Genomic DNA, 42,889 nt, shown 5'->3' with positions numbered 1-42,889 from the left:
GGGTGTGTCAGACGACAATAATGTTGCCTGATGTATCGCATTCGCGAGCAGGCTCGCTCCCACAGTGTTTTGTGTCAGGTCGAAGATCGGTGATTGTTCAAATAATCACCAATTGCCTTGCACCTCTTCTATCCCTTCTCTACAATTGCGCCCCTTGCTGTGACGGCAGGCACGCATGTGCCCCGCGCCAGCAAGTCCATAAGTGTCATTCACTCCTTGTCTGACCGTTTTTGAGCGGCAGGCTACAACCCGTAAGGAGCATTCATGCGTCATTACGAAATCATCTTTCTGGTCCACCCGGATCAGAGCGAGCAAGTCGGCGGCATGGTTGAGCGTTACACCAAGCTGATCGAAGAAGACGGCGGCAAAATCCACCGTCTGGAAGATTGGGGCCGTCGTCAACTGGCCTACGCAATCAACAATGTTCACAAGGCTCACTACGTGATGCTGAACGTTGAGTGCACTGGCAAGGCCCTGGCCGAGCTGGAAGACAACTTCCGCTACAACGATGCAGTGATCCGTAACCTGGTCATCCGTCGCGACGAAGCCGTAACTGGCCAGTCCGAGATGCTCAAGGCTGAAGAAAACCGCAGTGAGCGCCGTGAGCGTCGCGACCGTCCTGAGCACGAAGGCGCTGATAGCGCTGATAGTGATGACAGCGACAACAGCGATAACGCTGACGAGTAATCCACGGACCTTATTAAGGAGCCTATCAAATGGCACGTTTCTTCCGTCGTCGTAAATTCTGCCGCTTCACCGCTGAAGACGTGAAAGAGATCGATTACAAAGATCTCAACACTCTGAAAGCCTACGTATCCGAGACCGGCAAAATCGTTCCAAGCCGCATCACCGGTACCAAAGCTCGTTATCAGCGTCAGCTGGCCACCGCTATCAAGCGCGCCCGCTTCCTGGCCCTGCTGGCCTACACCGACAGCCACGGCCGCTGAGACCGGGCAGTCGACAAGTAGCAAAGGATTGAATGCATGCGTGCCTTAGCTGAGTTCATCATGCGAGGCCGTATGCAGGCCACTCTCGTGGTGGCCGGATGTGCAACATTGCCGTTGTTGTATTGGTTGGGTGCTGCCGCGGGGAGCCTTGTGCTGCTGCGGCGCGGACTGACGGACGCCCTGGGTGTTCTGTCTCTGGGGCTGCTGCCGGCTTTGATCTGGTGGCTGTATGCCGATGACCCACGGGCACTTCTGGTGCTGCTGGGGTCTTCGGGACTTGCGCTGGTTTTGCGCGCAAGTGAGTCCTGGGTTCGCACGCTGCTGGTCAGCGTAGTGATTGGAGTGGTGTTTTCAGTGGTGCTCGGGGCTGCGTTTGCGGCCCAGATCGAGATGCTCGTGCAGGCCTTGATAAAGGTCATGCCGGCGCTTCTTGGTGAGACCTACAAGCAATTGTCGGTCGATGAGCAAGCGCGTTTCGCGTCCCTGATTGCACCAGTCCTGACCGGACTGATTGCGGCGTTGTTGCAGATCGTCAGCGTGCTGAGCCTGATTGTCGGGCGGCATTGGCAGGCGTTGTTGTACAACCCGGGTGGTTTTGGTCGCGAGTTTCGCGTCATCCGGATCCCGCTGGGACCAGCGATGTTGCTGCTGGCGTTGATGCTTCTGGGCCCGAATCTCGGTGCACAGATGGCCATGTTGACGCCGTTGTGCAGTGTACCGCTGGTGTTCGCCGGACTTGCCCTGATTCACGGGCTGGTCGGGCAGAAGCGACTGGCCGGTTTCTGGCTGGTGGGGTTGTACGTCACGCTGCTGTTGTTCATGCAGCTGATCTATCCGTTGCTCGTGGTTTTGGCCATTGTCGACAGCCTGATTGATTTTCGCGGTCGTCACGTGTCGAAAGACACCGATAACGCGAACGGTGAAGGTTAAAAGTTAGAGGATTTTCACATGCAACTGATCCTTCTGGAAAAAGTCACCAACCTGGGCAACCTGGGTGACAAAGTAAACGTTAAGGCCGGTTACGGTCGTAACTACCTGCTGCCTTATGGCAAAGCTACCGCCGCGACCCCAGCGAACATCGCTGCGTTCGAAGAGCGTCGTGCCGAGCTGGAAAAAGCTGCCGCAGACCGTAAAGCATCGGCTGAAAGCCGTGCTGCCCAACTGGCCGAGCTGGAAGTGACCATCACTGCCACCGCTGGCGACGAAGGCAAGCTGTTCGGTTCGATCGGTACTCACGACATCGCTGACGCACTGACCGCCTCCGGCGTTGAAGTTGCGAAAAGCGAAGTTCGTCTGCCGAACGGCACCATCCGCAACGTGGGTGAATTCGACGTGGCTGTGCACCTGCACGCCGAAGTTGAAGCCACCGTACGTGTTGTCGTGGTAGCAGCTTAAGCAACACTGATCGGCTGGCGGCTTGTCCGCCAGACGGTTAACATCGGGCACGATCCTGTTTACAGGTCGTGCCCTTTGTCTTTCTGAACTCCTCGTTTTTCCAAACAACACAAGTGGCCATGAACGATATCTCCGCTCCCGAGCAATACGATCTGCAAACCGCTGCCCTGAAGGTGCCGCCGCATTCCATCGAGGCCGAACAGGCTGTACTCGGTGGTCTGATGCTGGACAACAACGCCTGGGAACGCGTGCTCGATCAAGTCTCCGACGGCGATTTCTATCGACATGACCACCGTCTGATCTTCCGTGCGATCGCCAAACTGGCCGATCAGAACTCCCCTATCGATGTCGTGACCCTTGCCGAGCAATTGGACAAGGAAGGTCAGACCTCGCAGGTCGGTGGCCTCGGTTATCTTGGCGAACTGGCAAAAAACACGCCGTCCGTCGCCAACATCAAGGCCTATGCGCAGATCGTCCGCCAGCGTGCGACGTTACGCCAACTGATCGGCATCAGCACCGAGATCGCCGACAGCGCTTTCAACCCGGAAGGCCGCACCGCCGAGGAAATTCTCGACGAAGCCGAGCGGCAGATCTTCGCGATTGCCGAGGCCCGTCCGAAAACCGGTGGCCCTGTCGGTGTGAATGACTTGCTGACCAAGGCCATCGACCGCATCGACACCTTGTTCAACACCGACAACGCCATCACCGGCCTGTCTACCGGTTACACCGACCTCGACGAGAAAACCAGCGGCCTGCAACCGGCCGACCTGATAATCGTTGCCGGTCGTCCGTCGATGGGTAAAACCACCTTCGCGATGAACCTGGTGGAAAACGCCGTACTGCGCAGCGACAAGGCGGTGCTGGTGTATTCCCTCGAGATGCCAGGCGAATCGCTGGTCATGCGTATGCTCTCCTCGCTCGGCCGGATCGACCAGACCAAGGTGCGTTCCGGTCAGTTGGAGGATGACGACTGGCCGCGCCTGACCTCGGCGGTCAACCTGCTCAATGACCGCAAGCTGTTCATCGACGACACCGCCGGTATCAGCCCTTCGGAGATGCGTGCGCGTACCCGGCGTCTGGCGCGGGAACACGGTGAGATCGGTCTGATCATGATCGACTACCTGCAACTGATGCAGATTCCAGGTTCCGGCGGCGACAACCGAACCAACGAGATTTCTGAAATCTCGCGTTCCCTGAAAGCGCTGGCCAAGGAATTCAACTGCCCGGTGGTGGCGCTGTCCCAGCTTAACCGTTCCCTCGAGCAACGGCCGAACAAACGTCCAATCAACTCCGACCTCCGGGAATCCGGAGCGATCGAGCAGGATGCCGACGTGATCATGTTCGTCTACCGCGACGAGGTGTATCACCCGGAAACCGAGCACAAGGGCATCGCCGAAATCATCATCGGCAAGCAGCGTAACGGCCCGATCGGTTTTATCCGTCTGGCGTTCATCGGCAAGTACACCCGCTTCGAAAACCTCGCGCCGGGCAGCTACAACTTCGACGACGACGAATAAAGGCTGGCCGAAAATCCTCGGCCAGCACTCGCCTCATTCAGCTGGCACTTGTGCCGGCGGCTTCCTCATCAGTGCCGCTGGCCTTGTATTGCGCCAGTTCCTCGCGGCTCAGTTTTTCGATCAAGGCCGCTTCCTCGATGATCCACTCGGCCTGCATCGTTTTCGATTGCGCGTCGTAATCGGCGAACGACATTTCGTTTGCCTCGAATGACTCACCCAAGGCTGCTTGCCGGTCCTGAAACGGCTGACGCTGGGTTTCGAAGGTTTCCTGATATTTATTGGTCAGGTATTTTTGCCAGAACTCCCTCGACACCAATGCCTGAAACTCCTCAGCCGAGTTATCCCGCGCAATGACCGTCTGGTAAGCGTTTTCCAGCTGCGTGTCGGAGACTTTGACCAGGCGTGAGAAGCCCATTTTTTCCGGTTGCCCAGGCAGCTGCAGACGGTCTTTCAGGCCGTGGCGATAGTACAGCCTGATTTCGACTTCTTCTCCTACATGAGGTGGTGGCAGGATCGCGGCCTCATCGGGCGTTCTGGCAGCGACAATTGCGGCTTCGCGTTGCGCGATGTCTGCCGAGGCGACTTTGTCGACTTCGTGCAAGCGGAACAACGCCCTGGACAGCTTGAACAGTTCTGGCCCCTGAGTCTTGTCGCTGGCTCGGGCCACAGCGTTGTGCGTCATTGATATGACTTCGAGGTTGGTAAAGGTAAACGCCGCCCGATCACAGCAGGTCGCTTCGCCCGCGCGATCGAACACTTCGTTGCGCAGGCGTTCGGACTGCGGCGTGTTTTCGGTGATGCTGTCGATCAGCCTCCAGACTCGTCCCTGCAGTTCGTGGTGACCGGTGGCACTGTCCAGCAGGAGTTCAAGCGTGTCGAACAAACCGCCGGAACGCGGCTGGTCGCGCAAGGTTTGCCATTGACGCCTGCGGTTAGCCACTTGATTGTCGGAGAGTCCTGCTGTCCAGCGCTTCATCGGATCATTCCTGATCCAGCGCAAGGGCGTAGGACGTACGATGGCCGTACTGATGATGTTTCTTGCGCCTGTCAGCGGTGTTCCGGCGGCTGTCAGGCGATTGTTGTACTGGAACAGGCGGGTGTATGTCGCGTCCGACAGTGGATTGTTCGAAATATCGGTGATGTTGTTGATGCGCACGGTGTTCGCCAATTGATCATTCGGCGGCGCGATGATGGCGTCGGGAATTTCCGTGATGCGGTTGCCGTTCAGCGCGATGGTATCCAGCAGCGGCTGATGGATGAGGCCAGTGGGAAAGGTGTCGATCCCTGTGTGGGCCAGACTGACAGTCCGCATGTCGACGATCTGGCTCATGTCCGGGGCGATGCCCAGTTGCCGGTTTCCCTGCAGCTCCAGTCCACGCAAGGTAGTGCGGCTCGCGAGAACGCGGGCAGTGTCGGTGGTCAGGGTGATGTTATTGCTATCCAGGGACAACAACGTCAGCCCATTCATTTCGCCAATGGCCGGTGGCAGTTCGCGCAGTTGATTGCGCGACAGTTGCAACCAGCGTATATGGCGGAAACGCGTCAAAAAACCTTCCGGAGACGTGCTCAGGTGCATATTGACGAGTTTGAGTGAGCCGACGTGAGTGAAGTCAGCGTCTATGTCCGGCAGGCTTGGCAGCCGCAGATTGCTGAGATCGAGCTCCAGGCCGATGGGAGTACCGTCATGGGCGTGAGCTTGCGGCCCCTCTCGGCGCCAGCAACTGATGATTCTGTTGCTGGCCGTGACCCGATCAGCCCGGATCTGCGCATTGAGTGCCAGTTGATCCGCGCGAATGTAGCCGCCCCGATTGCCCCCACCAGAAAAAACCCAATCGTCGAGCTGGCGTTTCAGTACTTTGAATTCTCGTTCGAGACTGCGCACCTTGATAACGACGGTGTCCGCGTCGAGGCTCCACAGGTATTCCCTGCACTGCTTCATGTTCTTGCCTGGAAACAGCCGTTGGTAACGCCGGGCAACGGAGTTGTCGCTATCGAAGTTGGTATGAGTCAGCAGCTCGGGAGCAACTGCACTGACGCGCCGCCAAAAGTCATCGAACTTCTTCCCGTAACCGGCCGCAAAGCGGTTGCCATCGAGTTGGGTCACGGCGTTGATCCGGGCGATCGCCAGCAGTTGCTCCGCCGGAGGATCAAGAAAGGTCGGCGGTACTTCCTTCAAGCGATTGTGGCTTAGATCCAAAATGATCAGATCGGGCTTGTCCTGCAATCCGCTCGGCCACTGATCGATGCCTGTGTTATTGAGCTGCACCTGCCTCAGCCTGGACATGCCGCTGAAATCAGGCATCGAACCAAGGGCCGGATTGTCGCCCAGATTGATCGCCTCAAGCTGATTCATGGCACTGAGTATTGCCGCTCTGTCCTCTGTCATTTGCAGACGATTACCCGACAGGTCCAGGTTGACCAGGTCATGCATGGCAACGATGGGGCCGGGCAAACTTTCCAGCCTGCAGTGATTGATCACCAGCCGTTCCAGATTCGGGAAGCCGGACAGGAAAGTATCGGCGTCGCCCGACCAGGTAGCGGCATTGATTAACAGCGATTTGACATGACTGAAGTCGGCGCTGAGCGGGGGCAGTGGCGCTTTGATCTCCGGCAGCCTCAGCGTGTGCGTCGAATCCAGCCAACAGGCCTTGATGATATCTGCAATACGGCGCGCCTGTATTTTGGCCGGGGTATCAGCGCCGAACGAGTCGGTCTGGCTGCGGTTGACGTAGGTGTCGAGCTGGGATTCCAGTGAGTCCAATGCTGCGACACGGCGTGCCAGTTGCGCTTTGCCGTCGTCATTCAGGGCGAGGAGAAATGCTCGCAACTGCTGAGGATTCTTGTTCGGATAGACCCGTTGCACGCTGGCGGTTTCGGGCATGTCGCTGGGGAGTCTGAATGCATCGGCCGGGGCGTTGTTGCCCAGCTCCGGCTGTTCGGTTGTCACCCGTTGCCAAAAGTCTTCCAGTTTCGTCCAGTAGCCGGGCGGGAACGGATTGCCTTCAAGCAGGGTAACGCTATTGATACGGGCGAGCGCTTCGAACTGCTCGGCTGGCGGATTGAGGTTTGCCTCCGGCACAGCGGTCAGAAGGTTGTTGCGCAAGTCCAGGTGCGTCAGTCGGGATTGGCTGTGCAGACCTGCCGGCCATTGATCCAGTTGTGCGTTGCTCAGGTTCAACGTCTTGAGGTTCGGTATCCCGGAGAAATCAGGTGTTTTACCCAACGGGTTGCCTGACAGGTCGAGGTGCTTGAGATTGTCCAGCGAGCTCAGGTCGGCGGCTGCTCGTTCATCGAGGGCGATACGGTTCGTGCTCAGGTCCAGTCTGTGCAGACTGGGCATCTGTGCAATGGCGGTCGGCACGGTACTTAGGGTTGACCCGCTGATATGCAGACCTTCCAGACCGGAGAAGTTGCCGAGCAATGTACTGGCGGAGTCTGACCAGGCGACCGATTGCAGAGTCAGGTGCCGAACGTGGCTGAAATCCGCTTTCAGCGCCGGCAGTGGCCCGTTCCCGGCTTCGAGCCAGAGAATGTCGCCGCTCTGATGACGCCAGCAGCGCTTCAGACTTTGGGCGATCTGTTGCGCGTGGGTTGGCGAAACACCGGGGGGCGATGCGCTGACGGATTGTCGCAGCCAGGCGTCCAGCTCGATCTTGAGGGATTTGTAGGCGTTCTCGCGACGGGTCAAACCGCCGGTGACGTCATTTCCCAACGACTCGATAAAGCGGCCGAGTTCTTCATCGGTGTGGTCCGGGAACAGTTTTTTTGCCCGCGATTGCGGGCTGCGTAACCGGTTGAACGCCATAGACAGCCTGTCCCGTATTCCGGGGCCGGCAGAAGCATCTGTGCTATCGCTGCGCTTCATTCCTCCGGCCCCGGCCACGGTGGTACCCACCCAGCCTTGTATGGCGTCGAGAACAATCGGTTCCGATCGGCCCGGGCGAGTTGCGACATACACATTGGCGCTGTCGCTGGCGACGGGGTCGTCACCGCGTACGATGCGCATCACGGTGGCCAATGGCGTCGAGGCGTCCGGGTCGTGCAGAACCTGATAGGCATGGTTGTCGATCGACGCATACAGTTTGCCGTCGAAGCGATGAAGGCCATCGCTATCGGGGTCTATGTGGTTGAAAGCGAGTGGTGTGCGAAACGGTGCCAGACGGGTATCGCTCAGGGCAAAGGTGATCGGTTCGAAATCCTCCAGCCTATGCCACCGCCCACTGTCTGGATCGCGCAGCAGAGCGGGGCCGGAAGGCTTCGATTCGCTGGACAGCCTGGCGCGGAACAGACCGCTGTCGCCATCCTTGGCGACCTGCACGATCCCGACGTCGACCACGTCGACATAGGGGCGCCCTCTGTAGATCCTGAAACCTTCGGCATTTGCCGCCGGCAAGCCAACAGGTGCCATGACCCGGTATTGCTCCAGCGGCAGGTCGACAGGGCGGGCCGTTTCGGCTGATGGCGGGGAAGGGTGGACCGTGACCGTGGGCGCCGGGCTGATGGCATTGAGGTCAGCGTCGCCTGTTGGCCCGTGAGGGCGCGCCGGCAGTCCGATCGTGCTGAAACTGTCAAAGCCCGGACGCGGTGTTGGATCGGCGCGCGGCGTGGTCACGTCCGGTGCCGGTCGAATGGAGGTGTTGCCCGAAGTGGTGCTTTTGGGCGGTGACTTTATTGGCATTTCCTACTTTCCTTGTAGTGGCCAGCAACACCCGCAGGCGGGAGGTGCTGGTCTGTGCGGCTTCATTGCCTGATTGAAGGTGTCAGCGGGTCGCCGCTGTCGCGTCGCTCGCCAGAGCAAAGATCTTGCGTGCGGTCTTGCCATCGAAGGTCTGGCGCCAGATCGCGACATGCGGCAGGCCGGCCTGTTCGTCGCGGCGCTGGGACTCGATGCCGCGCTTGCTCTGTTCGAGGGTTTTCAGGTGGCTGCCCCTGATGGTGAAATTCAGCGGCTCGCTGTTGTCTTTGTCGTAGTGAAAGTGCGCTTCCCATAACGGCGCGTTGTCGGCGCGATCGCGGATCGAATAGACGTCGAGAAACGACTTGTCCCGACCTTTGCCCTGCTGTTTGCGATCAACCGTTTTGACGGCATTCAGCTCAGCGTGATCGATCAGATAATTCAGGCGCAAAATGTCCAGCACGTCCTTGTTCTTGTACATCCGCACGAGCACGCTTTGGCCATGTGCGGACAGTGTGTCTGCGGCCGTTTGCAAGCGTTCGGCCAAGCTCTGGATCTCGGCATCCTCGGCTGCGTTTTCGTGGTTTTGCAGGCGGCGTGCCTGCTCGTTGAGCGGGTCGATGGCTTTTTCCAGGTCTTCAATAATTTCCGTCGGATTGTCTTTCGCGGTTTCTTTGGCCCGTGCTACGGCAATGTGCTTTTCCACGTCAGCCAACAAACGGTTGGCCCCGGCGATCAGTTCCGGTCGCGGAGTGCTGACGATGGGTGGACGAACAGGCAGCCATTCACCCTGCCTTTTCTCGTATCGTTCAGTCGGGCCATCCGGCTGGAGCGGGTTGGAAACCTTGATGATGACACTGCCGTCTGCAGCGGTTTCCGTCTCGCCGACGAGGATTCTTGAAGTACCGTGCCGGCGAGTGCTGAACACCTTTCTGGGCGGTGCCGGGCGCGTGGTTCCGCTATCGCCCGGTTGTACTGGAAGGAAGTCGAAGTCGATGTCCTGGTCCCGGCTGGGCAGTTCGGTATTGCGGTCAAACGTAGCCAGGAGTTCGTTCAGTCGTGTCTCGATTCTGTTCTCGACGGTGTCAGTCAGCGCGAGGATTTCCCTGGCGTACTCGGCCTTGACGCTGTCCGTCGACAGCCATGCTTCAAAACGGCTTTTGTCGCGTCTGATTTGATCAAGCGTCAGCATCAACGCCAATGGTTGCGAGCCCTCCGGAATGTTGTGCAGGTCGCCGTTGAACAGATTGATGGAGGGCAGCGAGTGCATGGTCGCGTTTGGCGTGTGATCAGGTGTGCCTGCGAACAAGTGGACGTACAAGCTCAACTTGTTGAAATTGACTCGCTCGGCCGTGGGCACTTCCTGAGTGAGTTCGACGAGATCGGGCTCCGCCCCCGGGTAGGCTTTTCTGATCTGCCCCATCAGCACCTCCCGGTCTTCGAGAATCTTCAGCTTTTTGTTCAGGTTAGCGATCATTTTTTTGCAGTTGTCGCTGTTCAGCGTCGCGAAGGCCGGCGCGAGCTTCAAGTCCATGACCGTCATGAGCCGATTCAGGTAACTCACTCGATCCATGCGGAAGGTGTGCAGTTCCTTTTTGAATTCCCCGCGGGCTTTTAACCGGACCAGCCAATCCTTGTTGTCGACGAGTGACTGGATAAAGTCCGCCTGCTTTTTGATGTGCTTGAGCAGATGGACCTCAACGGCGATCAGGGCTGCGGTCTGTGCTGAACTGTCCGTGGGCAAAGCACGCGCCTCACGGTAAAGGCTGTTGTACCGCTCAGACGATTCGACGAGTTCCCTGTGCACCGCTGCGAAGGGTGCATAGTCGTGCAGCAGGGTCGCCAGGCTTGCTTGTGTCCCCGCTCCAGTCCTTTCCCCACGGCGCATGCCGCCCCGCAAACCTGAGACGACAAACGCCCAGGTGCCTTGCCCGTCGCGCGTGATGGCGCGCGATTCGCCGCTACGGCTGGCGTGATAGATATTGTCGCTGTCTGTTGCCACGGGGTCTTTGGCGTTGACGATGCGCCATACCTTCTGCACTGGCGTAGAGGCATCCGTATCGAGCATGACCTGATACGCATGGCCGTCGATCAGCGCGTAGCGTTTGCCATCGTGTCGAAACACGCCGTCGCTGTCGGGTTCGCTGGTGCTGAAATCCAGATCCGAGCGAAAGGCTCGCAGGCCGGGATCGGTCAGCGGCGCGCTGATAATGTGATCATCGGCGACATGCCAAAGTCCGCTGTCGGCGTCGCGTAGCAGCACCGGGCCGGAAGGCAGCCGCTCGCTGGCCAGTCTGGCCCGATACCGGCCCGTGTCAGCGTCCACTGCGATCAGCACAATGCCGCCATCGGCCATGTCGACATAGCGGCGACCCTTATGTGTTCTGAATCCGCTGGCGTCGACAGCAGGCAATGTGGCCGACGCCGCCATTCGGTAATGTTCGATCGGCTGCTGCACAGGTACCTGGATTTCAGCGGGAGGGGTTGCCGGTTGAATCTTGATGGCCGGGGCCGGGCTGATAGTGTCGAGGTCGGTATCCGGGGCGGTGTTGCCCGACCGCGCCGGCTGTCCGTCCCGGTTTGAGCCGACGCTGATCGTGCTGTCGGGGTGCGGCGTGCGTGTCTCTGGTGTTTGATTCGGACGCGTATGGACGTCGACCGAAACGGTGCCTCTGACGGGCGTTTTTGTAGCCATGGTTATCATCCTTGAGTGGTTGTCCCCAGGCATGGGCTCAGGGACAGATGTCGTTGGGCTTCCTGCCTTCGGACACGTTTGCTTGTTCAGTCACGCACGGTATGGGGCGTTCCTGTTTCAGGAGGCCAGTTCGAAGATTCTCTGCGCGGTCCTGCTGTCGATGTCTTCACGCCAGATCTTCACGTGCGCCCGGCCGGCCTGCTCGTCCCTGCGCTGAGACGACGTACCGAGCCGGTTTTGCTGGCGAGTCTTGAGGTGGCCGCGCTTTACCTGAAAATCCGCTAAAGGGCTGTCCTTCTGTGCGTAGTGGAAGTGCGCATACCACAGCACCGTGCCGGACTGACTGTCGTTCAGCGTGTAGACGTCGAGAAATTCCTTTTTGTTGCCCTTGCCCAGCGGTATCCGGCTCTGCGTGCGAGTGGCGCTCAAATGCCCGTGGCGGATCAGATACGCCACGCGGTCGTTGCTCAGGTAGTCGGGGTCTTTGTAGAGCCGCACACGAATGTTTTCACCCTCCTGGAGCAGACGCTGACTGTCGTGGTGCAGGCGTTGTACCAGCGCGGAAATGTCACTGGCGGCGGGATTGGGCGCTTGTCCGATTTGCCGGGCGAGATCATCCAGTTCGTCGGCCCGGCCAGTCAGAAATTCGACGATACCGCTGGCGTTGCGTTTGGCTTTCTCATCACGCCATGCGGTATGCAAATGCGCTTCCGATTGTTCCAGGTGCTGCCGCGCCTGAGCAGTCAGCGTTGACAGGTTTCTTTCTTGCCTGGCCATCTGCCGACGCCATTCGCCTTCCCGGCGTTCGTAGGTTTGCAGGACCTCTGTCGGGTCATGCGGGTTCAGCACATCGATCAAGTCTTCACCCGCCGCCGTGCGACGTGGCCGTCCGACCCGGATCTTGTAGACCCCATGGTGCTTGCTGCGGAACATCTTCCTCGATGCCGCCGCTTGCGGGCTCTGGCCCTGTGCCGGAATGAAATCGAAATCGATCGGTTGTTCGTGGGGTGGCAGCGCGGGGGTTGTGTCCTGCTCCTGATGGTAGCGATCCAGATGCTGTTCCAGCGTGTGCTCGAAATGTTCTATGGCTTCGATGATTTCACTGCGTGAGCTGGCATGTTGCGGGCCGGGGGGCAGCGGCAGATGTTCGTACGAGGCTTTGACGGCTGACGTCTGATCCAGCAAGTCACTGAGCACGGAAATGCGTGCATGCTGAGGAATTTCCTTGAGCGCACGAAAGGCAAAGGTCACCTCACCGAAACAGAATGCAAGGTATCTGGCATTGGCATTGCTGATGTCGACAGGCGCATCCGCATCGACGAACAGGCGGGTTTTGGCGTAGATCCAGAAGGCAACGTTTTCGTGCAGATCGATCGGATCATACGCCGTGCCTTTCAAATCGTCGGGTGACAGGCGCCACTTGTTCAACAGTTCATCAGCGATATCCTGACGCTTCTTGAGGATCTCCAGTTTGTTCGACAAATGGGTTGCCACGGCCGCATGGTCAGCAACCGGGCCGCCGAAAATCGGCCCGTCCAGCAACTTTCGCGAATCGCTGGCGATCATCAGCTGGTTGTAGGTCAGCATGCGGCCCTTGTGCAGCACGATGATCTTTTCCCGGTAGGCGACACGCCCCATGATCGAGACGATGCGTTCCTTTTCATCGGTGTGCAGGTCGAGGTTTTTTTCCAGTAGCGCCAGTTCCCACCGATGATGTTCTTCGAGGCGCTGCAAATGGGCGCGCTCGCCTTCGCTGCCCTTCAACGCCTGCCAGCGGTAGTGCAGCTGCTCGCCCGTGGTCATGGCCTGATTGAATTGCAGTTCCAGCGTCTGTAACTCGAACGTCAGGTCAGCCGCGCGCAGGGCATCCGCCGGATTCGCTCGTCGGCGCATGCCTGCCGTGCCGCCCACCAGCGTCCCCACCCAGCCGCGCTGCTCATCAAAGACAATCGGCTCCGATCTTCCCGCACGTGTCCCGACGTAAACGTTGGCAGGGTCGCTAGCCACGGGATCTTCGGGGCGAACGATGCGCATGACCGGCACTGCTGGCGAGGAGGCGTCAAGGTCATGCAGCGCCTGGTAGCTCTGCTCGGCGATCACTGCGTAGAGTTTGCCGCCGTAGCGATACAGACGGTCCCGGCCGACCTGGACGCCGGTAAAGTCCAGATCGGTCGCGAAATCCTGCAGGCGTGTGTCGGACAAGGGGAAAGTGATGCTTTTGCCGTCCTCCAGCGGATGCCACAGCCCGCTTTCGCGATCTCGTATCAGCAGCGGCCCGGCAGGCGTCAGCTCGCTCGCCAGCCGTGCCCGGTAGAGACCGGATGGCGCATCGGTGACGACCTGCACAATGCCGCCATCCGGCACATCCACGTAACGACGGCCCTTGAAGGTTCTGACGCCGTGCCCATCGGGCGCCGGCAGGAAGGCGGGCGCACTGATCAGATAATGTTCCAGCGAGGGTTCCCGGGCTGGGGGGCGGATGGACGGATCCGGGGGCGATGGCCTGACCCTGATCGACGGTGCCGGCCTGATTGCCTCCAGATCGGCGCCTGTCGTGAGGGTTTCCGGCATCCTTACCGTGCCTGCCGACAGGGGACTCGTCGGGTGCGGCACGTGGCTGCCCCTCGGACTGCCGGGGCGTGGATGAACATCAACGGTGGTGGTGCCTCTGATGGGCGATTTCGGTGACATTTCTTCATCCTTGAAGGGTTGTCATATCAGCTGGCGCAGGTGCCGGGCTGATGAATGTTGGGTTGAATCGATGTTTTTCTGCCTGTGACGGGTTGGCGGGCATGCGCAACACCGGTTGTAAGAGAAACCGACCATTGCCGTCGGAATTGGTCAAAATTTGTGCTATATTCCGCGCCCGCGATTTTTCACTTCAACACCGGTCGTCGACATGCAAGCAGCCAAGCCGTTATTTGACTATCCAAAATATTGGGCCGAATGTTTCGGGCCAGCGCCATTCCTGCCGATGAGCAGGGAGGAGATGGATCAGCTTGGCTGGGATTCGTGCGACATCATCATTGTTACCGGTGATGCCTACGTCGATCACCCGTCGTTCGGCATGGCGATCATTGGCCGGCTGCTGGAGTCGCAAGGCTTCCGCGTCGGGATCATCGCGCAGCCGAACTGGCAGTCCAAAGACGACTTCATGAAGCTCGGCGAGCCGAACCTGTTCTTCGGCGTTGCAGCGGGCAACATGGACTCGATGATCAACCGCTACACCGCGGACAAGAAAATCCGTTCCGACGACGCCTATACGCCAGGCGGCATGGCCGGCAAGCGTCCGGATCGCGCGAGTCTGGTTTACAGCCAGCGCTGCAAAGAAGCGTACAAGCATGTACCGATCGTCCTTGGCGGCATCGAAGCTTCCCTGCGCCGCATCGCCCACTACGACTACTGGCAGGATCGCGTGCGTAACTCGATCCTGATCGACGCCAGCGCCGACATTCTGCTCTACGGCAACGCCGAGCGCGCGATTGTCGAAGTCGCCCAGCGTCTGTCTTACGGTCACAAGATCGAAGACATCACTGACGTGCGCGGCACTGCGTTCATTCGTCGCGATACGCCGAAAGACTGGTACGAAGTCGATTCCACGCGCATCGATCGTCCGGGCAAGGTCGACAAGATCATCAACCCGTACGTGAACACCCAGGACACCCAGGCCTGCGCCATCGAGCAGGAAAAAGGCCCGGTCGAAGATCCGCAGGAAGCCAAGGTCGTACAGATCCTGGCCAGCCCGCGCATGACCCGTGACAAGACTGTGATTCGTCTGCCGTCGGTAGAAAAGGTCCGTGGCGACGCCGTTCTGTATGCTCACGCCAACCGCGTGCTGCACCTCGAAACCAACCCGGGCAACGCCCGCGCGCTGGTGCAGAAGCATGGCGAAGTCGACGTCTGGTTCAACCCGCCGCCGATTCCGATGACCACCGAAGAAATGGACTACGTGTTCGGCATGCCTTACGCCCGTGTTCCGCACCCGGCGTATGGCAAGGAGAAAATCCCGGCCTACGACATGATCCGTTTCTCGGTGAACATCATGCGTGGCTGCTTCGGCGGCTGCACCTTCTGCTCGATCACCGAGCACGAAGGCCGGATCATCCAGAACCGTTCCGAAGAGTCGATCATTCGCGAAATCGAAGAGATCCGCGACAAGGTTCCAGGCTTCACCGGCGTCATTTCCGACCTCGGCGGCCCGACCGCGAACATGTACCGCATCGCCTGCAAAACGCCGGAAATCGAATCGGCGTGCCGCAAGCCGTCCTGCGTGTTCCCGGGCATCTGCCCGAACCTGAACACCGACCACTCGTCGCTGATTCAGCTGTACCGCAGCGCCCGCGCCTTGCCGGGTGTGAAGAAAATTCTGATTGCCTCCGGCCTGCGTTACGACCTCGCAGTCGAGTCGCCGGAATACGTCAAAGAGCTGGTGACCCACCACGTCGGTGGTTACCTGAAGATCGCCCCGGAACACACCGAGGAAGGTCCGCTCAACCAGATGATGAAGCCGGGCATTGGCAGCTATGACAAGTTCAAGCGCATGTTCGAGAAGTACACCAAGGAAGCGGGCAAAGAGCAGTACCTGATTCCGTACTTCATCGCTGCGCACCCGGGCACCACCGACGAAGACATGATGAACCTCGCGCTGTGGCTCAAGGGCAACGGCTTCCGCGCCGACCAGGTGCAAGCGTTCTACCCGTCGCCGATGGCCACCGCCACCGCGATGTACCACTCGGGCAAGAACCCGCTGCGCAAGGTCACTTACAAGAGCGACGGCGTGACCATCGTCAAGAGCGAAGAACAGCGTCGTCTGCACAAGGCGTTCTTGCGTTATCACGATCCGAAGGGCTGGCCGATGTTGCGTGAAGCGTTGATCCGCATGGGCCGTGGTGATCTGATCGGTTCGGGCAAGGATCAGTTGATTCCGACTCATCAGCCGGCGACTGACAGCTACCAGAGCGCCCGTCGCAAGAACTCGACGCCAGCCGGCAGCCATAAAGTGGCGAAGGAAGGGAAAGAGAAGACCACCAAGATCCTCACCCAGCACACCGGTCTGCCGCCTCGTGCCAGTGATGGTGGTAATCCGTGGGACAAGCGTGAACAGGCCAAGGCGGCGGCGTTTGCCCGCAACCAGCAGGCGGCCAAGGAACGCAAGGACGCCGCGAAAGGCAAAGGGCCGAAGCCGACCCGCAAGCCGGTCGTACCGCGCTAAGTTGCTTTTTAGCTGAACAGAACGCCAACCTTCGGGTTGGTGTTTTGCGTTTCCGGGGATGGATTTTTGTCGTCTGCAAGATCCATCCCCCCTCACCCCAGCCCTCTCCCCCAATGGGGGCGAGGGGGAAGGGAGCAGATATCCATGCTTTTCAAACCTGAGTTCGACTCAATACTTTTAAGTCGGCGTATCTCTAACATCCACCTCGATCAGTCCCCTCTCCCCCCGGGAGAGGGCTAGGGTGAGGGGGGCTTCGCAACATTTACGTGCAATGAGCCCAAACCATTTCCCCGCATCGCCCGATTTTGGTGCTGTACTGCCCTAAGCATTCCGGGAAAGCGCCAAGGCCTGTGCATGGCATAAGTCTTGCGCGCTTTCGAATACGCTTAGGCTCGCAGGAGGCACGCCGTGTCGATTCATGTCGCATTGCATCACGTCACGCATTACCGCTACGACCGCGCTGTCGAACTCGGCCCGCAGATCGTGCGTCTGCGCCCGGCTGCCCACAGCCGCACGCGGATTCTGTCGTATGCGCTGAAAGTCTCGCCCGAGCAGCATTTCATCAACTGGCAGCAGGACCCGCAGGGCAACTATCTCGCGCGGCTGGTGTTCCCCGAAAAAACCAGTGAGTTGCGCATCGAAGTCGATCTGCTCGCCGAGATGGCGGTGTTCAATCCGTTCGACTTTTTCCTCGAACCTTATGCCGAAAAAATCCCCTTCGCCTACGCTGCCGATGAGCGCAAGGAACTGGCGCCGTACCTCGAAACCCTGCCGCTGACGCCGAAATTCAAAGCCTATCTGGACGCCATCGACCGCACGCCATTGCCTGCGGTGGATTTTCTGGTGGCGCTCAATCAGCGTCTGAGCGAAGACATCGGCTATCTGATCCGCATGGAACCGGGCGTGCAGACACCGGAACACACCCTCGAACACGCCTCGGGTTCCTGCCGGGATTCGGCGTGGTTGCTGGTGCAACTGCTGCGTAACCTCGGCCTGGCTGCACGATTCGTCTCCGGCTACCTGATTCAACTGACCGCCGATGTGAAAAGCCTCGATGGCCCGTCCGGCACCGAAGTGGATTTCACCGACCTGCACGCCTGGTGCGAGGTGTATTTGCCGGGCGCCGGCTGGATCGGTCTGGATGCGACGTCAGGGCTGTTTGCCGGCGAAGGGCATATCCCGTTGGCGTGTAGTCCCGATCCGTCCTCAGCGGCGCCGATCAGTGGCTTGGTCGAGCCTTGCGAGTGTGAGTTCAGCCACGAAATGTCGGTGGAACGGATCTGGGAGGCGCCGCGCGTCACCAAGCCCTACACCGATGAGCAGTGGCTGGCGATTCAGGCGCTGGGGCGGCAGATCGATGCCGACCTGTTGGCAGACGATGTGCGTCTGACCATGGGCGGCGAGCCGACTTTCGTGTCCATCGATGACCCGGACGGCGCCGAGTGGAACACCGCTGCGTTGGGTGACGATAAACGTCGACTGTCCGCCGAACTGTTCCAGCGCATGCGCAAGCACTACGCGCCGAAAGGCCTGGTGCATTTCGGTCAGGGCAAATGGTATCCCGGCGAGCAACTGCCGCGCTGGTCGCTCAATTGCTATTGGCGCCGCGACGGCGTGCCGATCTGGCACAACGACGCGCTGATCGCCGATGAGCAGCAGGATTACGGTGCGAATGGCGAACTGGCCGGGCGTTTTCTGGCCAGTGTCGCCGAACGCCTGAAACTGCCTGTACGCTTTGTCTTTCCGGCCTACGAAGACAATTTCTATTACCTCTGGCGCGAGGGCACATTGCCGAGCAATGTCAGCGCCGAAGATTCGCGTCTGGAAGAGCCGCTTGAGCGCGCACGCCTGCGCAAGGTCTTCAGTCAGGGCCTGAACAAGGTGATCGGCCAGGTGCTGCCGCTGGCGCGCACGGCCAAGGGCGACCAATGGCAGAGCGGACGCTGGTATCTGCGTGAGGAGCATTGCCGTCTGGTCCCGGGGGATTCGCCGCTAGGCTATCGCCTGCCACTGGGGTCGCAGCCATGGGTGAAGGCCGCCGAGTATCCGTTTATTCATCCACAGGATCCGAATCAGGATTTCCCCGCGCTGCCACACCCCGCGCAACTCAACAGCCCGGGCGAAGCGGCGACGACTGACGAGCGCGTGCCGAAAATCGACGAATCTGCCGATTGGCTGACCCGCACTGCGTTCTGCGCCGAGGCGCGTGAAGGGCGTTTGTACCTGTTCATGCCGCCGCTGGAGCGGGTCGCGGATTATCTGGAACTGGTGGCGGCCATCGAGGCCACCGCCGAAGAACTGCATTGCCCGGTGTTGCTCGAAGGCTACGAGCCGCCGAGCGATCCACGCCTGAGCAATTTCCGCATCACTCCGGATCCGGGTGTGATCGAGGTCAACGTGCAGCCATCGGCAACATGGGACGAACTGGTCGAGCGCACCGAATTTCTATATGAACAGGCGCGCCAGACGCGGCTGACCAGCGAGAAATTCATGATCGATGGTCGCCACACTGGCACCGGTGGCGGTAACCATTTTGTTCTCGGTGGCGCGACGACGGCGGACTCACCGTTTCTGCGTCGTCCCGATCTGCTGCGCAGCCTGATCAGTTACTGGCACAACCATCCGTCGTTGTCGTACTTGTTTTCCGGCTTGTTCATCGGCCCGACGTCTCAGGCGCCGCGTGTCGACGAGGCGCGCAATGACGCGCTGTACGAACTGGAAATCGCTTTTGCGCAGATGCCAGAACCGGGCGAGGAGTGCGCGCCATGGCTGGTCGATCGACTGCTGCGCAACCTGCTGATCGACGTCACCGGCAACACGCACCGCGCCGAATTCTGCATCGACAAACTCTATTCGCCGGACGGCGCCACCGGGCGTCTTGGCTTGCTGGAACTGCGCGCCTTTGAAATGCCGCCCCACGCGCGCATGAGTCTGGCGCAACAGTTGTTGCTGCGGGCACTGGTCGCACGGTTCTGGCGCGAACCTTATGCGCCGCCGAAACTGGCGCGCTGGGGCACCGAACTGCACGATCGTTTTCTGCTGCCGCACTTTATCGAGCAGGATTTCGCTGACGTCATCGTCGAACTCAACAACGCCGGTTACCCGCTGCGCGCGGAATGGTTTGCCGCGCACCAGGAGTTTCGTTTTCCCAAGGTCGGCGATTACGCCGTCAACGGCATCGAACTGGAACTGCGGCAGGCGCTGGAGCCATGGCATGTTCTGGGTGAGGAGGGCACGGCAGGCGGCACCGTGCGTTACGTCGATTCCTCGTTGGAGCGTTTGCAGGTCAAGCTCAAAGGGCTGCCGCCGCAGCGCTATCTGCTGACCTGTAATGGCGTCGCGGTACCGTTGCACCCTACCGGGCGGGTGGGCGAGTTCGTTGCCGGTGTGCGTTATCGCGCGTGGCAACCGGCCAACTGCCTGCAACCGACAATACCCGTGCACGCACCGCTGGTGTTCGACTTGCTCGATACCTGGATGGGCCGTTCGCTGGGCGGTTGTCAGTACCATGTCGCGCATCCGGGTGGGCGCAATTACGAGACGTTGCCGGTCAATGCCAACGAAGCGGAGAGCCGGCGGATGGCGCGGTTCTTCCGCGTCGGACACACGCCGGGGAAACTTCCGATACCGAACGTAGAAATCAGTGACGAGCTACCGATGACAATCGATTTGCGACGTTTCTAAGGCCTACGCGACACGCGGATTTTTCGTATATCCGCGCGTCATCTGCCTGCGTTAGTCTGACCGTTCCTTGCTGTCTGCCGAGCTTTCCATGCCTGACCTGCTAGACCGCTACCCGCTTACGGCGGGCACTTATCACGAACTGCTCGACGGCAGTGGCGCGGTGCGCCCGCATTGGCAGCGGCTGTTCGATCAGTTGCAGCGCAGCACGCCGGCACAACTGGTGCAGCGGCAGGCCTTGCTGGCGCGGCAGATTCAGGAAAACGGTGTCACGTATAACGTCTATGCCGACCCGAAAGGCGCGGATCGTCCGTGGGAGCTGGATCTGCTGCCGCATGTGATTGCCGCAGATGAATGGCAGCAATTGTCGGCGGGCATCGCGCAACGTGCGCGCCTGCTCAATGCGGTGTTGGCGGATTTGTACGGGGCGCAGCGATTGATCAGCGAAGGCCTGTTGCCGGCTGAACTGGTGTTCGGGCACAACAATTTTCTCTGGCCCTGTCAGGGCATCGTTCCCCCGGAAAACGCCTTCCTGCATCTGTACGCGGTGGATCTGGCGCGCACGCCGGATGGGCGTTGGTGGGTGACCGCCGATCGTACACAAGCGCCGTCGGGCGCCGGGTATGCCCTGGAAAACCGCACCATTGTGTCGCGCGCCTTTCCCGAGTTGTACCGGGATCTGAAGGTGCAGCATCTGGCCGGGTTTTTCCGCACGTTGCAGGAAACCCTCGCGCGACAGGCACCGTGTGACGATGACGCACCGCTGGTGGTGCTGCTCACGCCGGGGCGTTTCAACGAAAGTTATTTCGAGCATTTGTATCTGGCTCGCCAGCTCGGTTACCCGTTGGTCGAGGGCGGAGACCTGACGGTGCGCGACGCCACGGTCTATCTGAAAACCCTCAGTGGCCTGCGTCGGGTACACGCGATCATGCGCCGTCTCGACGACGACTTCTGTGATCCGCTGGAGCTGCGCACCGACTCTGCGCTCGGCGTGCCCGGGCTGCTCGAAGCGGTGCGTCAGGGCCGCGTACTGGTCGCCAACGCGCTGGGCAGTGGCGTGCTGGAGTCGCCGGGATTGCTCGGGTTTCTGCCGAAGATCAATCAATACCTGTTCGGCGAAGAACTGCTGCTGCCGTCGATTGCAACGTGGTGGTGCGGCGAGGCGCCGGTATTGGCACAAGCCCTGGAAAAACTGCCCGAACTGCTGATCAAGCCAGCCTTCCCCTCACAAAGCTTCGCGCCTGTGTTTGGCCGTGATCTGAGTGAAAAGCAGCGTCAGGCGCTTGCCGAGCGCATGCAGGCGCGCCCTTACGCCTATGTCGCGCAAGAATTGGCGCAGCTGTCGCATGCGCCCATCTGGCAGGCCGAAAACGGTCAACTGCAACCGCGTGCGATCGGCATGCGCATGTACGCGGTGGCCAGTGGCGAGGATTATCGCGTGCTGCCCGGTGGCCTGACCCGGGTGGCTGCCGATGCCGATGCCGAAGTGGTATCGATGCAGCGCGGCGGGGCGAGCAAGGATACTTGGGTGTTGGGCGATCGCCCGCCCAGTGGCGAACAGTGGAAGACTCAACGCAACGTCGGCGTCCATGATCTGGTGCGGCGCGACCCGTACCTGCCCTCGCGTGTGGTGGAAAACCTGTTCTGGTTCGGCCGTTACTGCGAACGCTGTGATGACAGTGCGCGGCTGCTGCGGATCATGCTCGCACGGTATGTCGACGGCGATGACCCGCAAGCGCTACAGGCAGCGGTCGACCTTGGTGAACGGCTGACGCTGTTGCCGGACGAGGGTGAATTGCCGGAGCGTCTGTTGGCAGCACTGCTCGGCGAGGACTGGTCGTTCAGCCTGCGCTCCAATCTGCAACGCTTGCAGTGGGCGGCCTCGCAGGTGCGCGGCAAGCTCTCTCGGGAGAACTGGCAGGCGTTAGTGGAGTTGCAGCGCGAGGCGATGGAGCTGGACACCGACGAACCCGACTTCGGCGAGCTGCTGGATTTTCTCAATCGGTTGGTGATGTCGCTGGCGGCGTTGTCCGGATTTGCGCTGGACGACATGACGCGCGACGAAGGCTGGCGCTTTCTGATGATCGGCCGGCGAATCGAACGACTGCAGTTTCTCAGTAGCAGCCTCGCGGCTTTTCTGCGCGGCGCCGGGGCGTTCGATCAAGCGGGACTGGAATGGTTGCTGGAACTGGGCAACAGCAGCATCACCTATCGCTCACGCTATCTGGCGGTGGCGCAGCTGATTCCGGTGCTCGACCTGTTGCTGCTTGATGAGCAAAACCCGCACGCGGTGTTGTTTCAATTGAAACTGGTGACCCGCACGTTGAAGCGTTTGAACGATGATTTCGGTTTGCCACGGGAAGCGGGGCTGCCACAACTGGTCGAGCGTCTGGCGCGATTCGATCTGGGCTGTCTGGAGAATCCGTTGTTCGGTGAGACCAGCGTACGAGCGGCGCTCAATGGTCTGGCGGATCTGCTGAAGGACATTGCCGACGCCAGTGGTCAGGTCTCGGATCGTCTGGCCCTGCGCCATTTCGCCCATGTCGATGATGTCAGCCAGCGCACGGTGTCCGTCTGATGAATGCTCGATACCAGATCTTCCACGACACCTGTTACCACTACGACAGCCCGGTGTCCCTGGCGCAGCAACTGGCGCACTTGTGGCCGCGTGAATGTGCCTGGCAGCGCTGTACCGAACAGCAATTGCTCATCAGCCCGGTCCCGACAGCGCGGCGCGATGAGCTGGATGTGTTCGGCAATCCGTTGACCCGACTGGCCTTTGAGCGGCCGCATGACGAATTGCAGGTCAATGCACAACTCACCGTTGAAGTGCTGGCGCGGCCGACGCTGGATTTCAATCAGTCACCCGCCTGGGAGTTGACCCGCGACGCGCTGAGCTACAGCAGTCAGCCATTGTCTGCCGAGTTGCTCGAAGCCTGCCGTTACCGGTTCCAGTCACCCTACGTGCATTTGAAACGCAGCTTTGTCGAGTTCTCGCAGAGCTGTTTCCCGGCGGGCCGCCCGTTGCTGTTGGGCGTGCAGGACTTGATGCAGAAGATCTTCAGCGAATTCACCTTCGACGCCGAGGCGACCCAGGTGGCGACACCGCTGGTGGAGGTGCTGGAGCGGCGACGCGGGGTTTGTCAGGACTTCGCGCATTTGATGCTGGCATGCGTGCGCTCGCGAGGCTTGGCGGCGCGTTATATCAGTGGATATTTGCTGACTCAGCCGCCGCCAGGGCAGCCACGCTTGATCGGCGCCGATGCGTCGCACGCCTGGGTGTCGGTGTTTTGTCCGGTGCTGGGCTGGGTGGATTTCGATCCGACCAACAATGTGCAGCCGGCGCTGGAACACATCACGCTGGCGTGGGGGCGGGACTTTTCCGATGTGTCGCCGTTACGCGGGGTGATTCTGGGCGGCGGCAATCACGACCCGGAAGTGCGCGTCACGGTAATGCCGCTGGATTAACGCAGATCAAACTGTAGGAGTGAGCCTGCTCGCGAAGGCGTCAGGTCAGTCAACTTATATGTGGCTGATACACCGCTTTCGCGAGCAGGCTCGCTCCCACAGGGAATTCGGGTGTATTGGGGAATGGAAGGCTGTGAGGGCCGGCGGTGAAACCGCCAGCCCCGTCACAAATCCGCAGGGTCTGATTCGATCATCAAACCCGGTGGGGTTCATGCGTCGGGCGCCTGATCTTTCGGTGTTTCAGTTGCTTCGGTTGCATCAACATCATCTTCCGTTGCCACTTCACCCTCAGGGTTCAGTGCTGCTTCTTCAGCGGTCTGTTTCTTGCGCTGAAGCTTTTCCTCTTTCTTCTGTTCCTTTGCCAGGTCTCGTTGACGTTTGGCGAAGGAGTAATTGGGTTTGGCCATGGGCGTTCCTCTTGGTCGAAGGTGAGGTTGAGCGGCGCGTATTCTGCCCTGTATCGGTGCTCGGCAGTTAGCCGGGTTTTTGGTCGACCCACTTGGGCGTGACGGTCGGCTTCCAGTTATCCAGGGCTTCGAGCAGTGTTTGCGGCGATTCGCTCACTTGCAGCATGTCACGGTGTGGCGCGCGAACGAAGCCTTCGCCGACGATATGGTCAAGAAAAGCAGTGAGTTTGCTGTAGAAACCGTTTACTTCGAGCAGACCCAACGGTTTGCCGTGGTAGCCGAGCTGGCCCCAGGTCCAGACTTCGAACAACTCTTCCAGCGTGCCTAGGCCACCGGGCAGGGCGATAAACGCATCACTCAGCTCAGCCATGCGCGCCTTGCGCGCATGCATGCCGTCGACCACTTCCAGGCGCGTCAGGCTTTTGTGACCGATTTCCTTGTCCATCAGGCTCTGCGGAATGATGCCGATCACTTCACCGCCAGCGGCCAGCGCGGCGTCGGCGACAATGCCCATCAAGCCCACAGCACCACCGCCGTAGACCAGGGTCAGCTTACGCTCGGCGAGGGCTCCGCCAAGGGCAATGGCGGCTTCGGTGTAAGCCGGATCAGTGCCAGCATTGGCACCGCAAAATACACATACGGATTTCAGAGACATGCCTTCCTCCTAGGTCAATCCGTCACAGGGTAATGGCTGGCACGCCGTGATCCAAGGCCTAAACTTCGCGTTCAGGCGATTCAAAGGTACCGCTGGCGCCACAGGCGTAAGCGGCGAGCAAACTGCACAACAGACCGTTAAAGAACATGACAGGCACTCCGTCTCAGTAGATGCGCCGATCATAGGGCCGGCCGGGGAATCTGGCCGTTAGATTGTGTCGATGAGTGTCATAGCCTGAAAGTTGTATACAATTTTTGACTCAAGTCATAGGAACTTGCGAAGATTTCAGGCAGTCTTTCCATCATTCGTGTTTTTGTTAACCCTGCCTTGGAGATTCACCATGTTTTCCAAAGTTGTTGCGGTATCCCTGCTGGCGCTGGCCAGCAGCCAATTGATGGCTGCCGAGTGCAAAACCACCGTTGACTCCACCGATCAGATGTCCTTCAACACCAAGGAAATCGTGATCGACAAGAGCTGCAAGACCTTCACCGTCGAACTGACCCACTCCGGCAGCCTGCCGAAGAACGTGATGGGCCATAACCTGGTAATCAGCAAAGATGCTGACATGCAGCCGATCGCTACCGCAGGCCTGGCCGCTGGTATCGATAAGAACTACCTGCCGGAAGGTGACGCACGCATCATCGCTCACACCAAGATCATTGGCGCCAAGGAAACCGATTCGCTGACTTTCGACGTGGCGAAAATCGCTGACGGTGGCTACGGCTTCTTCTGCTCGTTCCCTGGCCACATCTCGATGATGAAAGGCACGATTACCGTTAAGTAAGCCGATCAACCGCGTCATCGTTCTTCGCGAGCAGGCTCGCTCCCACAGGTTCACGCCGTCAATGTGGGAGCGAGCTTGCTCGCGAAGGGGCCATCAGCATCAACTGATGTCTGGGCCAAAGAAAAGCCCGCTGAGGATCACTCCTCAGCGGGCTTTTTCATGCCATCAGCACTTACGGCGCAAACGGCATCACACGCTTGTGATGCGTCTTGTTGTAAGTCGCAACGATGATGTCGAACGCTTCCTGACGCACCGGTTCGCCGTGCAGGAACGCATCGATCTCGGCATAGGTCACGCCGTGGGACGCTTCGTCTGGTTTCCCCGGCGACAGGTCTTCCAGATCCGCCGTCGGGATTTTCTCGACCAGCGACTCCGGCGCACCAAAGCTGCGCGCAATCGCCCGAACCTGGTTTTTCACCAGGCCGCTGAGCGGCGCCAGATCGCAGGCACCGTCACCGAACTTGGTGAAGAAACCCATTACCGCTTCCGCTGCATGATCGGTACCGATCACCAAGCCGTGCGCCGCGCCAGCGATGGTGTACTGGGCGACCATGCGCATGCGTGCCTTGGTATTGCCAAGCACAAAGTCCACCGACACCGCGTGCTTGCCTTCGAATGCGGCGACTTCACTGGCCAGCGATTTCACCGCCGGGCCGATGTTGACCGTGTGACGCTCGTCCGGGGCGATGAAATCCACCGAAGCCTGGGCGTCGTGCTCGTCGAACTGGGTTTCGTACGGCAGGCGCACGGCGATGAATTTGTAGCTGTTGTCGCCGGTCTGGTCGCGCAGCTCACGCATCGCGCGCTGAGCCAACAGACCTGCGGTCAACGAGTCGACGCCGCCGCTGATGCCCAGCACCAGTGTCTTGAGCCCCGAATTGACCAGGCAATCCTGAATAAAGGTAATGCGCCGGGCGACTTCGGCCTGCAGAGCCTTGTAGTCGGCGAACGGCGGTTGCACTTTGAGCTGTTCAGCAATCTCACGCTGTACGGCTTGCATGAATTCACTCCTTGCTAGATAGACTGGAATCGGCAGGAACCTGGAACACGTGTCGCAAATAGGCGACGAAATTCGGGTCTTTGCAGTGGGACTTGCCTGGCTCGTCGGAGATCTTCGCCACCGGTTGGCCGTTGCAGGCAGTCATTTTAAGCACGATGCTCATCGGTTCGACACCCGGAATGTCGCAGGTGAGGTTGGTGCCGATGCCGAAACTGACGTTGATCCGACCGTGCAGCGCGCGGAAGATCTCCAGCGACTTGGGCAGGGTCAGGCTGTCGGAGAACACCAGAGTCTTGCTCATCGGGTCGATGCCAAGCCTGTGATAGTGCGCGATGCATTTTTCGCCCCACACCACAGGATCACCGGAGTCGTGGCGCAGGCCGTCGAAAAGCTTGGCGAAGAACAGATCGAAATCGCCGAGAAACGCATCGGTGGTGATGCAGTCGGTGAGGGCGATCCCGAGCAGACCACGGTACTCGCGGACCCAACAATCGAGTGCGGCGATCTGGCTGTCGATCAGCCGTGGACCGAGTTGCTGGTGGGCCATGATCCACTCGTGGGCCATGGTGCCCAGCGGTTTCATGTCCAGTTCGCGGGACAGGTGCACGTTGCTGGTGCCGACAAAACGTCCGGGGAAATCGTGTTTGAGCACGTTCACCACTTCAGCCTGCACGCCATACGAAAAGCGTCGACGGGTGCCGAAATCGGCAACTTGCAGTTGCGCTAACTCATCGGTCGAAGCGTTGGCGGTCAGCCAGTCGAACTTGCGATAGAGCTGTTCGCGCGCCTGTTCCAGCACGGTTTCACGGTAGCGATAGCGGTTGCGTACTTCGCTGACGATCGCCAGCAACGGCACTTCGTAGAGAATCACATGCAGCCACGGCCCGCGCAGACGGATGAACAACTCGCCGTTTTCGATACCGGTGTGCACATAGCGCAGGTTGAAGCGGAACAGCCCGAGGAAACGCAGGAAGTCCGGTTTGAGGAAGCTGATCCGCTCAAGGAAACTCAGTTGGTCGGCGCTCAGGCTCAGCTCGGCCAGACGCTCGATCTGAAAACGGATCTCGGCCAGGTAGGGCCGCAAGTCCTCGCTGTTACGGCAGCGGAACTCCCATTCGACTTCAACGTTGGGGTAGTTGTGCAGCACCGCCTGCATCATTGTCAGTTTGTAGAAGTCGGTGTCGAGCAGGTTCTGCACGATGCGATCGGCAAACACACTCTCGCTCATAACGGGGTCTCCAGGTGCGCCGCGCCGTGGCGCGGTCTCAATCAATGGCGCTAGTGGCGCATATCAGCGGTGGGGATTGCCAGTGCTTTTTTGATTTCAGGTGAAAGATCCGCTGAGGCCATACACCTTAGCCCGCAAAAATTGTTCATTTTCGGTTGTACCTCAAGTGCGGCGTGAAGCACTTGTTCAAGACAGTCCCAGCTCTTTAAATACTCGGCGAGCAGTGAGTGTCTTGGTATCAGCCTGGTTTCAACGGCTTTAATCATGGCAGCTCTTATCATTTCATTGGTTGCGATTTTAGACATGGATGAAGGTCCTTCAGGTTGTTTTAGGCGTGACATATTGTTTTAGTTTGATAGTTGGATTTGTTGGTTTGCCTTCTGCAGAGTCATTACCTGGTTTAACGACTCTGCATCTGTTCTAGCCAAGCCTAAGCAATCTGTTTGTTGATTTCCGGGGAGTCAGAGGACTCGCCAAGTTTCATTGTGCTAGAGCGGCAAGCCAGCGGTGGCCACGCCACAGGATCAAGATCCAGATCAAGAAATAATTTTGAATCGAAAATGGGTGTCTCGACTCCGGCGCGGCGTTGGTTATCATAATCACGCAAGATGCGCAGGCATATCTTGAAAAGCAACGCCATCGTGATCAGGTTGGCGAGTGCCAGTAACGTCATGGTGATATCTGCGAAAGCCAGAACAGTGGAAAGATCTTCGACCGATCCCCAGAACACTAGAGTCAACACTAGGCCACGATAGAGAATCAGCACTTTACGGGGTTCGGCAAACATGAACCGCAAACTGTTTTCTCCCAGGTAGTAGTTGTAAAGCATTGCCGTGAATACAAACAACGCAAGCACCACGCTGATAAACATTCGTCCCCATTCTCCTACAACCGCTGCCAGCGAGTTTTGTGCCAGAACGATCCCGTCATCTTCAAGGCCCAATGTGTAGAAACCGGACAGCAAAATCATTAGTGCAGTGCATGTGCAGATCACGAATGTATCGATGAAAACACTCAGTGCTTGTACGACGCCCTGTGCAACTGGATGACTGACCTTCGCTACTGACGCAACGTTAGGCGCACTACCCAGTCCTGCTTCGTTGGAAAATATCCCGCGTCTGACACCCATGATAATTGCACTGCCAATCAGACCGCCAAGCGCCTGATCCAGACCGAGTGCGCTTTTGATAATGGTCAGCAGCATTGTCGGAACTTGATCGAGCTGCAGGATCAACACGTAACCCGTCACGCCGATATAGGCGAGAACCTTGAGAGGAACCAAAAGGTCGGCAACTGCTGCTATGCGCTTTATCCCGCCGATAAGGACAACTCCCAGCATCAACGAAAGTGCCAGTCCTGACCTCATGGGGGGCAGGCCAAACGCATCCTTTAGCGAGTGAGATACTGCATGGGACTCGAGACCGTTGATTGCAAATCCGAAGGTCACCAGCATTAATACAGCCGCTATTATCCCGAGCCAGCGTTTGCCCAGACCGTGCTGGATGTACCAACACGGCCCTCCTCGATAGAGACCGTTTTCGTCGCTGCGTTTATAGAGCTGACCCAGCGTGCATTCGAAAAGGCTGCTCGACATACCCAAAAGTGCGGTCATCCACATCCAGAATACGGCGCCGGGGCCACCCATGCTGACGGCAATCCCGACCCCAACGATATTGCCGGTGCCCACGCGTCCGGCGAGACTGAGTGTGAGTGCCTGAAATGAACTCAATTGATGGCTGCCTGCGCGCCAGCTTCCGTGTAATACACCGAACATGTGAGCGAAATATCTAATCTGGACAAATCCCGATCGGACAGTGAAATAGCTTCCCAGTCCAAGAACTAAAGGTATTAATACCTTGCCCGACAAAAAATCGTTGATGACGTCTAGCATTCAAAGCTCCTTGCTATATAGAGTGCTGGCGAATTAATGGTGCCGTCAGTCCTGAAGGCTTTCAGGTGTCGTAATATCCAGCCATATTTCATTCGGCGCAATTTCGCAAGTTGCTTAAAAGTGATGCGAGTTGCTGCTATGGTTGCCTCTTCTTGATTTTTGTTGGGTTACTGTATGTTTGAGTTTCTTCCGGCGAACTTGAGGCTGCTGTGCAGTCACTACAGATCTGTCGCGGAGGTTTGTAGGAAAATTCATATTAATCGTGGGCAATTCAATAAGTATCTTTGTGGGAAAAGTGTTCCGACACCTTTTAATCTCAAACGAATCTGCGACTTCTTTGGTGTGGAGGAAGTTGAGATCGGACTTCCAATGGATCAATTCATCAACCAGATTGGCGTGAAAGCCCGTAAGAATCAAGCCTTGGGCGAGGTAACTGCGCCGCAGATAATGCATGAGCATCTTCGTCAAAAGTCTTCAGCGGAACTGAGAGCCCATATCGGTTATTACCACGAGTATTACCATGCAATGACTGACCCCGGCTCCATTCTGTGTTCGCTTGTGCATGTTCGGGGGGAGGGGGATGACGTCGTCTACGAGAGAAACGAGCGCTTACAGATTGCCGGGACGAGGGAAGATTTTGAACGGTATCAATATCTGGGTGTTGCTTATTACCTGCGGGATCGCTTGTTTTTCATCGATTATGAGTCACTTACCTCCAACGAAATCAGCCAGACCATTCTCATCCCAAGTTTTAAAAGCTGTATTACACGGCTCAATGGTTTGAAAATAGGGGTTTCAGCTGCGGATCATCGTGCTCCTGCGTGCTCTAGAGTTGTCTGGGAGTATCTCGGGCAGGAAATCAATCGCGTCGATGCCTATCGACGCGTTCGGTTGTACAAGCCTGATGATTGCGCTATCGATGACGATCTACGTGCGCGTCTGGCCCAGGCTCAGGTTGTTGAGGGCCTGTTTGTTATCGCCTGATAGGTTTTCCCTGTAGAAGCGAACAAATGCAGGGGATCAGGAATGGTCGATCTGCTCCAGCATCCATTTGACGAAATCGCGCACCTTCGGCACTTCCGCCGCGTGTTCCGGGTAGGCCAGGTAATAGGCGTCGGAACTGGGCATTGCATGCTCCCAGGGAATGACCAGTTTGCCGTCGGCCAATTCCTCTTCCACCAGAAATCGCGGTAACAACGCCACACCGCAGCCAACCTGCGCGGCGCGAATGCACATATAAAAGGTTTCGAAACGCGGCCCGTGGTAGCTGTGTTCGGTCTGGTAACCCTGACTGTCGAACCAGTCGTGCCACGCCTGCGGGCGCGAGGCATTTTGCAGCAGAACCAGATCGGTGAGTTGCGTCGGATCAGTGAATGGCGTGTCGGGCAGGCTGCCCGGCGCGCAGACTGGCACCAGCTCTTCGCCGAACAACTTCAGGCATTCAGTGCCGGGCCGTGAGCCCTGACCGAAGTAGAACGCCAGATCACTGCGCCCTTGCAGCAGATCATCCGCTTCCTGTTCGTTGCACAAATCCAGATGGATCGACGGATGGCGCAAGCGCCAGCCTTTCAGGCGCGGTACCAGCCAGCGGGCGCCGAAGGTCGAGGGCGTAGAAACACGCAGGACTTCGGTTTCGCCGCCGTAGGAACGCAGGTAGTGCGTCGACATCTCCACCTGCGAGAGGATTTTTCGTACTTCAACCAGGTACAAATCCCCGGCCGGGGTCATCTGCAAACGCCGGCGCACGCGGCGGAACAACAAGTGCTGCAACAGCTCTTCAAGCTGTGCGACCTGTTTGCTCACCGCACTCTGAGTCAGGTTCAGTTCCTCGGCAGCGCGAGTGAAACTCAAGTGCCGGGTTACGGCCTCGAAACACTGCAGGGCGGTGATCGACGGCAAGTGGCGTTTGTTCAGCATGGCTGATCCTTTTCTTGTCTTTCTATGCCCAGCATGAATAAACGGAATGATATCTCGCGTAAAGGTCGTTTGTTGACTCGCCATTGTGACGCTACAACTAAAGGCCTGCCCGGTCGCGAAAAAGCGCCCGCACACATTCAGTTTTTTGCTTGAGGAGTGACCCATGATTGCCGCATTGCTTGATCGTCTAGGTGTGAACCCGGCCCTTTATCAGAACGGCAAAGTGCCGGTGCATTCGCCGATCGACGGCAGCCGTATCGCTGCGGTCAACTGGGAAGGCCCGGCCGAAGTCGAGCAGCACATCAGTCGCGCAGATCATGCATTCGAGCTATGGCGCAAAGTACCGGCTCCGCGTCGTGGCGAACTGGTGCGTCAATTTGGTGAAGTGTTGCGTGAATACAAGGCTGATCTCGGTGAGCTGGTTTCCTGGGAAGCCGGCAAGATCACTCAGGAAGGTCTGGGTGAAGTGCAGGAGATGATCGACATCTGCGACTTCGCTGTCGGTCTGTCTCGCCAACTCTACGGTTTGACCATCGCCTCCGAACGTCCCGGCCACCACATGCGGGAAACCTGGCATCCACTGGGCGTGGTCGGCGTGATCAGCGCGTTCAACTTCCCGGTGGCGGTGTGGGCGTGGAACACCACGCTGGCGCTGGTCTGCGGTAACCCGGTGGTGTGGAAACCGTCGGAGAAAACCCCGCTGACCGCATTGGCCTGTCAGGCACTTTTCGATCGCGTGGTGAAGAATTTCAGCGATGCCCCGGCGAATCTTTGCCAGGTGATTATCGGTGGCCGTGATGCCGGTGAAGCATTGGTCGATGATCCGCGTGTCGCCCTGATCAGCGCCACTGGCAGCACGCGCATGGGCCGTGAAGTGGCACCGAAAGTCGCTGCACGTTTTGCCCGCAGCATTCTGGAGTTGGGCGGCAACAACGCGATGATCCTCGGCCCAAGCGCCGATCTCGACATGGCGGTGCGCGCTATTCTGTTCAGCGCCGTCGGTACCGCCGGCCAGCGCTGCACCACGCTGCGTCGCTTGATCGCCCATGAATCGGTCAAGGAAGAAATCGTAACTCGCCTCAAGGCTGCTTATTCGAAAGTACGCATCGGCCATCCGCTGGAAGGCAATCTGGTCGGCCCGCTGATCGACAAGCACAGTTTCGAAAACATGCAGGACGCGCTGGAGCAGGCGTTGAGCGAGGGCGGTCGGGTGTTTGGCGGCAAGCGCCAATTGGAAGATCAGTTCCCGAATGCTTACTACGTGTCGCCGGCGATTGTTGAAATGCCGGAGCAGAGCGATGTGGTGTGCAGCGAAACCTTCGCGCCGATTCTGTACGTGGTTGGGTACAGCGATTTCCAGGAAGCGCTGCGCCTGAACAACGCGGTGCCGCAAGGGTTGTCGTCGTGCATCTTCACCACTGATGTGCGCGAGGCTGAGCAGTTCATGTCGGCGGTCGGCAGTGATTGCGGCATCGCCAACGTCAACATTGGCCCGAGCGGCGCCGAAATTGGCGGTGCGTTTGGTGGCGAGAAAGAGACCGGTGGGGGGCGTGAGTCCGGCTCGGACGCATGGCGCGCATACATGCGCCGTCAGACCAACACCGTGAACTATTCGCTGGAGTTGCCGCTGGCGCAGGGCATCACCTTCGACTGACAGGTGGAGATCCCTCCTTGTGGGAGCGAGCCTGCTCGCGAATACAGTGGGTCAGTCGACATAGATGTTGGCTGATTCGCCCCTTTCGTCGGAACGCCGCCCGGAGCAAGCTCGCTCCCACAGGATCAGCACTGTGTTTGGCAGGTTTCTGTTGGAGTCTGGCAATGCCGTTACGCGAAGAATGTCTGTGGGAAACACTCACGCCGCAAAGGCCGGATAACACCGCGCTCAAGGGCGAAGTCAAAGTCGATGTCTGCGTGATCGGCGCCGGGTTCACCGGGTTGTCGGCAGCGCTGCATCTGTTGGAAAAAGGCAAAAGTGTCTGCGTGCTGGAAGCTCATCGCGCCGGTCACGGTGGTTCCGGACGTAACGTCGGGCTGGTCAACGCCGGCATGTGGATCCCGCCGGACGAGATCGAGGCCGGTTTCGGTGAAGCGGTCGGCAGTCAGCTCAACCGCATGCTCGGGGCGGCGCCGGCGCTGGTCTTCAGCCTTGTGGATAAATACAACATCGATTGCCAGTTGCGCCGCGAAGGCACACTGCACATGGCGCACAACGCCAAGGGCGAGGCGGATCTGCGCAGTCGTGAACAGCAATGGAAACGCCGTGGTGCGCCGGTTGAACTGCTCACAGGCAAGGCGTGCGAACAGGCCACCGGTACGCAAAAAATCGCCGCTGCGTTGCTCGATCGCCGCGCTGGCACGCTTAACCCGATGGCTTATGTCACCGGGCTAGCCAACGCAGTGATCGGTCTCGGCGGGCAAATGTTCGATCACTCCCCGGTCACTCGCCTTGAGCGTCAGGGCGCGAACTGGTCGGTGCAGACCGAGCAGGGTTCGGTGCTGGCCGAGCAAGTGGTGATCGCCTCCAACGCCTACACCGAAGGCGACTGGACCGAACTCAAACGCAACTTCTTCCCCGGTTATTACTATCAGGTCGCCTCGGTGCCGCTCACTGACGACGCCGCGCAGGAAATCCTCCCGGGCGGGCAGGGCTCGTGGGATACACGGCAGGTGCTGAGCAGCATCCGCCGCGACAAAGAAGGGCGGTTATTGCTGGGTAGCCTGGGCAACGGCAATCAGAAACCGACGTGGTTTCTCAAGGCCTGGGCCGATCGCGTGCAGCAGCACTATTTCCCCAATCTGAAGCCGGTCGAATGGGAGTGCACCTGGACCGGGCGCATCGCATTCACCCCCGATCACCTCATGCGCCTGTTCGAACCGGCGCCAGGACTGGTGGCCGTCACTGGCTACAACGGTCGCGGGGTCACAACCGGGACCGTAGTCGGCAAAGCCTTCGCCGACTACCTGTGTAACGGCAATCCGCAAGCGCTGCCGATTCCCTTCGCACCGATGCAGCCCCTGGCCGGCGTGGGCTTGCGCAGTTGTTTGTATGAGGCCGGATTCTCGCTGTATCACGCGGGCCAGTGCCTGCGCATCGTGATTTGAGTGTTGAAATATGTTGCCGGAAGCGGCGCTTTTCAATGCAGCGACTAGCCTGTAATGGTGCGGGTTGTAGCAGTCCCGCACCAGCAGTGTGCAGTTCGGTGACGCGGGCTGTTACAGGCTGGTTGCACGTTGTTTGGCGCCGCGGTTGCAATGATGGCGCGTGCGGGTTGCGCCTGAAAAAACAAATGGTTTCACCTTCCGCGGTTTAGACGGTTGCACGCCCAATGAAAATGGGAACGAAACAGTCGAAATAACAAGAAAGCAGCGACTTTTTGAAGAATAAAAAACCGATGGCACGGCCCTTGCTCTGAGCATTCAGTGAAGTGAAGTCGCAGTGCCAACTAAAAAAAACCTTGGAGCACCACCTCATGTCCCAGACGTTTTACAAGAAAGGCTTTCTGGCCCTCGCAGTGGCTACTGCGTTGGGCGTTTCTGCGTTTGCTCAAGCTGATGTGAAAATCGGTGTAGCGGGTCCAATGACTGGCGCCAACGCAGCATTTGGCGAGCAGTACATGAAGGGTGCACAGGCAGCGGCGGACGCGGTCAACGCGGCAGGCGGCGTCAACGGGGAAAAAATCGTACTGGTCAAGGGCGATGACGCCTGCGAACCGAAGCAGGCCGTGACGGTCGCCAAGGACCTGGTCAACCAGAAAGTCGCTGGCGTGGTCGGTCACTTCTGCTCTTCTTCCACCATTCCAGCCTCGGAAATTTATGACGAAGCCGGTGTGATCGCGATTACTCCGGGTTCCACCAACCCGCAAGTGACCGAGCGCGGCCTCAGTGCCATGTTCCGTATGTGCGGGCGTGACGACCAGCAAGGCATCGTCGCCGGCGACTACATCGTCGACGTGCTCAAAGGCAAAAAGGTTGCCGTGCTGCACGACAAGGACACCTACGGCCAGGGCCTGGCGGATGCCACCAAGGCACAGCTTGAGAAACGCGGCGTGAAGCCGGTGTTGTATGAAGGCCTGACCCGTGGCGAGAAAGACTTCAGCGCCGTGGTTACCAAGATCCGCGCTGCGGGTGCCGACGTCGTCTATTTCGGCGGCCTGCACCCGGAAGCCGGTCCACTGGTCAAACAACTGCGTACCGAAGGGCTGAAAGACGTCAAGTTCATGTCCGACGACGGCATCGTCACCGACGAACTGGTGACCACTGCTGGCGGCCCGCAATACGTCGACGGCGTGCTGATGACCTTCGGCGCCGACCCACGCCTGCTGCCGGAAAGTAAAACCGTCGTCGATGCCTTCCGCAAGGCCGGCACCGAGCCAGAAGGCTACACCCTGTACGCCTACGCTTCGGTTCAGACCCTGGCGGCCGCCTTCAACGGTGCCAAGTCCAACAGCGGCGAGAAAGCCGCCGAGTGGCTGAAAGCCAATCCGGTGAAAACCGTCATGGGTGAAAAAGCCTGGGACAAGAAGGGCGACCTGAAAGTCTCCGACTACGTGGTGTACCAGTGGGACGCGACTGGCAAATATCACCAGCTGGAAAAACAGAAGTAAGGGCTGACGCGATCAGTTGATCCCCCACCGATCCAATGTGGGAGCGAGCCTGCTCGCGAAGACGGAATGACTGCCAACACATGTGTTGAATGATCGACCGCTTTCGCGAGCAGGCTCGCTCCCACAGGGACGGTGTGGGATGGGCTGATCGTGGCTGACATTGCTCCGACGTAAATCTGTATTTTTCCTAGAAGAACCGCACATTACCGGTGTGCAGGTTCTCACTGCGTGAGATTGCGTTATGGATGGTATTTTCCTGCAGCAACTGGTCAACGGCCTGACCCTCGGGTCGGTCTATGGCCTGATCGCCATCGGCTACACAATGGTCTACGGCATCATCGGCATGATCAACTTCGCCCACGGCGAGGTTTACATGATTTCTGCTTACCTGGCGGCAATCAGTCTGGCTCTGCTGGCGTACTTCGGTATCGAATCCTTCCCGCTGCTGATGCTCGGCACTTTGATCTTCACCATCGTCGTCACGGCGGTGTATGGCTGGGTCATTGAGCGAGTCGCTTACAAACCCCTGCGCAACTCCACCCGACTGGCACCGCTGATCAGCGCCATCGGTATTTCCCTGATCCTGCAAAACTATGCCCAGATCAGCCAGGGCGCCCGCCAACAAGGTGTTCCGACGCTGCTCACCGGCGCCTGGCGCGTCGACATCGGTACCGGTTTCGTTCAGCTCACCTACACCAAGATCTTCATCTTGGTGGCCGCATTCGTCGGCATGGGTCTGCTGACTTACGTGATCAAGTACACCAAGCTCGGCCGTATGTGCCGCGCCACTCAGCAAGACCGCAAGATGGCCTCGATTCTGGGGATCAACACCGACCGCGTTATCTCTTACGTGTTCATCATCGGTGCAGCCATGGCGGCACTCGCCGGTGTGCTGATCACCATGAACTACGGCACGTTCGACTTCTATGCCGGCTTCGTCATCGGCATCAAGGCGTTCACTGCGGCGGTACTCGGCGGGATCGGTTCGCTGCCGGGCGCGATGCTGGGCGGGATCATCCTCGGTATCTCCGAGTCGCTGTTCTCCGGCCTGGTCAACTCCGACTACAAAGACGTGTTCAGCTTCTCGCTGCTCGTACTTGTTCTGGTCTTCCGGCCGCAGGGCCTGTTGGGCCGTCCTCTTGTGTCGAAGGTGTAAGCGATGTCTTCAACCACCAAAAAAAGCATTGATATCAAAAAAAGCCTGGTTGAGGCGATTCTGGCCGGCCTGATTGCCCTGATCGTTTTCGGGCCGATTGTCGGCGTCGTACTCGAGGGTTACAGCTTCAACCTTGAACCGACTCGCGTGGCGTGGCTGATCGGCATTGTCATGATTGGCCGCTTTGCTCTCAGCCTGTTCCTGCAAACGCCGAAGGGCCTGAAGATTCTCGACGGATTCGAGAGCACCGGTTCCGGTGTACACGTGCTGCCGGCCGATCACAAAACGCGCCTGCGCTGGATTATCCCGCTGCTGATTGTGCTGGCGATCATCGTGCCGTTTGTCTCCAACTCCTATCTGCTGGGCGTGGTCATCCTCGGGTTGATCTACGTGTTGCTGGGGCTGGGGTTGAACATCGTGGTCGGTCTGGCGGGTCTGCTCGACCTCGGTTACGTGGCGTTCTACGCCATCGGTGCCTACGGTCTGGCGCTGGGTTATCAGTACCTCGGTCTGGGTTTCTGGACGGTGCTGCCGCTGGCGGCGATCACGGCGGGGTTGGCCGGTTGCATCCTCGGTTTCCCGGTGTTGCGTCTGCACGGCGACTATCTGGCGATCGTGACGTTGGGTTTTGGTGAAATCATTCGCCTGATCCTCAATAACTGGTTGTCGCTGACCGGCGGCCCGAACGGCATGCCGGCGCCGCTGCCGACGTTCTTCGGTCTGGAGTTCGGCAAGCGGGCGAAGGATGGCGGGGTGCCGTTCCATGAGTTCTTCGGCATCGCCTACAACCCGGACGTGAAGTACTACTTCATCTACGCGGTGTTGTTCCTGGTGGTGTTGGCCGTGCTGTACATCAAGCATCGTCTGGTGAAGATGCCGGTCGGTCGAGCGTGGGAAGCCCTGCGCGAAGATGAAATCGCCTGCCGCTCGATGGGCCTCAACCATGTGCTGGTCAAGCTTTCGGCGTTCACCATCGGTGCGTCGACGGCGGGTCTGGCCGGGGTGTTTTTCGCCACCTATCAAGGCTTCGTCAACCCGACCTCGTTCACCTTCTTCGAATCGGCGTTGATCCTTGCCATCGTCGTCCTCGGCGGCATGGGCTCGACCATTGGCGTAGTGATCGCTGCGTTCGTACTCACCGTCGCCCCGGAGCTGCTGCGCGGCTTCGCCGAGTATCGCGTGCTGCTGTTCGGCATCCTGATGGTGTTGATGATGATCTGGCGACCACGCGGGCTGATCCGCATCAGCCGTACCGGGGTCACTCCACGCAAAGGTGCCATTCACTATGAGAGGACTGCGCCATGAGTGAAGTCGTACTCTCTGTTGAAAAACTGATGATGCATTTCGGTGGCATCAAGGCCTTGAGCGATGTCAGCCTGAAGGTCAAACGCAACTCGATCTTCGCCCTGATCGGCCCCAACGGCGCCGGCAAGACCACGGTGTTCAACTGCCTGACCGGGTTCTACAAGGCCTCGGGTGGCAAGATCGAACTCAACGTGCGCGGCCAGCAGACCAACGTCATCCAGTTGCTGGGCGAGTCGTTCAAACCGACCGACTTCGTCTCGCCGAAGTCATTCCTCAGCCGCATGTACTACAAGATGTTCGGCGGTACGCACTTGGTGAACCGTGCAGGCCTGGCCCGAACTTTTCAGAACATTCGCCTGTTCAAGGAAATGTCGGTGCTGGAAAACCTGCTGGTGGCCCAGCACATGTGGGTCAACCGCAACATGCTCGCCGGCATCCTCAATACCAAGGGCTATCGCAAGGCCGAAAGCGATGCGCTGGACTGCGCGTTCTATTGGCTCGAAGTGGTCGATCTGGTCGACTGCGCCAACCGTCTCGCCGGTGAACTCTCCTACGGCCAACAGCGTCGTCTGGAGATCGCCCGAGCCATGTGCACGCGGCCACAGATCATCTGCCTCGACGAACCGGCCGCCGGCCTCAACCCTCAGGAAACCGAAGCGCTGAGCGCGATGATCCGGCTGCTGCGCGACGAGCACGATCTGACCGTGGTACTGATCGAACACGACATGGGCATGGTTATGAGTATTTCCGACCACATCGTGGTGCTGGACCACGGCATCGTCATTGCCGAAGGCGGACCTGAAGCCATTCGCAACGACCCGAAAGTAATTGCCGCCTACCTGGGCGCCGACGAAGAGGAGCTGGTATGACGCAACCGATCCTCGAACTCAAAGACCTCGACGTGTTCTATGGCCCGATCCAGGCGCTCAAAGGTGTTTCGCTGCAGATCAATGAAGGCGAAACCGTCAGCCTGATCGGCTCCAACGGTGCCGGCAAGTCAACGCTGTTGATGTCGATCTTCGGCCAGCCACGGGCGGCGGGCGGGCAGATTCTTTATCAAGGCGTCGACATCACCCACAAGTCATCGCACTACATCGCCTCAAACGGCATTGCGCAGTCGCCGGAAGGGCGGCGGGTGTTCCCCGACATGACCGTCGAGGAAAACCTGCTGATGGGCACCATTCCGATTGGCGACAAGTACGCCAAAGAGGACATGCAGCGCATGTTCGAGCTGTTCCCACGGCTTGAAGAGCGGCGCACCCAGCGGGCTATGACCATGTCTGGCGGTGAGCAGCAGATGCTCGCCATTGCCCGGGCGTTGATGAGCCGGCCGAAGTTGCTGCTACTCGATGAGCCGAGCCTGGGCCTGGCACCCATTGTGGTGAAGCAGATTTTCGCGACCCTGCGCGAGTTGGCGAAAACCGGCATGACCATTTTTCTGGTCGAGCAGAACGCCAACCATGCGCTGAAGCTGTCGGATCGGGCGTATGTGATGGTCAACGGCGAGATTCGCCTGACGGGCACGGGTAAAGAGTTGCTGGTGAATGAGGAGGTGCGTAACGCCTATCTGGGCGGGCACTGACTTTTCCAGCGTCAAACACAGCCCCGGCGACGCAAGTCCCGGGGCTTTTTTACATCTCAAACCCTCCTCAACCCCCTGTGGGAGCGAGCCTGCTCGCGAATGCGGTGTATCAGTCACTTGATTGTCTGGATATGCCATCGCTTTCGCGAGCAGGCTCGCTCCCACAGTTGAATTGTGCAGATTCCAGAATTGTGGAAAACAAATTCCCCAAGCTGCCAAAGCGCGACATATAGACGCTGCAAATGGCTGTTTTTCCACAGTTTTGACTTGTCCCCGGTTACTGTGGAGCTGGCTGTGAATAACGTGGGTGTATCTGGCTGCAGGCCATGTATTCCGTGGCTTGCAAGTGTGTGGTTGTTTTTTGATCAGGCGTTTTTGCGGAAGCTGAAGGCGTCGTTGTCAACCTTTTTATGGGCATGCTCTCTTAGGCAATTCGATGGCAACAGGCCTGTGGATAAGTCTGTGATTAAACTCTGGAAAGACTGCGCTGAGGGCCGTAATGACTGGCCTCGCGCAATCACCTTGCTGACTTCGCCGTCGTGCAAAATGCCATCTCCCGCACATCTGCCACTTCAGGGTCAAGCAAAAAACTTTCTATTTCGCCCGCAAAGCCTTGTGTGGCGCGGCTTTGCGCATTTCCAGTTGCCCCCGGAAACTGTGGAAGGGACTGTGGATAACATGCGTGCACATGGCTACAGGCCACGGTGGCTATGGTGTCGGCGGGTTTGGTTGTTTTTTGTACAACTTGTAGCAGTTGCCCGTGAGTGCCGGGGCGGGCATGCTGCCTGCTGATTTTCTATTCCAAGGGCTGCCCCGGCGGCCGAAGCAAGGAGAACACGATGTCCAACACCCTGTTTATCACCGGCGCGACGTCCGGATTTGGTGAAGCCTGTGCCCGCCGTTTTGCCGAGGCTGGCTGGAAACTGGTGCTGACCGGCCGTCGTGAAGAGCGTCTCAATGCGTTGTGCGCCGAATTGTCGAAACAGACCGAAGTGCATGGTCTGGTGCTCGATGTGCGCGATCGCAAGGCCATGGAGGAGGCGATTGCCAATCTGCCGCCGTCGTTCGCCAAGCTTCGCGGGCTGATCAACAACGCAGGTCTGGCATTGGGCGTGGACCCGGCGCCGAAATGCGATCTGGACGATTGGGACACCATGGTCGACACCAACGTCAAAGGCCTGATGTACGCCACGCGCCTGCTGCTGCCACGCCTGATCGCCCATGGTCGTGGCGCCGGCATCGTCAACCTTGGCTCCATCGCCGGCAACTACCCGTATCCGGGCAGTCACGTGTACGGCGCGACCAAGGCGTTCGTTAAACAGTTCTCGTTGAACCTGCGTTGCGACTTGCAAGGTACGGGCGTGCGGGTCAGCAACATCGAGCCTGGATTGTGTGAAAGCGAGTTCTCGCTGGTGCGTTTTGCTGGCGATCAGGAGCGTTACAACGCGACTTACGCCGGTGCCGAGCCGATCCAGCCGCAGGACATCGCTGAGACGATTTTCTGGGTGATGAATGCGCCGGCGCACATCAACATCAACAGCCTGGAACTGATGCCGGTGAGCCAGACCTGGGCGGGTTTTGCCATTGAGCGGAACAAGGCTTAAGACCGTGTTGAAGCCATTCGCGAGCAGGCTCGCTCCCACATTTGATCGCGGTCTCGTGTGGGAGCGAGCTTGCTCGCGAAGGGGCCGTCACAGGCCATAAATCCCGTTAAGGTAAACTCCCCTCGCAACAACCGAACCGCACCCCGCGGTTTTCAAGGTTTTCGAGGAGTCAAAGTGAGTAACCGAGGTGAGCAGGCACTGCTCAAACAATCGACCATTCTGATGTTGGCGGTGGCGATTGCCGGGATCGTCACCGGTTTTGTTTCAGGTTCGCAATCCATCCTGTTCGATGGTTTTTTCTCGCTGATCGCAACGTTCATCAAAGTCCTGATGCTGATCACCGCCAAGCTGATCGCCAAAGAAAGCAACCACCGTTTCCAGTTCGGTTTCTGGCATCTGGAGCCGATGGTGCTGCTGATCGAAGGCAGCTTCCTGATGTTGATCGCGATCTACGCGTTCCTGAACGGCGTGTTCGGCATCATCAACGGTGGCCGCGATATCGAGTTGGGCCTGGTGATCATTTATGCCGCGGTGTTTACCGTGGTCGAGTTCGCCTACTTCTTCTACGTGCGTCAGCGTAACCGCAAGCTCAAATCGAGCCTGATCCAGTTCGACAACATCAGCTGGCTGGTGGATGCGATGCTGTCCGTGGGCCTGTTGATAAGTTTCCTTGCGGCGTTGCTGCTTAAGTCTCAGGGCTATGGCCAGTGGGCGGTGTATGTCGACCCGCTGATTCTGATCGTGCTGGCGCTGACCATGTTGCCGCCAGCGTTCAAGATCCTTGGGCCGGCCCTACGCGATGTGCTGGGGATTGCGCCGGACACGCTGAATGATCAGGTACGCCAGGTGATGGACGCGGCGAAAGCCGAGCACGGTTTCGACGATTACGTGTCGTACGTGCAGAAGCACGGGCGGGCGCGGTTTATCGAGATTCATGTGGTGTTGCCGGCGGATTATGCGCTGAGCCATGTCGGCCAGCTGGATGCGTTGCGCGAGGAGATTTCGGCGAAGCTGGGCAAACCGGATGCAGCGCGCTGGCTGACCATCAGCTTCACCGGCGACAAGAAGTGGGTCGCTTGAAGATCATGTAACGTCTATTCGCGAGCAGGCTCGCTCCCACATTGGAATTGCGCCGAACACACTATTTGTGAGCAGCACAAATCAAC

At 58.8% G+C, this 42,889-nt stretch carries 30 protein-coding genes; 20 read left to right on the top strand and 10 right to left on the bottom strand.

The genetic code is table 11. From position 1 onward, the window contains the following. The first annotated feature begins 264 nt into the window (after window positions 1–264). The 5 genes from rpsF (at window position 265) to dnaB (ending at window position 3,859) form a co-directional block, all read left to right on the top strand. Window positions 265–687 carry a 30S ribosomal protein S6 gene (gene rpsF, locus L8H52_RS28885; protein WP_038360383.1) on the top strand — a complete coding sequence of 141 codons (423 nt, stop codon included), beginning with the start codon at window positions 265–267 and terminating at the stop codon, window positions 685–687. 29 nt (window positions 688–716) lie between these two features. Further along, a complete protein-coding gene (rpsR, locus tag L8H52_RS28880) occupies window positions 717–947 on the top strand; it encodes a 30S ribosomal protein S18 (protein ID WP_002551829.1) in 231 nt (76 codons plus the stop codon). Between the two features lie 36 nt (window positions 948–983). After that, window positions 984–1,877, top strand: coding sequence for a hypothetical protein (locus L8H52_RS28875; protein WP_242209906.1), 894 nt, complete (start codon window positions 984–986; stop codon window positions 1,875–1,877). A gap of 18 nt (window positions 1,878–1,895) precedes the next feature. Beyond that, on the top strand, window positions 1,896–2,342 hold the full coding sequence (gene rplI / locus L8H52_RS28870; RefSeq protein ID WP_008078307.1) for a 50S ribosomal protein L9: 447 nt from the start codon (window positions 1,896–1,898) through the stop codon (window positions 2,340–2,342). A gap of 119 nt (window positions 2,343–2,461) precedes the next feature. Continuing rightward, on the top strand, window positions 2,462–3,859 hold the full coding sequence (dnaB, locus tag L8H52_RS28865) for a replicative DNA helicase (protein ID WP_008078305.1): 1,398 nt from the start codon (window positions 2,462–2,464) through the stop codon (window positions 3,857–3,859). A 37-nt stretch (window positions 3,860–3,896) separates the two neighbouring features. Here the strand turns inward: dnaB and L8H52_RS28860 are convergent, their stop codons facing one another. The 3 genes from L8H52_RS28860 to L8H52_RS28850 form a co-directional block, all read right to left on the bottom strand. After that, the gene (locus tag L8H52_RS28860) at window positions 3,897–8,537 is read right to left on the bottom strand and encodes an NEL-type E3 ubiquitin ligase domain-containing protein (protein ID WP_242209905.1); all 4,641 of its coding nucleotides are present in this window, start codon (window positions 8,535–8,537) and stop codon (window positions 3,897–3,899) included. 82 nt (window positions 8,538–8,619) lie between these two features. Further along, complete coding sequence (locus L8H52_RS28855; protein WP_242209904.1) at window positions 8,620–11,229, bottom strand: DUF6543 domain-containing protein; 2,610 nt, start codon at window positions 11,227–11,229, stop codon at window positions 8,620–8,622. A gap of 117 nt (window positions 11,230–11,346) precedes the next feature. Next, complete coding sequence (locus L8H52_RS28850) at window positions 11,347–13,800, bottom strand: hypothetical protein (protein WP_242209903.1); 2,454 nt, start codon at window positions 13,798–13,800, stop codon at window positions 11,347–11,349. Between the two features lie 328 nt (window positions 13,801–14,128). Here L8H52_RS28850 and L8H52_RS28845 point away from each other — a divergent pair, with 328 nt between their 5' ends. The 4 genes from L8H52_RS28845 to L8H52_RS28830 all read left to right on the top strand — a co-directional run bounded on the left by L8H52_RS28845 (window position 14,129) and on the right by L8H52_RS28830 (window position 23,590). Then, window positions 14,129–16,441 carry a YgiQ family radical SAM protein gene (locus L8H52_RS28845; protein ID WP_007915855.1) on the top strand — a complete coding sequence of 771 codons (2,313 nt, stop codon included), beginning with the start codon at window positions 14,129–14,131 and terminating at the stop codon, window positions 16,439–16,441. Window positions 16,442–16,849: 408 nt separating this feature from the next. Further along, window positions 16,850–20,125, top strand: a complete 3,276-nt coding sequence (locus L8H52_RS28840; protein ID WP_242209902.1) for a transglutaminase family protein — start codon at window positions 16,850–16,852, stop codon at window positions 20,123–20,125. Between the two features lie 88 nt (window positions 20,126–20,213). Further along, window positions 20,214–22,700: a circularly permuted type 2 ATP-grasp protein gene (locus tag L8H52_RS28835; RefSeq protein WP_242209901.1), complete on the top strand. Its 2,487-nt coding sequence runs from the start codon at window positions 20,214–20,216 to the stop codon at window positions 22,698–22,700. Then, the gene (locus L8H52_RS28830; protein WP_242209900.1) at window positions 22,700–23,590 is read left to right on the top strand and encodes a transglutaminase family protein; all 891 of its coding nucleotides are present in this window, start codon (window positions 22,700–22,702) and stop codon (window positions 23,588–23,590) included. The genes L8H52_RS28835 and L8H52_RS28830 overlap by 1 nt, the downstream gene beginning before the upstream one ends. Window positions 23,591–23,799: 209 nt before the next feature. Here the strand turns inward: L8H52_RS28830 and L8H52_RS28825 are convergent, their stop codons facing one another. Then, window positions 23,800–23,997: a hypothetical protein gene (locus L8H52_RS28825; RefSeq protein ID WP_016985374.1), complete on the bottom strand. Its 198-nt coding sequence runs from the start codon at window positions 23,995–23,997 to the stop codon at window positions 23,800–23,802. 67 nt (window positions 23,998–24,064) lie between these two features. Then, a complete protein-coding gene (locus tag L8H52_RS28820) occupies window positions 24,065–24,652 on the bottom strand; it encodes a TIGR00730 family Rossman fold protein (RefSeq protein ID WP_242209899.1) in 588 nt (195 codons plus the stop codon). Between the two features lie 340 nt (window positions 24,653–24,992). Here L8H52_RS28820 and azu point away from each other — a divergent pair, with 340 nt between their 5' ends. Then, window positions 24,993–25,436: an azurin gene (gene azu, locus L8H52_RS28815; RefSeq protein ID WP_242209898.1), complete on the top strand. Its 444-nt coding sequence runs from the start codon at window positions 24,993–24,995 to the stop codon at window positions 25,434–25,436. A gap of 172 nt (window positions 25,437–25,608) precedes the next feature. Here azu and nadE read toward each other — a convergent pair whose 3' ends face one another. The 4 genes from nadE to L8H52_RS28795 form a co-directional block, all read right to left on the bottom strand. After that, complete coding sequence (nadE, locus tag L8H52_RS28810; RefSeq protein ID WP_242209897.1) at window positions 25,609–26,436, bottom strand: ammonia-dependent NAD(+) synthetase; 828 nt, start codon at window positions 26,434–26,436, stop codon at window positions 25,609–25,611. 4 nt (window positions 26,437–26,440) lie between these two features. Then, entirely contained in the window at window positions 26,441–27,664 is a 1,224-nt protein-coding gene (gene pncB / locus L8H52_RS28805) for a nicotinate phosphoribosyltransferase (RefSeq protein WP_242209896.1), read from the bottom strand. 50 nt (window positions 27,665–27,714) lie between these two features. Further along, the gene (locus L8H52_RS28800) at window positions 27,715–27,969 is read right to left on the bottom strand and encodes a hypothetical protein (protein WP_242209895.1); all 255 of its coding nucleotides are present in this window, start codon (window positions 27,967–27,969) and stop codon (window positions 27,715–27,717) included. Between the two features lie 125 nt (window positions 27,970–28,094). Further along, complete coding sequence (locus L8H52_RS28795; RefSeq protein WP_242209894.1) at window positions 28,095–29,555, bottom strand: alanine/glycine:cation symporter family protein; 1,461 nt, start codon at window positions 29,553–29,555, stop codon at window positions 28,095–28,097. Window positions 29,556–29,924: 369 nt separating this feature from the next. Between L8H52_RS28795 and L8H52_RS28790 the strand changes: the two genes are divergently transcribed. Further along, a complete protein-coding gene (locus tag L8H52_RS28790; protein ID WP_347340762.1) occupies window positions 29,925–30,539 on the top strand; it encodes an XRE family transcriptional regulator in 615 nt (204 codons plus the stop codon). A 36-nt stretch (window positions 30,540–30,575) separates the two neighbouring features. On the opposite strand, the gene L8H52_RS28785 is transcribed toward L8H52_RS28790, so the two are convergent. Then, window positions 30,576–31,472, bottom strand: coding sequence for a LysR family transcriptional regulator (locus L8H52_RS28785; RefSeq protein WP_242209892.1), 897 nt, complete (start codon window positions 31,470–31,472; stop codon window positions 30,576–30,578). A 163-nt stretch (window positions 31,473–31,635) separates the two neighbouring features. Here L8H52_RS28785 and L8H52_RS28780 point away from each other — a divergent pair, with 163 nt between their 5' ends. From L8H52_RS28780 to L8H52_RS28740, 9 genes are all read left to right on the top strand, one after another. Next, on the top strand, window positions 31,636–33,126 hold the full coding sequence (locus L8H52_RS28780) for an aldehyde dehydrogenase family protein (RefSeq protein WP_242209891.1): 1,491 nt from the start codon (window positions 31,636–31,638) through the stop codon (window positions 33,124–33,126). A gap of 164 nt (window positions 33,127–33,290) precedes the next feature. After that, entirely contained in the window at window positions 33,291–34,574 is a 1,284-nt protein-coding gene (locus L8H52_RS28775; RefSeq protein WP_242209890.1) for an FAD-binding oxidoreductase, read from the top strand. A gap of 368 nt (window positions 34,575–34,942) precedes the next feature. Then, entirely contained in the window at window positions 34,943–36,076 is a 1,134-nt protein-coding gene (locus L8H52_RS28770; protein ID WP_064117213.1) for an ABC transporter substrate-binding protein, read from the top strand. Window positions 36,077–36,317: 241 nt separating this feature from the next. Then, window positions 36,318–37,232: a branched-chain amino acid ABC transporter permease gene (locus L8H52_RS28765; protein WP_008078282.1), complete on the top strand. Its 915-nt coding sequence runs from the start codon at window positions 36,318–36,320 to the stop codon at window positions 37,230–37,232. Between the two features lie 3 nt (window positions 37,233–37,235). Further along, complete coding sequence (gene livM, locus L8H52_RS28760) at window positions 37,236–38,537, top strand: high-affinity branched-chain amino acid ABC transporter permease LivM (RefSeq protein ID WP_242209889.1); 1,302 nt, start codon at window positions 37,236–37,238, stop codon at window positions 38,535–38,537. Beyond that, entirely contained in the window at window positions 38,534–39,406 is an 873-nt protein-coding gene (locus tag L8H52_RS28755; RefSeq protein WP_016985385.1) for an ATP-binding cassette domain-containing protein, read from the top strand. Before livM ends, L8H52_RS28755 begins: the two co-directional genes overlap by 4 nt. After that, window positions 39,403–40,119, top strand: a complete 717-nt coding sequence (locus tag L8H52_RS28750; protein ID WP_007950655.1) for an ABC transporter ATP-binding protein — start codon at window positions 39,403–39,405, stop codon at window positions 40,117–40,119. The genes L8H52_RS28755 and L8H52_RS28750 overlap by 4 nt, the downstream gene beginning before the upstream one ends. An 839-nt stretch (window positions 40,120–40,958) precedes the next feature. Further along, window positions 40,959–41,723, top strand: a complete 765-nt coding sequence (locus tag L8H52_RS28745; RefSeq protein WP_007915905.1) for an SDR family oxidoreductase — start codon at window positions 40,959–40,961, stop codon at window positions 41,721–41,723. Between the two features lie 174 nt (window positions 41,724–41,897). Next, window positions 41,898–42,803 carry a cation diffusion facilitator family transporter gene (locus tag L8H52_RS28740; RefSeq protein WP_242209888.1) on the top strand — a complete coding sequence of 302 codons (906 nt, stop codon included), beginning with the start codon at window positions 41,898–41,900 and terminating at the stop codon, window positions 42,801–42,803. Window positions 42,804–42,889: the final 86 nt, after the last annotated feature.

This window comes from Pseudomonas sp. CROZ-RG-20F-R04-15 (assembly GCF_022662375.1).
Lineage (GTDB): Bacteria > Pseudomonadota > Gammaproteobacteria > Pseudomonadales > Pseudomonadaceae > Aquipseudomonas.
This window is presented reverse-complemented; position numbering and strand designations above follow the sequence as displayed.

Bases quoted from the DNA above. Each gene is read 5' to 3' on its own strand.
- rpsF (WP_038360383.1), top strand. From the start codon at position 265: ATGCGTCATTACGAAATCATCTTTCTGGTCCACCCGGATCAGAGCGAG.
- rpsR (WP_002551829.1), top strand. From the start codon at position 717: ATGGCACGTTTCTTCCGTCGTCGTAAATTCTGCCGCTTCACCGCTGAA.
- L8H52_RS28875 (WP_242209906.1), top strand. From the start codon at position 984: ATGCGTGCCTTAGCTGAGTTCATCATGCGAGGCCGTATGCAGGCCACT.
- rplI (WP_008078307.1), top strand. From the start codon at position 1,896: ATGCAACTGATCCTTCTGGAAAAAGTCACCAACCTGGGCAACCTGGGT.
- dnaB (WP_008078305.1), top strand. From the start codon at position 2,462: ATGAACGATATCTCCGCTCCCGAGCAATACGATCTGCAAACCGCTGCC.
- L8H52_RS28860 (WP_242209905.1), bottom strand. From the start codon at position 8,537: ATGCCAATAAAGTCACCGCCCAAAAGCACCACTTCGGGCAACACCTCC.
- L8H52_RS28855 (WP_242209904.1), bottom strand. From the start codon at position 11,229: ATGGCTACAAAAACGCCCGTCAGAGGCACCGTTTCGGTCGACGTCCAT.
- L8H52_RS28850 (WP_242209903.1), bottom strand. From the start codon at position 13,800: ATGCCGGAAACCCTCACGACAGGCGCCGATCTGGAGGCAATCAGGCCG.
- L8H52_RS28845 (WP_007915855.1), top strand. From the start codon at position 14,129: ATGCAAGCAGCCAAGCCGTTATTTGACTATCCAAAATATTGGGCCGAA.
- L8H52_RS28835 (WP_242209901.1), top strand. From the start codon at position 20,214: ATGCCTGACCTGCTAGACCGCTACCCGCTTACGGCGGGCACTTATCAC.
- L8H52_RS28830 (WP_242209900.1), top strand. From the start codon at position 22,700: ATGAATGCTCGATACCAGATCTTCCACGACACCTGTTACCACTACGAC.
- L8H52_RS28825 (WP_016985374.1), bottom strand. From the start codon at position 23,997: ATGGCCAAACCCAATTACTCCTTCGCCAAACGTCAACGAGACCTGGCA.
- L8H52_RS28820 (WP_242209899.1), bottom strand. From the start codon at position 24,652: ATGTCTCTGAAATCCGTATGTGTATTTTGCGGTGCCAATGCTGGCACT.
- azu (WP_242209898.1), top strand. From the start codon at position 24,993: ATGTTTTCCAAAGTTGTTGCGGTATCCCTGCTGGCGCTGGCCAGCAGC.
- nadE (WP_242209897.1), bottom strand. From the start codon at position 26,436: ATGCAAGCCGTACAGCGTGAGATTGCTGAACAGCTCAAAGTGCAACCG.
- pncB (WP_242209896.1), bottom strand. From the start codon at position 27,664: ATGAGCGAGAGTGTGTTTGCCGATCGCATCGTGCAGAACCTGCTCGAC.
- L8H52_RS28800 (WP_242209895.1), bottom strand. From the start codon at position 27,969: ATGTCTAAAATCGCAACCAATGAAATGATAAGAGCTGCCATGATTAAA.
- L8H52_RS28795 (WP_242209894.1), bottom strand. From the start codon at position 29,555: ATGCTAGACGTCATCAACGATTTTTTGTCGGGCAAGGTATTAATACCT.
- L8H52_RS28790 (WP_347340762.1), top strand. From the start codon at position 29,925: ATGGATCAATTCATCAACCAGATTGGCGTGAAAGCCCGTAAGAATCAA.
- L8H52_RS28785 (WP_242209892.1), bottom strand. From the start codon at position 31,472: ATGCTGAACAAACGCCACTTGCCGTCGATCACCGCCCTGCAGTGTTTC.
- L8H52_RS28780 (WP_242209891.1), top strand. From the start codon at position 31,636: ATGATTGCCGCATTGCTTGATCGTCTAGGTGTGAACCCGGCCCTTTAT.
- L8H52_RS28775 (WP_242209890.1), top strand. From the start codon at position 33,291: ATGCCGTTACGCGAAGAATGTCTGTGGGAAACACTCACGCCGCAAAGG.
- L8H52_RS28770 (WP_064117213.1), top strand. From the start codon at position 34,943: ATGTCCCAGACGTTTTACAAGAAAGGCTTTCTGGCCCTCGCAGTGGCT.
- L8H52_RS28765 (WP_008078282.1), top strand. From the start codon at position 36,318: ATGGATGGTATTTTCCTGCAGCAACTGGTCAACGGCCTGACCCTCGGG.
- livM (WP_242209889.1), top strand. From the start codon at position 37,236: ATGTCTTCAACCACCAAAAAAAGCATTGATATCAAAAAAAGCCTGGTT.
- L8H52_RS28755 (WP_016985385.1), top strand. From the start codon at position 38,534: ATGAGTGAAGTCGTACTCTCTGTTGAAAAACTGATGATGCATTTCGGT.
- L8H52_RS28750 (WP_007950655.1), top strand. From the start codon at position 39,403: ATGACGCAACCGATCCTCGAACTCAAAGACCTCGACGTGTTCTATGGC.
- L8H52_RS28745 (WP_007915905.1), top strand. From the start codon at position 40,959: ATGTCCAACACCCTGTTTATCACCGGCGCGACGTCCGGATTTGGTGAA.